The organism is Pannonibacter sp. SL95, from assembly GCF_026672425.1.
Taxonomy (GTDB): Bacteria; Pseudomonadota; Alphaproteobacteria; order Rhizobiales; family Stappiaceae; genus Pannonibacter.
Map to the genome: position 1 here is coordinate 282,861 of NZ_JAPPRC010000005.1, position 57,671 is coordinate 340,531.

Here is a 57,671-nt window from a genome sequence, read left to right on the forward strand (position 1 = left end):
TTGTTACTCAAAAGACACGCATTCTGACCCGCCCTCGAAACCTCCTGTCCGCCGTAGGATTGGTGACGTTCTTTCTCGTCTGGATCGTCGTTGCGCAAAGCGCCCGTCTCGGGGACGCCGATTTCGAACGCGTTGGCAAGACCCTCGATCATATGCGGCCTTGGTTTGCAGGATACGTTCCCGCGCTTTCGGTCTGGTACGAAACCTATGCTCAGGACTACCAGATGGGGTTAGGCACGAACCTGTTGCGCGGTCTGCTCGGCCCACTTGGGCTTGTGAGCGGTGAAGGTTTCGACAGCCGACTGATCGCCGTGGACATCGGAAACGGGCAGACGTCAAACGCCATGACGATCTTCCGTGTGCTCATCCTTGATTTCGGCCTGTTCGGAACAGCTATCGCCTGCTATTTCTGGGGCCTTGTCGCTGAGTATACATATTACAAGGCTATAAAAAGCGCTGGCGCTTGGATTGTTGCGCTCTCAGCTCAGTATTGCGCAGTATTTTTCTCCCTGAACTACTGGTACTTTGCGTATGGCGCTCGAATATTTGGAATTATCGGCGCCGGTTTCGCGGTGTCATTTCTCGTCCACCTCTACCGCAAAAAGAAGGCTCACCAGATCCGATCAAGCGAACGCCGTGACGCTGCATTCGGATCCCAAAAGCTGCCTGCCCTTCATTAACGACATCGATTTTCTGCGCTGTCCTGCGCCACGTCAGATTGAGAGAACAACATGCCAATCAAGGTCCTCATCAACGCGAAAGCCTTTCCCCCGGTGGTCGGCGGGGTCGAAAGCTACAGCGAGTTCATTGCGCGCGCCTACAAGCGGGCCGGCGTCATCCCTGTCGTTCTGACGGCGTTTAACGGCCGCGTCGGCTGGCATGAGCGCGACTACCCTGAAGGCCCCATCCGCGTTCTGAATGTGGGCATGGGTCCGCAGCCGGTGGTCTTTCTCAAGATGCTTGTCGCCTCCGCCTGGGTGCGGTTGACGCAAAAGTTTGACCTCCTGCATGCAACGACCTGGCGGGCGGCTTTGGCCATCCTGCCTTTCCGAAACCGGAAGCCATTCGTTCTGACGGTGCATGGGCAGGAAGTGCTGAATTATCCTGCCATTCTCAAGCGGCCTATGATCAGTGCCCTTGTTACCTCCGATCTCGTCATCACCGTGTCCCATGTGAGTATGGAGGCGGCACGAAGCGCCCTCTTCGGCGCACAGCCGAAAGGGAGATGGCAGGTCAACTTCAACGGCTTGTCCTATCTCAAAGAGGCGACGGCTCACGTCCGCAAACCCGTTGATCGCAACAGGATCCGCATCGTCTCCTTTGCTCGGCTTGCGGTTCGAAAGAATTTCGAAGGCTGCCTTGCCGCTCTTGCACTTCTGAGAGATGAAGCAATTACAAACTTTCACTACACTATCGCAGGAACAGGTCCACTGAAGCAGAAGATCGAAGGTCTGATCCAGGACCTTGATCTGGGTGATCACGTGACCATGGTCGGCTATGTCGACGAAGCCGACATTCCCGATCTCTACCGGTCCACCGATATCTTTCTGCATCCGCAGACCGCATCCGAGACCGGGCGCGATCTGGAGGGCTTCGGACTCGCAATCGCGGACTCGATCTCCTTCGGGGCCGCGGCCGTGGTCGGCAAGGATGGAGGCCCAAAGGATTTCGTCGCGCATGGCGAGCGGGGCCTCGTGGTCGACGGCAATAACACTTCTGATATTGCCGATGCCTTGCGTGTGCTTCTGACGGACCCGGACGTGCTGGAACGCTTGTCTACCACCGGTCGCCACTGGTGCCTCAAAAACCTCTCCTGGGACAGGCATGTGGCCCAAGTGCTCGATTTCTTTTCTCTCGGCGCCCGCCTCCAAACCGTTCAGGAAGGACAAACCCATGAAGTCGGATCGTAAATTCGGCCGTTCCGGACTAACCGTTTCGCCGGTTGGCCTGGGCTGCAGCCGACTGGGCTCCGTTCTGGGGGCGTCAGCAACAGAAGCCGAGACAGTGCTCAGGACGGCGCTGGAGGCCGGCATCACCTTTCTCGATACTTCGAATGTGTATGCGCAAGGCGAAAGCGAGCGCCTCGTGGGGGGCGCAGTCAAGGGGCGCACCAACATTCTTGTCTGCACCAAGGTTGGCAAATACCTGCCGCTAAGCAAGCGCCTGCTGCTTCCGTTCAAGTCCCTGATCAAAAGCGCCGTCGGCGGCAGCAAGTCTTTGCGTGAGGGGGTACGGCAGAGCAGATCGAAGGGATTGCCGAGCTCCTGGGAGCCATCGCATCTGCGCCAGTCAGTCGAGGCCAGCCTGCGCCGTCTCGAGCGTGAGGCCGTCGACGTGCTGATGTTGCACAGTCCCGGCGCCGAAACCATCCGCAAGGGAGAAGCACTCGACACGCTCGCCGATCTGAAGCGCGCCGGCAAGATCCGTGTCATCGGCGTCTCCGTTGATGATGTAGAAGCGGCCCGTGCGGCGCTGGCCGATGCGCGCGTCGAGGCGCTGCAGATCCCACTGCATCCGGGCCTTTCCGATTATGACGAGATCCTGGCCAGCGCGGCGGCCCAGGGCGTGGCCATTGTTGCACGGGAGGTTCTCGGAGGCCCCAATGCCATCAATAAGGCCATGCTCGACGGCGCGCGGGTGAGCGCACGCATGGTCGAGGCCGCCGCAACACCCGGCGTCAGCCTCGCCCTGGTGGGAACCACCAAGCCCCGTCATCTCCAGGAGGCGGTGTCCGGCTTCTGAGCGGGTGCTTTCGCCCTGCCCTTCGCTTTTCTTTTTGTTCGACCTGATTTTGAGACCAGATCCATGAAAATTGCCATTGTCGGTTGCGGCTATGTCTTCGACATTTACATGCGAACGCTGCGCGCCCACCCTGAGATTACCGTCCTTGGCGTGTTCGACATCAATCCTGAGCGCAACAGACGCGTCCATGATTTTTACAAGTTCCGGATCTATGACAGTTACGACGCACTGCTAGGCGACAGTGACGTTGAGATTGTCGTCAATCTGACCTCCATCCATGCCCATTTCGAAGTGACGAAGCGGGCACTCGAAGCCGGCAAGCATGTCTATTCCGAAAAGCCGCTCACCAAGAGCCTGGAGGAATCCGCCCGCCTGTTCGAGATCGCCCGGGACAATGGCGTTCGCCTCTATGCCGCGCCCTGCAACATCTACAGCGACATGGTGCGCACCATGTTCAAAGCGGTAGAAGAAGGGGCGATCGGCAAGCCGAGGCTGATCTATGCCGAACTGGACGACAATCCGATCCACCTGCTCGATTTCGACAAGGTCAAAAGCCCGACTGGCGCGCCATGGCCCCTGGAAGAAGAGTTGCGCGAGGGTTGCACCTACGAGCATCTGGGATACCACCTTGTGTGGATCTGCGCACTCTTGGGCCCCGCGCTCACAGTCACTGCCTTCTCCAGCGAGCTTATCGAGAACAAGGCCGCCGGCCTCCCCCCCTATGTGGGCACTCCGGACTATTCGGTCGCTTGTCTGCATTTTGCCAGTGGGGCGACCGCGCGCATCACCTGCAGTTTCGTTGCTCCGCGCGATCATCGCATGCGGGTGATCGGAGACAAAGGCGAGGTTGTCGGGGACAGCTATCGTCATTATAGGTCGCCGGTCTATCTGGAGCGCTACAGCAAGACCAGCCTCAACGCCCGCAAGTTCCAGACCCTGCGCGCGCACCCTCTTCTTGGCCGGTTGTTCGGTATAGGCGGCAAGCGCCTGCCACTTGTGCGCAACTGGAAATCGGCCGCAGTCATGAAGGATCAGACCCAGCGGTCATCGATGAAGCAGAGGCTACTCGAATGGGTGCGACGCAAGGAGATCTACGCGCAGGACAAATTCGTCGGCATTGCCGAAATGGCCAAGGAGATACGTGAAAACAATCCGCAGTATCTGACGCCGGAGTTCATCTTGCATGTCAACGAGCTGACCTTGCTGGTACAGGGCGCCGGCACGCATGGTCTGGCCACCACGCCGAAAACCACCTTCGCGCCGCTTGGCCCCATTCCGGGCACACAGACCGCGCGGTAAATGTTGGTGGGAGCGGCACCCGAGTGAATAAAACCGGTAATCATCCCATGGCTCCGAGGGTTGCCTGACGAGGGGACTTCAATGCAGTTGACCTGCGGGGACAGTTGTGGATAGACGTTTTTGAAATAGCTTCGGCCCCACTTTCACTTAGAGCGTGCTAGGGCTAGTGCATCGAAATCTCGTTGAGCGAAATTCTGAAAACCTTTCATTTGAGGATTGCGTCATGATCACTCCCCTTCTCCTGGTTGGCGGTTCCGGGACCCGCCTTTGGCCTTTGTCGCGCAAGAGCTTTCCCAAGCAGTTTGCGCCGCTGATCGGTGAGGAAAGCCTGTTCCAGGGCTCGGCGAAGCGGCTGTCGGCGGACGGCTTTGCCGCGCCCGTCGTCATCACCGGATCGGATTACCGTTTCATCGTCACCGAGCAGCTGACCGCTGTGGGTATTGACCCGGGCGCGATCCTAATCGAGCCGGAAGCGCGCAACACCGCGCCCGCCGTGCTGGCCGCAGCGCTCCATATCGCCAAGAGCGATCCCAACGGATTGATGCTCGTTGCCCCGTCCGACCATGTGGTGCCGAACCCGGCTGCCTTCCGCGCCGCCGTGGCGGCTGGCGTTCCGGCGGCTGAAAGCGGCCAGATCGTCACCTTCGGCATCCGCCCGACCCATGCCGAGACCGGCTATGGCTGGCTGGAGCTGTCGGCCGCAGCCGCCGAAGGCGAGCCCGTTGCGCTGAAGCGCTTTGTCGAGAAGCCGAACCGGGAGAAGGCCGAGGCGATGCTCGCCGCCGGCTCTTATCTCTGGAACGCTGGCATCTTCCTGTTCAAGGTCTCCACCATTCTGGACGCCTTCCAGGCGCTGGCGCCGGACCTGATGGAGCCCGTCACAAGCGCGGTCGCGGACGCCAAGTCCGACCTCGGCTTCCTGCGGCTCGATCCGGCGGCCTTTGCCCGTGCGCCGTCGATCTCCATCGACTATGCGGTGATGGAGCGCGCGACCAACCTCACCGCCGTGCCTTTCGGCGCCGGCTGGTCAGATCTGGGCGGCTGGGACATGGTGGCCAAGGAAATGGGCCCGGACGCGCGCGGCAACAGCCTTGGCGGCGAGGCCTCGGCCATCGACTGCGACGGCACGCTCTTGCGCTCCGACAGCGACGGGCTGCAGCTCGTCGGCATTGGCCTCAAGGATGTCATCGCGGTGGCGATGAATGACGCCGTGCTGGTGGCCGACAAGTCCCGCGCCCAGGACGTGAAGCTCGCCGTCGAGGCGCTGAAGCAGAAGGGCGCGCGCCAGGCCGAGACCTTCCCGCGCGATCACCGGCCGTGGGGCTGGTTCGAGACGCTGGCGCTCGCCGACCGGTTCCAGGTCAAGCGCATCGTCGTGCATCCCGGCGCGGCGCTGTCGCTGCAGAGCCACGTGCACCGCTCCGAGCACTGGATCGTGGTGTCCGGCACCGCGCGCGTGACGGTGAACGACGACGTCAGGCTCGTGACGGAAAACCAGTCGGTCTACATCCCGCTCGGCGCCATCCACCGGATGGAAAACCCGGGCAAGGTGCCGATGGTGCTGATTGAGGTGCAGACCGGGGCGTATCTGGGCGAAGACGACATCATCCGCTACGAGGACATCTATTCCCGTGGCCAGGGCGCCAAGGGCTGAGCTCAGCCTTCAGGGGTGACTTGGACAGAAGGCCGGGCAGCACGTCCGGCCTTTTTTTGTTTCTTGAAGAGGCTTCAGCCGCGCCCTCGGACGTCTTCCCTTCCCTTTGCGGTCATCCCCGCCCCCGTGCGGGGATCCACTCCCCGCACAACACAAACAAAGCGCGGGGATCCAGGCAGCCTCAAAACGGGTCCGCAGCGCCCCGTCCAGTCAGTCGCCCGGCTGGATCCCCGCACGGGGGCGGGGATGACCGCGTGTGGTTGGTCGGGCGGGATAATTTCTTGCGGTTGGCTGGGCGGGGATGCTCTAAGGGGATGGGGGGATAACGGCCGAAGGATGAGCGGGGATGACCGGAGACAACCGCCTCCCCTACCCGCCTCAGAACCGATCGGCCGCCACGGCGGCCTTGGCCTCCTTGTACTCGGCAATGAGCCGGGCGCAGAGCTCGCCCGTCGGCAGAACCTCGGAAATGCCGCCGACGCCATGGCCGGCTGACCACACGGTCTTCCAGGCCTTGGCCTCGCCTTCCAGGTCCATCTTTCCATGTGAAGCAAGGTTGTCCGGGTCGAGCCCGGCGGCGATGATCGAGGGTTTCAGGAAATTGGCGTTCACGCCGCTGATTGCCGGCGTATAGAGAATGTCGCGGGCGCTGGCACCGACGATCATGTCCTTGTAGGCTGCCTCGATCTGCGCCTCATGTGTGGCGAGGAACCGCGTGCCCATGTAGCCCATGTCGGCGCCCATGGCGCGGGCGGCGAGAATGTCGGCGCCCGTGTTCATCGCGCCGGCCAGAACCAGCGTGCCGGACCAGACCTTGCGGATCTCGCTGACGAGCGCGAAGGGGCTGAAGGAGCCGGCATGGCCCCCTGCCCCGGCCGCAACCGCAATGATGCCGTCGACGCCCGCCTCGGCCGCCTTTTCGGCGTGGCGCGCGTTGATCACGTCATGGAACACCAGCCCGCCATAGGAATGCACCGCATCGACCACATCCTTCACCGCGCCGAGCGAGGTGATGACCAGCGGGACCTTCTTCGCCACCGTCATCATCACATCGGCCTCGATGCGGGCGTTGGAGCGATGCACGATCAGGTTGACGCCGAACGGCGCGGCCTCGCCAGTTTCCGCCAGACGCCCGGCGATCTCGTCCAGCCAGTCGCCATAGCCCTGCGTCGTGCGCTGGTTCAGCGCCGGAAACGTGCCGATCACGCCGGCCCTGGCCGTCTCCACCACCAGATCCGGCCCGGAGGCGAGGAACATCGGCGAGGCAATGGCCGGCAGCTTGAGGCCCTTGGTCAGCGCGGCGGGAATGGGCATGTCTGGTCTCCTCCGGGAGTGGCTCACATCGCCCCGGACCCTGCCCGGACATTCCGTTAACGTCAAGGGCAGATCGCAGGGTTTAGCAACCAGGCCGATCCCATCCCCTTCCATCCATGTTGAAAATCGGAAACGGCGATTGCGGCGCCGCCGCGCGCGCCATAGCTGTTAACGAATGATAAATTCGGAAAATGACCAAGGGCGCGGTCGACACGCTCCGGTTTCAACCTCCCCGTCCCTTGTTCCTGCTTGATGGAGTTCGCCTTGAGTACCGCCAGAGAAACCGTCGCGCGCATCTTCAAGAACGTCACCTTCGTCGACGCGCCATCCAGTTTGCTGAACTCCTACACCGCATTGGTCGAGGCGGGAGTCATGACCGTTGACAACGTGATTGATGCAGTCGTCCAAAGTCCGCAGGCGCAGTCGGCGGCGGCGTTGATCCGGGTGTATCAGGCGGCGTTTGGACGCATTCCGGATATCACCGGGATCACAAATTTCCTGCAATCGGGAGCAGACTTTTCCAAAGTTGGCCCCAGTTTTGTTTTGTCCCAGGAATGGGCGAACCGGTACGGCGGATCAGCCGTCAACGAGGCGCTGGTGCAAGCGCTCTACGCTAACGTTCTGGGGCGGACGGGGAGCGCGAACGAAGTTGCATACTGGGTGAACAGGGGGCTGACCGGCGCGCTGACCACCGAGCAAGTTCTTTTCGGCTTTGCAAACTCGGCCGAGTTTGTGCAGCTCAGCGGAAGTTCGATTGTGGCCCTTCTGACGGCGGCAGGAAAGGCGCAGACGGCCGATGAGCTGGCAGCGGTCTACAATGGAACCGACCCGCTGCGGCCGAACTTCCCGGTGACCTCGTTCACGCTCAAGGCGACGCTCGACCAGTTCGAGGGGACGGAGGGACGCGATACGGTCTATGGCACCCTCGATGGCACGGCCACGGAGACATTCCAGGCATTTGACGAAGCCAACCTGAAAGGCGGCGAGGACACGCTTCACCTCAGCAACTCCGCCGGCACCATGACGCTGCCGACTGTCACCAAAATCACGGGTGTCGAGCATCTGGTGCTGCGCTCAGGCGCCAATGCCGTGACGGCCGATGTCCAGGGTGCGAGCTACAAGGACCTGCGGACAATCACGGTCGAGCAGGCCGGAACCAAGGCGGCGATCGATATCGACACGAAGGCGGCAGTGACGTCCGTTACTGTCAAGGGTGGCACAACCGTGGCCATTGACGACAATGGTGCGGCCGGTACCGACAAGCTGACGACGGTCTCCCTTGACGGCAACACGGGCGCGGCGTCGATCGCTTCGGACGCCCTGACAAAGCTCTCCCTTGCCAACACATCCGCGTCGGCCACGGTCACGGCCGCAGCGGGAACGCGCGCGCTGACCCTGACCGTCAACGCTGCGTCCGGTGCAACCATCACCGACAACGAGGCAACCTCGGCGAAGATCATCGGCACCGGTACGGCCTCATCGAGCGTGACCCTGAACCTTGGTAAAGCCACAGCGCTCGAATTTGCCGGCACCAAGGAGAATGCCTATATCCTCGGCGGGGCTCAGCCGGCAGATCTCACCATCACCAGCACCAGTACGGGCGGAACCAAGATCAACACTGCCCTGAACACTGACGTGACCTTCACCGGCGGTGATGGCAAGGACACCGTCACTGTCGGCGCGACCACCAAGGCGATCCAGATGGGCAAGGGTGACGACACGGTCACCGTCAACGGCGGCACCATCGGCACCGGCGGCAAGATCGATGGCGGACTTGGCACCGATACGCTTGCCCTGGCACCGGCCGACGCGATCAGCGTGACAACCTCGACCGCCTTTGCCAGCAAGGTGAAGGGCTTTGAAGTGCTGCAGCTGTCCGCGACGGCGGCAGCGGGCACGATCAACCTGGCGAACCTCAACACGGTGAGCACAGACGGCGGCGACAATGCCATCAACAAGGTGGTGTTTGCCTCCGGCCCGGCGCACGCCCTGACAATTTCCGGGCTCAGCTCCGGCGCAACCCTTGAATACAAGGCGGCTGCCAGCGCGGCCGTGACCGCCGACATCACCGGCGCGCTGACTGGCAGCGCGGATGTGCTGAACATTGGCCTGACTGCCACCTCCGGCATTGGCGCTGGCACCGTGAATGCGGCCAATGTCGAGATCGTCAATATCCTGTCCGACGACAGCGCGACCACACCGACCGGCATTTCCCATTCGGTCACTCTGGCCGCGACGTCTGCCAGCAAGATCACCGTTTCGGGCGATGCCGGGCTGACCCTCAGCTTCAGCGGCACGAAGCTCACCAGCTTCGACGCATCTGGCATGACCAAGGGCGGCGTCGACTACGCGACCCATTCCCTCGAGAATACTGCGACGCTGACGGGCGGTGCCGGCAACGATGTGCTCAATGCGGGCTCGGCGCTGAAGTCAGTCACCTTGAACGGCGGGGCTGGCAATGACACCCTGCGCGGTTCGACAAGCGTCGGATCGACGCTGAACGGCGGCGATGGCAACGACACGCTGATCAGTGGCTCGGGGGCCGACATTCTGGATGGCGGCACCGGCGATGACACGATCCATACCGGAACCGGCGCGGACAAGGTCACAACCGGAGCCGGAACAGACACGATCGTGATCTCCGCCAACACCGGCGTCGTCTACGCGTCGGTGACAGATATCGCCAAGGGCGACAAGATCGACTTCCTGGGTGGCGGGACTGCGACGTTCAATGCCCAGCAGATCAAGCTCGCTGATACGGCCAGCCTGCGTGACTATCTGGATGCGGCCGCCGCATCGACGTCAGCCGGCACCAACAGTGCGATTTCCTGGTTCCAGCTGTTCGGACAGACCTTCCTCGTGCAGGACCGCTCCAACACCGCGGGCTTCAACGACAGCACCGACCAGATCATTCAGCTCGCGGGTGAAATCGGCCTGGTTGGATCGACGATCAGCGGCACCACGGACAACATCCTGACCATCGGCTGACAAGCCCGACAGGACCATTGCCATCGAAGACCCGCCGGCGCATTCACGCCGGCGGGTCATTTTGCTTCTGACGGGACAGGCTTGCGAGGCAGCCCCTGACTTTGACGCAAATCGGGCGGGAGCGGAGGCCGCGAATCCTGTGAACGCGAGCGTCCATGTCCTTCGCTCTATCCGCCTTCGCACCTGTTGCAGGCTGGCAACACCGGGATGACATCTGCAGTTTTGACAGGGACACCCATCGGCCCGGAAGATGGGAACGGCCGGACAACCCGTTGAAAATCCGCAAGTTTCCGGGAAACTCGCGCGGTTGGGTATCCTCAGCGTGGCGCGAGCCGCAAAAGTTGCAGGCCGTCGACCGGGTCAATCACGCGCTTGCACGTGTAGTGAATTTACTATACACCACTCGGGAGCGGTGGAATCAGCAGCTTGCGGCCAGATGGCTGCTCGTCTAATGAGGAACCCGTGTTGGGAGAGTCGCACCTGTGCGCCGCCCGGCCTCGACGTCTGTCTGGCTCCATTAGGGCAGAGGGCAGACGAAAGAACACGAGAGAGGACTTGAGATATGGCTACCGCCGATACCATCAAGCAGTACTTTGTAAACATCCTGCAGCGCGACCCGACCGCCGCTGAGACCTCTTACTGGGTTGCGACGGTTGACTCCGGCGCCCTGACCACGACCCAGGCCCGCGACGCCATCGCTGCCAGCGGTGAGTCGGTGACCTACGTCGACCAGATCATCCGCATCTACCAGGCTGCTTTCGGCCGCGTTCCGGACACCACCGGCATCAACGGCTGGACCGACCAGCTGCGCGCTGACGCCACTGCCCTGTCCAAGGTTGCTGCCGGCTTCGTCAACTCGACCGAGTGGAAGAACCGTTACGGCGACAACACCGTCAACGACGCCGTTCTGCAGGCTCTGTACCAGAACGTTCTGGGCCGCACCGGTTCCGCAGCTGAAATCGCTGCCTGGAAGGCCACTGGCCAGTCCATGACCCAGATCCTGATCGGCTTCTCCAACTCGGCCGAATTCCAGGCAAGCTCTGCTGCTGGCGTGATGGCTCTCAAGCGCGCAGCTGGTGACGTCACCACTGCCAACCTGGCAACCGTGTTCAACGGCACCAGCCCGCTTGGCGTTGACTACGGCAGCACCAACTACACGCTGACCACCGGCGTTGACACCATCACCGGCGGCAATGGCACCGACAAGATCAACGGTATCCTGGATGCGGCGACACCGGCGAACACGACCTTTAACCCGCTTGACACCATCGACGGCGGTGCTGGCAACGACACGATCGCACTGACCAACTCCACCGCTGCTGGCGCGACGACTTTGTCGGCTGCGACCGTCAAGAACGTCGAGAACCTGTCGATCCGCAGCGGTAGCTCCGGTGCGCTGACCGCCGATGTTCAGACCTGGTCGGGTCTTGAGAACATCACGGTTGAACAGGCCGTTACCGCGAACGTCGACATCGACACCAAGGGCAACGTCAAGTCCGTGACCGTCTCCAAGGGCGCGGCTATCGCCATTGACGACAACGCTGCTGCTGGCGCCGACAAGCTCGCTACCGTGTCGCTCGACGGCAGCACTGGTGCAGCCACGATCACGTCTGATGCGCTGGCCAAGCTGACCGTTGCAAACTCTGCCCAGAACGTGACCGTGACGGCTGCTGCCGGCACCCGCGCTCTGGACCTGACCCTGAACAACGTCACCGGCGGCGTCATCGCTGACGCAACCGCGACGTCGGTTAAGGTCACTGCTTCGGGCGCTGCTTCGACTGGTGGTACGCTGACCGCCAACGCAGCAACCAAGATCGACTTCGCTGGCGACAAGACCGTCTCGACCGCTCTTGGCGCTCAGGCTGCTAACCTCGTCATCACCAGCACCAACACCGCTGGCACGACGATCATCACCGCCCTGAACACCGACGTCACTTTCACCGGTGGCGACGGCAAGGACTCGGTCTCCATCGGTGCAACCACCAAGGCGATCGACATGGGCAAGGGTGACGACACCGTCGCCATCAGCTCGGCTACCCTCGGCTCTGGCGGCTCCGTCACCGGCGGCGAAGGCACCGACACCGTTTCGCTGTCTGCTGCTAACGCCTACACGGCTTCTGCAACGACCACCTTCGCTGGTGTCGTCAAGGGCTTCGAAACCCTGCAGTTCGCCGCAACCGGTGGTGCTGCTGGCACGATCGACCTGACCAAGCTCAACAACGCTGGCAACAATGCAATTACCAAGGTTATTGCAGGCGCAGTTGATGATGCCGTGACCATCTCCGGTCTGGCTTCGGGCAACACCGTTGAGTTCAAGGCGGCCAACACCGCTGCGACCACCGCGACCGTGACCAACGCTGTGACCGGCACCGCTGACGTGCTGAACATCGGCATCACCAACGTGGCTGGCATCAACATCAACACGGTTGTCGCTGCCGACATCGAGACGGTTAACTTCCTGACCGACGACACTGCGACCACCCCGACGGGCATCCAGCACACCGCCGCGCTGACCGCGACCGCAGCAAAGACCATCACCGTCACCGGTGACGCCGGTCTGAACCTCGGCACGATCGCTGGCAACACTGTCCTGACCTCGTTCGACGCTTCCGGCGTGACCAAGGGTGCAGTGTCTGTGACGACCGCGGCTCTGGCCAACGCTGCCACCCTCAAGGGCGGTGCAGGCAACGACACGATCAACGCCTCGGCTGCAACCAAGGCTGTGACGATCGAGTCCGGCGCTGGCGACGACACCGTGACCGGTTCGGCGACCGAAACCAACACGATCACCACGGGTGATGGCAACGACACCATCACCGGCGGTGCCAAGGCTGACACCATCAACGCTGGTGCCGGCAACGACACCATCACCTCGGGCAAGGGCCTCGACATCATCGACGTCGGCGCTGGCGATGACACCTTCGTTGTCACCGGTAACGACAACGGCAACACCTATGCCTCGCTGACCGGCATGGGCAAGGGCGACAAGCTGGACTTCGCTGACAAGGGCACCTCGACCTTCACGACTGCGAAGATCACCCTGGCTGACACCGCCCTGTTCGCGGACTACCTGAACGCAGCAGCTGCTGGTGATGGTTCCACGAACGGCATCCTGTCGTGGTTCCAGTTCGGTGGTAACACCTACGTTGTTCAGGACGTTAGCGCAGCTAACACCTTCCAGAACGGCGCAGCTCTGGACCAGGTCGTCAAGCTGGTTGGTCTCGTTGACCTCAGCACCGCGACCGTTGCTGGTGCAACCGCAGTCCTGACCCTCGGCTAATCCCGAAGGTCCGGGGATCCCTCCCCGGTCAAGGAAAATCGAAGCCCCGGCGTGGAAACACGCCGGGGTTTTTCTTTGTGCCGGATTTGCGATGAGGGCCTGCACTGTGGCCCGCTGGCAACATTGTACAATCAGGAGGGGGTGCACCCCGGATAACGTCTTGAAGCTGCAATCTCCGCGCTTTAGTCGATGGCAGACAGCGGCCAACGCCTCACGGTTGCACGGGGAGCACCTTCGACAATGACGACGTCTGACTTGATGAAGCAGTATTTCAACAACATCCTGCAGCGGAGCCCGACCACCTCCGAACTGGGCTACTGGAGCATGATCATCGACACCGGAGCCCTGACCAAGCTCCAGGCTGTCCAGGCCCTGGCCAGTGGCTCCGAGGCGATGAACTATGGCGCGCAGATCATCCGCATCTATCAGGCTGCCTTCGGCCGGGTGCCCGACACGGTTGGCATGAAGGGCTGGACGACAATGCTGCGGGAGGACCCGTCGGCGCTGTTCAAGATCGCGGGCGGCTTTGTCAATTCGCTGGAATGGAAGACCCGTTACGGCGACAGCAGCGTCAGCGATACGGTGCTTCAGGCACTCTACGTCAACGTCCTCGGCCGATCGGCCTCCCAGAAGGAAATCACGGACTGGAAAGCCACCGGCCAGTCGATGGGTCAGATCCTCGTCGGCTTTTCAAACTCGGAGGAGTTCACGCTCAACTCGCAGAAAGGCGTCATCAAGCTTCTGGAGGCGGCCGGTGGCGTTTCAAGCGACAGTCTGAGCACGGTCTTCGACGGCAAGAGCAAGCTGCTCGTTGTCCATGGCACGAAATGGCCCATGCTGGACCACGCCGCTGACGCAATGGACAGCGGCGACGGTACGAACGATGCGACCGACACAGCTGCGGCTGCGAGCCCAGATGCAGAACAAGGTCCGGCACCCGTCTCGAAGGACGCGTCTTCTCTGGCGTCATCTCTGGCGGCTGTCGTTGCTGCGCACACCAATCCGGAGCCGGCAGGCATTATCGACTTCGAGGGCGTCCTGCGTGCCGCTGCAAGTCGGGATCCGGTGATGGTTGCCGAGGATGCGTTGCGCGGCGGCACGGCCTGGCATCCGGCGGCTGAGACCATCCCGCTGATCGGCATCGCCGACCCGGCCTGACCGGAACCCTGTGGCCTGGCGGCGAGCTGATTGCTCAATGCCCGGTTTGGCGATGCGGAAACGCATCGCCGCCCCCTTGCGAACGCGTCTTACCGGGCCCGCGGCACGACTGTCCGCGCCTTGATCAACCAACGTTTATTTTCTGTTGATGGGGTGACTTGGCCGCGAAGTGCACCGGTCAGCGTCGACTGATTGTCGGCGGCACTGCGAAAGCTGGCATACCTTATTGACTCCGCTGGGGAAGGTAATGCAATTCCTTCCCCGCATGAGCTGCGTAGGCCTATCAGGTCCAACACGCCCCGAAGAGCAGGTGCCCAGACAAACAAACAGCACTTGCCTCGACACAAATAAGTCAGGATTTCAGACACATATTCACCTTGCCATGGTGTGCCCGCGCCCGCTATGGAAACGATCTCAGTATGGTAAACTTGATTAGCGGGTACCAATGGCGCCGACGGAAGTGATCACCCAGTATTTCGTCAACATCCTGCAGCGCCGGCCGTCCTCGGGCGAGCTGACACATTGGTCGGCCGTTGTCTCGTCCGGCCAGATGTCGCTGCTGCAGGTGCGTGACACGATTGCGGCGAGCCCCGAGGCGACGACCTTCGTCGACCAGATCATCCGTATCTACCAGGCCGCCTTCGGCCGCGCGCCCGATCCGGTCGGTCTCAACGGCTGGACCAACCTGCTGCGCGAGGATCCGACGGCGCTCTCGAAGGTGGCGCTCGGCTTCGTCAACTCGACCGAATGGATGAACCGTCACGGCAACAACAAGGTGAGCGACGCGGTGCTGCAGTCGCTCTACCAGAATGTCCTTGGCCGCATCCCCTCGCAGGGCGAGATCGACGCCTGGAAGGCGACCGGCCAGCCGATGACGCAGATCCTGATCGGCTTCTCCAACTCGGCCGAGTTCCAGAAGACGTCTGCCCCGCGCGTCACCGAGATCAAGCAGGCCGTCGCGGACACGCCGCTGCCGCCCGCGCCGGTGGAGACGCCGAAGACCCCGGAGCCGACGCCGGTACAGGACCAGCCGGTCACCTACACCCTGACGACAGGGGCCGATGCCATTGCCGGCGGCAACGCCGCCGACACCGTCAACGGCATTGCTGACGGCACCATCAACCAGACCTTCAGCGACGTTGACAGCATCGATGGTGGCGCTGGCACTGACACGTTCAGGCTGGCCAACACCTTGGGCACAATGACCCTGTCGACGGTCGCTGCGGTCAAGAACGTCGAGACGCTGGAGCTGGAGTCCAGCCAGAACGCGGTGACCGCAGACGTCCGCAACTGGACCGGCCTGCAGACGGTCAAGCTCACCCAGAGCGGGACCAAGGCGGCGATTGCCGTCGACACGGGTGGCAATGTCGCTGCCCTCACCGTCACGGGCGGCACCTGGGTTTTGATCAACGACCGCGCCGCCGCCGGCGGCGACAAGCTCAGCTCCGTCAGCCTTGACGGCTACAGCTCCGCCTCGACGATCCAGTCCGACGCGCTGACGACCCTGACGCTGGCGAACTCGAACCAGAACGTCACCGTCACCGCAGCCGCCGGCACCCGGACCCTGGACATCAGGCTCGACAACATGAAGGGCGGCACGATCACCGACAGCACGGCGACTGCCATCAGCGTGACGACGACCGGTTCGGCATCCTCCGGTGTTACCGTGAACGGCAGCAGCTACACCTCCCTGACGCTGGCCGGCGACAAGACCCTCGCGCTATCATTTGCGGGCCTTGCGACAAACGGAACCATCACATCGACCAACACGGCTGGCGTGAACGTGTCGACGGCGCTTGGAAACGGCGTGGCCTTTGCCGGCGGAAGCGGCGCAGACACTGTCAGAGCCTGGGCCACGGAGACCACCGTGACGCTGGGCGCGGGTGACGACCGGCTGATACTGAACGTATCCGCGCTCGGTGCCGGCGGCTCGATCGACGCAGGAGCGGGAAAAGACACGCTGGTCATCGGCGCCGACAACATCATCTCGGCCACCAGCGGCACGACCTTTGCCAGCGTGGTCAAGAACTTCGAGGTGCTCGAGTTCGCCGGCTTGTCCAGCGCAGCAGGCACGATCAGTCTCAGCAACCTGAACTCGGGTGGTGCCAATGCCGTCACCGAGATCCTCGTCACCGGCTCGATCACCAAAGCCCTGACGGTCAACGCCGATCCGAACGGCCTGACCCGGTTCACGACCACGAACACCATCGGTAATAACGTTAACCTCAACGGTGTTGCGTCGGGCGCCACGCTCGAGCACCGCACCAGCAACTCCTCACCAACCACCGTCAACATGACGGATGCCGCCACCAACACGACAGACGTGCTGAATGTGCTGATCACGAGCAGCGGTGCCCGCGGTATCGACCGGGTCAATGCGCAAGACGTCGAGACGATCAATTTCCTGACCGACAACACATCCGCCACGCCGTCCGCCATCCAGCACACCGCAAAGCTGACTGCGGATGCAGCCAGGACGGTGACCGTCAGCGGCGATGCCGGCTTGAACCTGAGCTCTTTCACCGGCACGGCACTGACCTCATTCGATGCCTCCGGCGTGACCCTTGGCAACGTCAGCTGGACGACCGGAGCCCTGACCACCGCAGCCACGATCAAGGGGGGCGCCGGCAATAATACGTTTAATGCGGCAGCGGCAACCGCTTCGGTCACGATAGAGACTGCTGCAGGCAACGACACGATCACTGGTAGCGCGAAGGCAGACACGATTAATGCCGGCGCAGGGAATGACACCATCACCCCCGGTCTCGGGGCCGACACCATCGACGTCGGCACGGGCACCGATACGGTCATCCTGACGGCCGCAAACACGAACGGAACGATCTTCTCCTCGATCACCGGCATGAACGCAGGTGACAAGATCCAGTTCATATCCGGAACGGCGTCCTTCCAGACGGCGGCGATCACGGCAGGCGGCGCGCCCACCTATGCGGACCTGCTCGATGCGGCCACCAATGGGGCAGCCAACCGGGTGGTCTGGTTCCAGTTCGGCGGCGACACCTATCTCGTCCAGGACCGCAGCGCCAACACCACCTTCACCGACGGCACCGATGGCGTCGTCAAGCTGGTGGGTCTCTACGACCTCTCCACGGCCACGATCAGCGGCACGAGCATCAATCTGCTGACGCTCGGGGCGTGATCAGGATCCTTGCCTGCTGCCCAGGCGCAGGGCGGTTCCAGCTCGGCACGTCACCTGGAACCGAATGCGCAGGCGTTTAAACCGGCTGCCTGATTGGGCCAAATGAGAGGACACAGTATTTCAAGGACACTTGCCGTTCGGGCAGGAGGATCAGCACAGGCGGACGCTCAATGACGGACCGAAGCGAGCCCATGTCGTCGTTGCGGACCTCCCTGCCCCTTCAGCCGCTTGATCAGGTTGATACGTTGCAAGCGGAGTTGACGGAGACGCATCTTCTGCCTGTACTCGGTCATCTGATGGCTTTCTTCCTTGCGGTCCGCGCAAAGGTTGACGGTCCTCTGCAAGCCGCACAGCCAGTGTCCAATGGCAAGATCTATCCTCTCGGTCAGTGCCTTGAAATCACCCAAGCGGCCGAGAGACTTCTGCTGGCTCCTGACAAGCTCCGTCTGAGCGGCGAGGCTGCACTCGGGCTTGCGGCCTTTCGGGCATTTCGCTCGGCCGGCGGCAAGATCCGGCAAGTCTGGGGCGATCTGCGCGGCACGTTTTTCCAGAACGCCTTCCAGATCGGCACGCTGTATGTCGATGTCTCCAATGATACCGTCACATTGACCAAGCCGAAGGTCGAGATTTTGCCCTTCGCGGCGGCGAATTTCCGGGCCATCGAGGACTTTCGCCATTTTGCGCAGATTGCCCGGCGCTACTGGAAGCACAGCGTCTTTCCGAACCATGTCTTGCCGGAACTGGCCCCCTTTTGCCCCCTGATCCATGTCTCAACCGGCGGCATCGTCATGTTCAGGGATCCGACCCGTTACATGATCAGTCTCTCCTGCAAAGACCAGTTTTCTGCCAGCGAAGACGTTCTCTCTGATCAGGCCATTCGCGCAGACCTGTTCGAGCATGTCTGCGCACTCCTGCGCAGCCGGCAGACGAAACTTCCAGCCTCCCCGGAGGCCGGGCGCAGGGCTGCGCTGCAGGTTTGCCGGGAGGGACGCGACAAGCGATGGCATCTTTCGCGCAAACACCAGGAAAGTGCAGCCAATCAGGTGCACATGTTCAATCGTCAGCTCCTTGGACGGGGGCAGACCAGGCCATTTGCCCCCGCACGGGACGTCACCGACGGATTGGTTGTTCCTCTCGAGCCGGATGGATCGGCCTGGTCCGGCATCCGGCAGTGGCGCCGCCTGTCGCCCGCCGATCACGCCGGGCTGCGCTGGCAGTCGCTTGCCGTCAAACGAGGACTGCGGGCCAGCCCGCTGGCGCTGTTTGAGGTCGCTGACGCGATCCTCACCGTTCCATTTGCCTTCACACTGGAGGATGGCACCCCGCGCCCGGTGGCCATCCTCGGACTTGAGCAGCCTCTTCAACACTCGCTGCTGACGCTGCTTCAGCGGCCAGCCTTTGTCCCCGCTGCGGAGACCTACGGCGCTTTTGCTGCGGCACAGGACACCGGCGGGACCTTTGTTCTGGCGGTGGACGAGGCCAGCAGGGACTGCCAGGTCACCTCGGGCGATCCGCTCTTCAGCGCTGATGGGCAACCATCTTCGGCCCTCGAAGAAATCAGCGCTGCGGTCGTTCGCCTGGCGCAGGACCGCCCCCACCTTACGCAGGCCGGTGCGGCACTTGGGCGGGCCAACGTGCTGCGGCCAGCTGCAGAACTATCAGCTTTAGATGCCGAACGGCGTTTGCCTCAGCTCTTCGTCGTTGCGCCTGAGGCACTTGCAGCGTTGCGCCCCGACGTGGTTCAAAAGCTGCGTGAAACGGATGCCTTTGCCCTGGCGCAATGCCAGATCCTGTCGATGGCGCATCTGGAGCTGGATTGACGAGCGGTTCCGCGACCGTTCCCGTCTGCCGATTTATTCATCCTGATTATCCCGTTGTTCACGCGAAGGAAATCCTTGCCAGTCGCACGAGCGCCTGATTTGATCCCGCCATCATACCAGATGGGATTTCAAAGCTATGGCATCGACGTCGTCGGGAGATTGGACCGCAGGATATGTTGCGGACATTGGTTATACGCATGGATACTATTTCGAACTGAACCCGCTGCGCGCAGCTCTGGCGCTCAATTACGCAGGGCTGGCAGCACCGAGAATTGAGACTGCCTGCGAGCTTGGCTTTGGGCAGGGCGTCAGCATCAACGTTCACGCCGCAGCGAGCCAGACGGGATGGCATGGCACGGACTTCAATCCCTCGCAGGCCAGCAATGCGCTTGATCTCGGACGGGCAAGTGGCGCCGATGTCCATCTGACGGATGAAGCGTTTGCAGACTTCTGCAATCGGCCCGACCTTCCCGACTTCGATTTCATTTCGCTGCATGGCATCTGGTCGTGGATCTCCGACGACAACCGCCAGATCATTGCGGATTTCGTTCGCCGCAAGCTGAAAGTCGGCGGTGTTTTGTATGTCAGCTACAACACCCTGCCCGGTTGGGCGAATGGCGCGCCATTGCGCCACCTGATGGCGGTTCATGCGCAACAGATGGGCTCATCGGGCGCTGGAACGAGCGCGCGCGTCGAGAGCGCCCTTGGATTTGTCGACAAGGTGCTGGCCAGCAAGCCTGCCTTTGCGGCGGCAAATCCACAGGCCGTCGAGCGCTTCAACAAGCTCAAGACCCAGAACAGAAACTACCTGGCGCATGAGTATTTCAACCGCGATTGGCATCCAATGTATTTCGCGGACATGGCCGACTGGCTTGCCCCGTCGAAAATGTCGTTTGCGGCTTCCGCGCACCTGATCGACGCCGTTGACAGCATCCATGTCAATGCCGAGCAGCTGAAGGTCATCCGTGAGGCAGCCGATCCGGTGTTTCGCGAAACCCTTCGGGACTTCATGGTCAACCAGCAGTTCCGACGCGACTACTGGGTCAAGGGCCCACGTACGCTGTCGGCCGTTGACAAGACGGAAGCGCTGCGGACGCATCGGATTGTGCTGACGACGCGTCGGGACGCGATCCCGATGAAAGTCACCGGTGTATTGGGGGAAGCTGAGCTGACCGCCAGTATCTACGGCCCTCTGCTCGATCTCCTGGCCGACGGCAAGGCGCGCAGCCTCGGCGAAATTGAACAGGCCTTGGCTCCCAAGGGTATTACACTTGGCCAGATCGCTCAGGCCGCATTGATCCTGACCGGTACGAACCACGCCGCGCCGGCGCAGGAACCGGCCGTGACTGCAAAGGCGCGCAAAGCCACGCAGAAGCTGAACGCCTATCTCCTGGATCGATCGCGCGGTTCGGGCGACGTCAACGTGCTGGCCTCCCCCGTCACCGGTGGCGGTGTTCACATCAATCGCTTCCAGCAACTGTTCCTGCTCGCCTATACGAAGGGACGCAAGCAGCCCGCCGAATGGGTGGAGTTCGCCTGGGCAGTGCTCAACGCACAGGGACAAAAGCTGGTCAAAGACGGCAACACCCTTGAGAGCAACGAAGACAACATCGCCGAGCTGCAGTCGTTTGCCGACTACTTCAATACCAACACCTTGCCGGTGCTCAAGGCACTCGATGTGATCTGAGGTCAATCTCCCGCGAACCTGTCCGGGGGGCTGGACCTTCCGGACAGGATGAGTAAAGTGCGGCCTCCCGCTCGAGTTTGCAGCATGACGAGGACGCCCTACATGCCGAATTTTCACGTGATCAGCCGCGAACGTCATGGCACCAAAGGGTGGCGTCGTCGTTCTGGCTTCGGCTTCACGGCTTCCGACACGATTGCACCGGTCGTTGGCGCCGAGCTGCCACGTGCCATGATGCACTTCCCGATCGCCCTGCTGGCGCAGGGGGACAACTACGCTCCCTATGTTCTTCTTGGGATCACGCCCGGCAAGAACCTGATCCTGGCGCAGGACAACAGCTGGATCACGCCCTACGTGCCTGCTGTGTATCGCGGCTATCCGTTCCATCTTGCGACCATGGAAGACGGGCAACAGGTCCTCTGCTTCGATGAAATGAGCGATCAACTGACCGAGGCGGCGGAAGGAACTGCGTTCTTCACCCCGGAAGGTGGCCCGACCGAGGATGTCTCGCGCGTGCTCAATTTCCTGATCGACCTCGACCGGAGCCGTATCCGGACAGAAAGGGCCGTGCGGGCCCTGGCCGAGAAGGGCCTGATCGTTCCCTGGGAAGCGATTGTGGAAACCAAGGCCGGTCGACAAGAGCTGTCGGGCCTCTTCAAGGTCGACGAAACCGCGCTCAACGCCTTGCCCGCTGCTGACTTTGAGGATCTGCGCCAGGCAGGCGCCCTGCCTCTGGCGTTCTGCCAGATGCTGTCCATGCAGCATCTTCAAACGCTGGCTTCGTTCTCCGACGCTCGCGCGGAAGCCGAAGCGCGGATGGCGGCGGCGGTGCAGCCGTTGATCGAGATGCCGACCACCGACAACGACAGCATCGACTGGAGCCGGTTCGGCATCTGATCCTTGCCCGCCGATTCTGCCTGTCGCAGGAGATCCGTCCATGGCCACCGAGGCCCTCGCGCTGACACGCCTGACCACTGACTATATGGTCGAAGAGGATCGGCTGTGCCTGCGCGGTGAAAGCGAAGCGGGACAGCGGGTGACGGTCTGGCTCACGGCCCGGATGATGCGGGTGCTTGTGCCGAGGCTTGTTGCGTGGCTTGAGGGGCAGACGGCCGGACAGCCGATGGCTGACCTGCGCCAGACCATGGCGCAGGAATCCGCTGTTGCCTCCCACGAAGCCCAGGCGCCCGTTGCCCCGACCTCGCCGGCGGATGCCTTTCTGACGCGGAGCATCGACATCGTCACCGCAGAAGACGCGATGCGGCTGGTGTTCAAGGACGGCGAAGGCGACGAGGCGCGGAAGGTTCAGGTGCCATTCCTGGCAACCGAACTGCGGCAGTGGCTGGCCATTGTCCTTGCAGCCTATGAAACCGCCGGCTGGTCCATGACCGTTTGGCCAGAGTGGATGCTCGAAGTCCGCAGACCGCAGGCCAGCGGCCAAAGGATCAATCTACACTGACGCGCCGGGGAGCGCCGCCGTACACTTCCCCATGACAGCGCCAGACAGGCTGACTATAACGCCTCTGGACGGATCAACTGCGACGGGACAAGCCGACCTTCATGCGCACAGAGGCAAGCCTCACTGGACGGGTGCTGGTGACGGGGGCCGGTGGCTTTGCCGCCCGGCATCTGTTGCCCCGCCTTGCCGGGATGCTCGATCCGGCAGCCGGACATGTCGCCGTGTTCGGCCCCGCGGGCAGTGACCAGCTGCGCGCCGTGCCGCAGGGCTTTGCCGCGTGCGCCTGTGATCTTGCCAGCGCCGGTGCGATCGACTCGATCATCGAAGAGACACGGCCGGATCACATCATCCACCTTGCAGCACAATCCTCTGTCGCCGTCTCGCTGTCTGCTGGCGCTTCGCGGACATGGGCTGTCAATTTCGACGGCACTGCCCGGCTGGCGGAGGCCATCGCGCGGCATGTTCCAGATGCGACCCTGCTGTTTGCCTCGACGGTCGAGGTCTATGGCCTGGCGTTCCGGAGCGGGCGGCTTGACGAGGCCTCCGCGACCGCGCCGCAGAACCCCTATGCAAGATCAAAACGGGCGGCCGAGGACATGCTCCTCGACACGCTGCCCTCCAGCGTGCGGCTGATCATTGCCCGGATGACCAATCACAGCGGCGCAGGCCAGGCGGCGCAGTTCGTGCTTCCGTCCTTTGCCCGGCAGATCGCGCGGATTGAAGCAGGGCTAGAACCGCCCGTGCTCCATGTGGGCAACCTCGACGCCGAGCGGGATTTCCTGCATGTGGACGATGTGATCGACGCGGAAGTGGCGCTGCTGTCGCGTGCAGGTGATCTGGCGCACCGGGTCTACTCCATCGCCAGCGGCCAGCCGGTCCCCATCCGCGCCGTTCTGGACCGGATGCTGGCACAGACCAGCGCCGCAATTGATGTTCAACTCGACCCGGCGCGGCTCAGACCGTCCGACATTCCGAGGGTCGATATCGATCCCGGGCGCCTGATATCGGAAACCGGCTGGCGCCCTACCCGCTCGCTTGACCAGCTGGTCGCGGACATTCTCGAAGACCAGCGCCGCCAGACCGGCGGGCTTGCCGACTTCAGCACAGGAACCTGACATGGACATGGCCACAGTCAACGGCAGCAAGGGCCGGATCCTCTTTGACACCTACAACATTGTGCTGCCCAAGGGCACGGGTGTCGCGACCTATGCCCGTGCCCTCATCCGCACGGCAACCCAGCTCGGCTATCAGAGCGAACTGATCTATGACTATCAGGGCGACATTCCGAAAAACCTGGAACTGGCCAAGGCGATCCTGTTCGAGGACAAGGAAAAGCGCCTGACCAAGCTTGACCATGTGCGCAACATGATCGAGGCTTGGTCCAATCCCTGGAAAAGCGCCAAGGCAATCAAGCTGCCGGATTCGAGCTTCCTGTTCGAGGAGCCGATCCGCGCGCGGATGATGCATACCGATCATCGCTACATCGCCCGCAATCTTTATTCGATCGGTGGCCGCTACTTCTCCGCCCATGGCAAGTTGTATCCGATCAGCTTCGACAGCAAACCTGACGCGGCCCACTTCACCTTCCAGCTGCCGGCCAAGGTGAAGGGCGCCGCCAACCTCTATACGCTGCATGACCTTGTGCCGCTGATCATGCCCTACGCGACGATGGAGAACCGCAAGAACTCCTATGCGCTGCTGAAGGAGATCGGACGCACGGCGGATCATATCGTCACCGTGTCGGAGCATTCCCGCCAGGACATCATCAAGGTGCTCGGCGTTCCGGAAAACCGCGTCACCAACACCTATCAGGCGATCGATCTGCCCAAGAGCGCCATCGACAAGCCGCGCGCCCATGTCGAGGACGAGGTGACGGGTATCTTCAATCTGGATCCGGATGGCTATTTCCTGTTCTTCGGGGCGATCGAGCCGAAGAAGAACGTGCGCCGGCTGATCGAGGCCTATCTGTCGTCACGCGTTCGGCGGCCGCTGGTCATCGTCTCGTCGGGCGGCTGGCTGAACAAGGTCGAGCTGCAGCTGATCGCCGACAACCCGCGCCGGGCGGACAACACCGGCATCGCGCATGTGGGCTACCTGCCCTATGAGTTCCTGGTCAGCCTGATCAAGGGCGCAAGGGCCGTGACGTTCCCCTCGCTCTACGAGGGCTTTGGCCTGCCCGTGCTGGAAGCAATGGCGCTGGGTACGCCGGTTCTGACCTCCAACACGTCGTCGCTGGTCGAGGTGGCAGGCGATGCGGCCGTGACGGTGGATCCGATCAGCGTGGAAAGCATTCGCGACGGACTGCGCAAGCTCGACGCCGATGATGACCTGCGCAAGGAGCTGCGCCAACGTGGTCTGGCCCAGGCGCAGAAATTCTCTGCTGATGCCTACCGGGAACGGCTTTCGAGCCTTTACGGCCAGGTCCTGTAAGTCGGCGCGCGGCGCCGCGCCAAAGCGAAAGAAAAAAGGCCCGGACCATTGGTCCGGGCCTTTTGCATTTGTCGCGACTGCGGGGCTTATTCTTCCCGCATGCTGTTGCGCACGGCATCGCGCAGCGGCGAGATCAGGTACTCGGCCATGGTGCGCTCACCCGTCGGAACCACGACTTCCGCCGGCATGCCAGGGGCGAGCTTTGACAGCATTTCTTCCGGGATGCTGGCTTCCGGAACGATCACTCGCGCCAGATAGAACGGCTCGGCATTGGTGCCGCGACGCTCGATGACGTCCGGCGAGATGTATTCGACTTCGCCGAACAGGGTCGGCAGATAGCGGTTGGCAAAGGCCGAGAGCTTTACCTCGGCCTTGAGGCCAGCGTGGATGGAGTCGATGTCCAGCGGGCGAACCTGGGCATTGATGACGATCCGATCATTGCTCGGAACGATTTCCATCATCGGATCACCCGGACGAATGACACCGCCAATGGTGTGAACTGCAAGGTTCTGCACCACGCCGTCTTCTTCGGACCGGATGTCGGTGCGCTCGAGAATATCGGCTGCCACCACATTGCGTTCTTCGAGATCCGAGACCTGCTGGCGCACTTCCTTCAGTTCGGTCGCGGCGCGTTCAGCGAAGCTCTGGCGGATGCGGACGATTTCCAGCTGGGTCTCACCGATGCCCTCGTTGACACGGGCGATTTCGGTGATCAGGCGGCCGTAGGAGCCTTCGAGCTGGGCGGCTTCACGCTGGAACGCCGAAAGGCGGTTGGCAGAGACGACGCCCTTGCCTTCACCATCCTTGAGGCGGCCAACTTCGTCCTCGATCAGCCGGACTTCCGTCTTGGCGGAATCGCGCTGCAGTTCCAGACCGGCGGCCTGCTGCTTCAGCTGTTCGATCTTGGACTCAAGGATCTTGATCTGGCTGTTGCGCACCGAAACGCGGTCCGTGAACAGGTTGCGCTGGCCCTGCAGGGCGAACTTCACGCGCGGATCATCGGAGGCGAGTAGGTCTTCCGGGAACGACACTTCGTCTGCATTGGAACGCTCCGCCAGAAGACGGGCCTCCTCGGCACGGGAGATTTCCAGACGGGTGCGGATCATCGAAACGTTGGCCTGCGCCTGGACCGGGCTGAGGCGAACGAGGACCTGATCCTTCTTCACCCGGTCGCCGTCCTTGACGAGAATTTCACGAACGATGCCACCTTCAAGATGCTGGACGACCTTGCGCGAGCTTTCGACCGAGAGCACGCCATGGGCGATAATGGCGCTGTCGAGCGGAGCCGTCATGGCCCAGCCGCCGAAGGCGCCGAAGGACATCAGGATGGTAAGATAGCCGGCGATCACGAAGGGCCGGGTGCTGAACTTCTTGTCGATCTTGTCGTCTGCCATGGGTCTTCCATTCCTTCCCCGGCGACGCGGTCGCGCGCCGACGGCGGGGGGAGCGATGCAGGCGATGCCCCGTGGCAACGCCTGCGTTCTGTCAGGCTGCGCCCTGGGCGCGCGGGTCAACCACCTTGGGCTTCACGCCCGGGCCCATCAGTTGAGCCGTCGGGCCGAAAGCCTGCACCTTGCCATTGTTGAGGACCAGCACCTTCTCGGACAGGGCCAGAAGATTGGCCTTGTGGCTGACGAAAATGACAGTCGAGTCGTTTTCCTTGAGCGAACGGATCGCCTGCATCAGCGCCTCTTCACCATCGGTGTCGAGGTTGGAATTCGGCTCATCAAGCACGACCAGTTTCGGCTGACCGAACAGGGCGCGGGCAAGGCCAATGCGCTGGCGCTGACCACCGGAGAGGTGACGGCCACCGTCGCCGATCTGGGTGTCGTAGCCGTCCTTCAGGTTCAGGATCATGTCATGCACGCCGGCCATCTTGGCTGCAGCCACGACTTCGTCATCCATGCCGGTCTTGAAGCGCGCAATGTTCTCGGCAATCGAACCGGAGAACAGCTCGACGTCCTGCGGCAGATAGCCAATGTAATCCGCGAGCTTTTCCGGGTCCCAGTGCTGCAGCTCGGCACCGTCGATGCGCACGGCACCGGCCAGCGGCGTCCAGACGCCCACGAGGTGACGCACCAGCGACGACTTGCCAGCGCCCGAGGGGCCGATGACGGCGAGGATCTCGCCAGCTTCCAGCGCAAAGGTCACGCCGGTCAGAACCTGGTTGCGGGTACCCGGGATCAGCGAGACAAGGCCCTCGACGGCCAGGGCACCCGAGGGAGCCGGCAGATCGGTCTTGTCGGAGTCATCGGGGAATTGTTCGAACAGACGGGTCAGGCGCGCATAGGCGGTGCGGGCTCCGACGACCTGCTTCCAGTGGCCGACAGCCATTTCAACCGGCTGCAGCGCGCGGCCCATCATGATCGAAGCCGCGATCATGATGCCCGGCGATACCTGGCCTTCCAGAACCAGATAGGCACCGGCACCAAGGATGAAGACCTGCAGCACCATGCGGACGAACTTGGAAGCGGTCATCACGACGCCGGCGCGGTCGCTGGCCTTGGCCTGCAGCACCAGCATGTCGCGGTGGCGGTCGTTCCAGCGGTCGCGAAGCGCGCCTTCCATGCCCAGCGCACGGATGACTTCGGCGTTCTGCAGCGAGCTGGTGGCGAAGTGATTGGCGGTCTGCGAGGCAATGCCGGCATCGCGCAGCGCGTTGTGGGTCAGGATCTCGTTGGCGAGGGCCAGAACGAAGATCGCCACCGCGCCGCCAAGCGACACATATCCAAGCAGCGGATCGAAGACGAAGCAGACGACCAGGAAGATCGGCACCCAGGGCGCGTCAAGCAGCGCAAGAAGGCCGTTGCCAGTGAGAAACTCACGCAGCTTGTCGATGTCGCCCAGCGCGTACTGGGTGTTCTGGCCCGGGTTGGCAAGCGTGCCCTTCAGCACCCGGTTGAACAGCGGGCTCGCCAGCAGTTCATCGAACTGCATGCCGGCGCGCACCAACATGCGCGAGCGTACATATTCAAGCACGCCATAGACCACCAGCATGCCGCAGGCGATCAGCGTCAGCATCAGCAGCGTCGTCTCGTTCCGGCTCTGCAGCACGCGGTCATAGACCTGCAGCATGTAGAGCGGGCCGATGAACATCAGCAGGTTGATGAAGAAACTGAATACGACGGTGGTTCCGATGATGGTCCGGAACTTCGCCAATGCGATCCCGAGGGGCGTCCGCTTCTTCATCTAACCTGTTCTTCCTCTCAATGCAGTCCGGGCGCAACACCGCGCCCGGTCATGTCCCAGACACGACGCCAATCGGACATCCGCATGTCAAACGGATGGGGCCTGCGAACCGACAGTCAGTCGCGGCACATAGCGACGAGTTGAGACAGTTTTGTGTCCGGCAAATGGCAATTCACCGGCTCATCACAATCCCAAGCCCTCCGTATACACCCGCAATAGCCAAAGCGCAAAATTACAAGCTCGCCCTGACCGGCAATTCCCGGGTGGATTTCGGCGCAGTGTTGCCGTTTCGTTTCATTTTACCGGTTGAAGATGGAGAACCAAGGCCAGGCTCGTGCCGGTTCCGGAGGCGCGGCAGGTTACCGGCGCACTCGGTCCGGATGCTGATGTGTCGTCCAGCAGCACGTCCCTCGCCCCCAGCACAAAAGAACCTGCCGCTGCTGTGACATGAACATGGCCGGTATGGCCGATGATTGCCGCCGGTGCGGACAGGAGCGTGTCCTGTCCGGGAGCCAGTTCCAAAACCGTCAGCCGGTGCGTCATCCGGTCGCGCCGGGTCATGATGTTCAGGTCAAGGATGGGCCTATCGATCAACCGGCCGAAACAGCCCACCGCGCCATCAAAACTGCACGGGGCCTGGAGCGGATCAACCCGCGCCGTGTGACCATCGGCAAATTCGAGCTCAATCCCGGCTCCGGACATCAGCGCCAGCGTACGGTCAATTCCGGCAAAGCTGGAGAAAGGACCATCCGCCGCCACCTCGGCCATCGAAAGCCGCCAAACGAAGTCTTCCAGCGAAGCATCCGGCGGGGAAACCGCGATTTCATGGGTCACGCCGCCGCCGTTCTTCCACGGCATCGCGCGTGCTTCACCCCAACGTACGATCCGGCAGCTTTGCATCAGTCCCCTCGTCAAACTTGCGCTGTGCTCACGCCCCCTGCCCCGGCCGCAATTCGCCGGCGCACTGGCCCGTCAGCCAGGCGCAGAAGGCGGCCAGCATGCGGGGAGGCTTCTTCTCCTGACGGGTCACAAGCCAATAGGATTCGTGACCATCCACTTCGACATCCAGTATCTGCACCAGACGCCCATCGGCAAGCTCGCGGGCAACCATGTGCCGGTCGGCAACCGTGATGCCAAGGCCGCAGACCGCCGCCTCGATGGCGGTATCGAGCAGGTCAAACTCGAGACCACCGCTGGTGTCGACTTCCTCAAGTCCTGCCGCATTGAGCCAGTGGCGCCAGGTCAGATAGCGCTGGTCGGAACTGGCCAGCACATGCAGGAACGTGAAACGTGTCAGGTCCATCGTTTCGTCCTTGCTGAGGCCGGCGATCAGCGACGGCGCGCAGACCGCGACGTGGCGTTCGGTCATCAGATGCACCGAATTGAACGCCGGCCACTCGCCGTCACCGAACCGGATGGCACAATCCAGCAGACTGCTTTCGGCAAGAGAATCGGACAGGTCCGTCGTCAGGCTGATGTCGATGTCCGGACAGGCGCGGCGCAGATCATTGAGCCGCGGCACCAGCCAGCGCTTGGAGAGGGTTGGCGGGGCATTGACCCTGAGACGATGGGCGTTGCTCTCCTCCTCGATGCCGCGCAGCGCCAGCTCGACCTCGTGAAACGCCCGGCCCAGCGCATTGAGCAGCATGTGGCCGGCGGGCGTCAGTTCCAGCCGGTGGTGATGGCGGATCAGCAACGGCTCGCCGAGCTGGTCTTCGAGGATCTTCACCTGCCGGCTGACGGCGCTCTGCGTCAGGTTGAGCCGCTCGGCCGCGCGGGTGAAGCTGCCTGTCAGGCCAACAGTCTCGAACACGCGCATGGCGGCCAGGCTTGGCATTCGGCGCATCATATCCCCCAGAAGCACAGGTTTGCGGCCCTGAGGGCCGGGCGCATCATGCCAGCAGTCAAATGCGTTGCAGCATGCGTTTTCCTGATGCTTGCATCTAAAATCACCATTTGTCAGTGCGCCTCCCGTTTTTCCATGATGCCATCAACAGCCCGGCAGAGCTGGCGCCGGGACGGGAGGAACGACGTGGATTACATCAGGTTTGGCGCCACGGGGCTGAAGACCTCGCGGCTGTGCATGGGCACCATGGGTATCGGTTCATCAGCCTGGAAGGGCTGGGTTCTGGACGCGGACAAGTCGGTGCCGATCCTGAAGGCAGCCCTTGATGCCGGTATCACCTTCTATGACATGGCTGACTGGTACTCGACCGGCGTCAACGAGGAGGTCGTCGCCGGCACGCTGACCAAACTCACCCATCGCGACAATCTGGTGTTGGCCACCAAGGCCTTCTATCCGATGAGCGCGGATGCCAATGATCAGGGCCTGTCGCGCAAGCACCTGTTCCGCTCCATCGACCGCTCGCTGCAGCGCATGGGCACCGACTACGTCGACCTCTACATCGTCCATGCCTTCGATCCGGACACGCCGATCGAGGAGACCATGTGCGCGCTGAACGACATCGTGCGCTCCGGCAAGGCCCGCTACATCGGCGCCTCGACCATGTACGCTTGGCAGTTTGCCAAGATGAACGCGGTTGCCGAGAAGAACGGCTGGACGCGCTTCGTCAACATGCAGTGCCAGTATTCCCTGCTCTACCGCGAGGAAGAGCGCGAAATGATGCCCTACTGCCAGTCCGAGGGCATCGCGGTCACCACCTTCTCGCCGCTGGCCCGCGGCTATCTCGTCGGCGGCGGCTCGGCGGCCCGCAAGGAATTCGATCCGTTCCTTGATTTCTTTGGTGATGAAATCGACCGGGAGATCGCTGCGCGCGTGGTCAATCTGGCGAAGCAGCGCGGCCTGTCGCCGTCGCAGGTCGCCCAGGCCTGGGTGCTGTCGACCGGCAATTCGACCGTGCCGATCTTCGGCGCCGACCATCCCGACCAGGTACGCGACGCCATCGCAGCGCTGTCGATCAGCTTCTCGGCAGAGGAGCGCGCCTACCTGGAAGAGCCCTACCGGCCGCGTGACATGATCAACGACTACAATCCGGTCCGCCGCCCCCGCGCCTTGAGCGTGGCGAGCGCAGCTGCCGCCCCCGCCGCGCCGAAGGCGTGATCCGCATACTCTCAGGACAGGTTCAGACCATGCTCTACATCGGTGAAGGCTTCGAGGGCGCCGGCCCCAACGCCGCCCATATCAACCTCTACATCGGGCCGAAGGCCGGTCCCATCGCCGGTGCGCTGGCAACCGCCGCAGCCAGCCCCGGTCCTGGCCACCTGCCGTTCCAGACCATCCTCAAGCCGAACCTGCCGGTGAAGCCGGTGACCCTGTTCATCGCCAAGGCGGTGCTGGTGCCCGGCACCCATGAGACCATGACCTGGGGCCCGGCCCAGGCCGGCGTTGCCGCCGGCATGACGCGGGCGCTTCTGGACGGCGTGCTGCCGGCCGAAGCAGAGGACGACTGGCTGGCGATTGCGGCCGTGTGGGTCAATCCCTCGGCTGACGATGCAGACGCTGTCTTTGCCAACAACAATGAGGCACTCTACATGGCCGCGAAACGGGCGCTTACGCCTGGCTGGCCGAGCCGAGAGGCTCTGGCCGAGGGTCTGAGAACCGTTTCCAATCCGTTCTACACGCCTGGAGCCCGTTGATGGACAGCCTCGCCCGCGATCTTCCCCTTCTCACTGACCTCGCCTTCATCGGTGGCCAGTTCCGCCCGGCGGCGGACGGTGCCCGCTTCGACGTGCGCAATCCCGCCACGGGCGCTGTGATTGCGCAAGTGGCCGACTGCGGGGCGAGCGATGCGGAGGCGGCCATCGTCGCGGCCGAGGCAGCGTTCCAGTCCTGGCGCAAGGTGACGGCGGCAGAGCGCGGCAAGGTGCTGCGCCGCTGGGGCGAGCTGATGCTCGCGCATCAGGACGACCTTGCCCTGCTGCTCACCCGCGAACAGGGCAAGCCGCTCAGCGAGGCCCGCGGCGAGGTCGTTTATGCGGCCAGCTTCCTCACCTGGTTTGCCGAGGAGGCCCGCCGCGCCTATGGCGAGGTGGTGCCCTCGCACCGGGCGGACGCGGAGATCGTCGTGCTGAAGGAGCCGGTCGGGGTGGTGGCAGCCATCACGCCCTGGAACTTCCCCTATGCCATGATCACCCGCAAGGTTGGACCGGCGCTCGCCGCCGGCTGCTCGATCATCATCAAGCCGGCCGAGGACACGCCGCTCTGCGCCCTCGCGCTGGCCAAGCTCGGCATTGAGGCTGGCGTGCCGGCCGGTGTCGTCAACGTGCTGCCGACGCTGAAGGCGCCGCAGGCCGTCGGCCCGCTGATGGCCAGCCCCGTGGTGCGCAAACTCTCCTTCACCGGCTCCACCGCCACCGGCAAGCTGCTGATGCGCCAGAGCGCCGACACCGTGAAACGCATCAGCCTGGAGCTCGGCGGCAATGCCCCGCTGATCGTCTTTGCCGATGCCGACATTAACGTCGCCGTGCGCGGCACCATCGCCTCGAAGTTCCGCAACACCGGCCAGACCTGCGTCTGTGCCAACCGCATCCTGGTCGAGGATGCCATCTACGACCGCTATGCCGAGGCGCTGGCCAAGGCGGTTGCGGCCATGAAGGTGGGCAACGGCGAGGAAGACGGCGTCGCCCAGGGTCCGCTCATCAACGCCGGCGGCTATGCCAAGGTGGCCCGCCATGTGGAAGACGCTCTTGCCAAGGGCGGCACGGCGATCACCGGCGGCAAGCCGCATGGCAAGGGCGGCCTGTTCTTCGAGCCGACCGTGCTGACGGGGGCGACGACGGACTGGGCACTGGCCAGCGAGGAGACCTTCGGCCCGGTCGCCGGCCTGTTCCGCTTCCACAGCGAGGACGAGGCCATCAGCCTGGCAAACGCCAGTGAAACAGGCCTTTCCGCCTATTTCTTTACAAATGATCTGAAGCGCGCCTGGCGCGTGGCGCGGGCACTTGAGGCCGGCATGGTCGGCATCAACGAAGGCGTGATCTCGACCGAGGTCGCCCCCTTCGGCGGCGTCAAGCAGTCGGGCCTCGGCCGCGAAGGCTCACGCCATGGCCTCGAGGAATATCTGGAGACCAAGTACGTGCTTTTTGGCGGCCTGACTGGCTGAAGCACGGACAGCGCAGAGACAACGCTGCGCCCGCAGGGAAACGGGCGCAGCGGTTCCGGCGACAAACGCCGGGACATCCGGATGGAGGATCCGGAAACGCGTGGGAGCGCGGGTGCAGTTGACATAATTCTCGGCTAAGGAATTGCCGAGGCAACTGATGCCCCGTGACCGCCGACGCATCGCGCCATGTGGACGATGCCGACTGGGAGGAAAACGAATGACGGAAAAGAGCAAGATCGAAACCACGTCCGGCAAGCCGGCCCACCCGCAGGTCGAAAGCCTGTGCGACCAGCTGACCGCTGGCCGGATCGACCGCCGCAGCTTCCTGCGCTCCATGACCTGGCTCGGCGTCACGGCCGCCTCGGCCTCGGCCTTCGCCGGCTTCATTCCGGCCCCGGCCCGTGCCGAGACCCCGGTTGCCGGTGGCAAGCTGCGCTTCGGCTGCGCCATCCAGGAAATCACCGACCCGGCGCTGACCAGCTGGATCGAAGCTTCCAACCTCTACCGCAACAGCCTCGAGTACCTGACCTACGTCGATGCCGACAACATCGTGCATCCGTACCTGGCCAAGAGCTGGACCCCGTCGGCCGATCTCACCGTCTGGGATTTCGAGCTGGACGAGCGCGCAAAGTGGTCGAACGGCGATGCCTTCGCGCCGGAAGACGTGATCGCCAACATCCAGCGCTGGACGTCGCCGGACAGCAAGTCCTCCAACAAGACCGCCTTCGAGGCGATCAAGCTGGTTGAAAAGACCGGCCCGCATTCGGTCCGCTTCACCCTGTCGCGTCCGGTCGCATCGCTGCCCGAGCAGCTCTATTCCTACACCTGCGCCATCGTGCATCGCGACTTCGACAAGTCCGGCGCAAACTGGCCGGCCAACCCGATCGGCACCGGTCCGTTCAAGCTCGTCTCCTTCGAGGTCGGCCGTCAGGCGACCTTTGCCAAGCGCGCCGACTACTGGGGCACGCCGGCGCATCTGGACGAGATCCAGTACATCGACCTCGGCACCGACATCGCCACCCATCTGGCGGCGCTGGCCAGCAACCAGGTTGACCTCATCTACCGTGCGACCATCGCCGAATACGACCTGATGAAGTCGCTGCCGAACATCCAGATCCTGACCGGCAGCGCTGCCCATACGCTGGTCATGCGCATGCAGGTCGACGCCAAGCCCTTCGACGACATCCGCGTCCGCAAGGCCGTGCAGCTCGCCGCCGACAACAAGCAGATGCTTGACGTTGTCTACCGCGGTGAGGGCCAGATCGGTGGCAACTACCACGTCTCGCCGATCCAGCCGGACCACTTCGCGCTCGAGCCCGTCGCCCGGGACGTCGCCAAGGCCAAGGCCCTTCTGGCAGAAGCCGGCTATCCGAATGGCATCGACATCGAGCTGACCCTTGGCAACACGCAAGGCCGCTGGGAACAGGACACCGCCCAGGTGCTGCAGCAGAACCTTGCTGAGGCCGGCATCCGCCTGAAGCTCAACGTACTGCCCGCCGCCCAGTACTGGCCGGTGTGGGACAAGGTGCCCTTTGGTGCCACCTACTGGGCGCACCGTCCGCTCGGCTCCATGACCCTTGATCTCGCTTACCGCTCGGGCGCGGCCTGGAACGAGAGCCACTTTGCCGATCCGGCCTTCGACGCCGCTCTCGACAAGGCCATGGGCACCGTCGATCCGGAGGCCCGCAAGGCCGCCATGCAGACCGCCCAGACCATCCTGCGCGATCAGGCCGTGATGGTTCAGGCCTACTGGCCGGCCCGCTTCAGCGCCGCCGGCAAGAACGTGCGCGGCTTCGTGCTGCATCCGGCGGACTACTTCCGTATGGACGGCGTCTGGCTCGCCAAGGCCTGATTGGCCGCATCGGTTCCCCTCCCCCCAAACTGTGGGGAGGGGCTGAGCCTGGTCGCCCCTGCACGCACCTGTGCGGCGACAGAACTTGCGGCCCCGCAAGGCTGCCAATAGCCTGACACACTGACTGACAGTTCACCGCACGCGGCTTGCCCCGCGCGCAACGGAGATCCCATGCCCCTCATCCTGTTCATCCTGCGCAAGGCCGGCCAGGCGCTGGCGACCATGCTGGCGGTCTCCCTGCTCGTCTTCCTCGCCCTCGAGGTGAATGTGGACGACGTTGCGGTGAAGGTGCTGGGGCAATTCTCCACCGCCGAGCAGCGGGCGGCCTGGCTCGAGGCCAACGGCTACAATGCCCCGTTCCTCTGGCGCTATTTCGACTGGCTGGTGAGCTTCGTCAGCGGTGACTGGGGCATGTCGACCTATTACCGCGCGCCGATCACTGACCTGATCCCCGACCGGCTTGCCGCAACCGCCTGGCTGGCGCTCGGTGCGTTGTCGCTGATCGTGCCCTTCGGCCTTGGCCTCGGCGTCCTCGCCGGCATGCGGCCCGGCTCGCTCACGGACCGCGTGGTCTCGGTCCTCTCGGTGGTCACCACCTCGATCCCGGACTTCGCGAGCGCGGTGTTCCTGTCGATCGTCTTCGTCTTCTGGCTGGGGCTCCTGCCCGGTGCCAGCACCATGATCGGCGGCTTCTCGCTGAAGGAACTGGTGCTGCCGGTGCTGGTGCTGGCGCTCTATTCCACCGGCTATCTCGCCCGCATCACCCGCGCCTCGATGGCCGAGGTGATGGCGACGCCCTACATCCGCACGGCGCGGCTGAAGGGCGCGAGCCTGCCGCGCATCGTCTTCCGTCACGCCCTGCGCAACGCGCTGATCACGCCGATCACCGTCATCCTGCTGCAGGTGCCGTGGCTCCTGTCCGGCGTCATCGTGGTCGAAGTGTTCTATGCCTACAAGGGTTTCGGCACCCTGCTCTACGAGGCCGCGATCAACTCCGACATCTACCTGATCGAGGCCTGCGCCATGGTCTCCGTGCTAGTGGTGGTCACCACCCAGATCCTGTCCGACCTCGCCTACGGCCTCCTCAATCCGCGCGTCAACCTGCTCGGAGCGCCCAAGCCTGCCAAGGGAGACGCCGCATGATCCGTCTCGTCCGTCCCTATCTCACCCATCCGCTGGTGGCGGTCGGCGGTGCCGTCACGCTCCTGTGGCTGGTGCTGGCGCTGTTTGCGCCGTTGCTTGCCCCCTTCGATCCGCTGAAGACGATCCTGCCGCTCGCCCGGCCGTTGACGCCGGCGCCCGGCGGCGGAACACTCTGGCTCGGCACCGACATGCTTGGCCGCGACATCCTCTCCCGCCTCATCTACGGCGCGCGCACCGTTGTGCTCTATTCGACGCTTGCGACGCTCTCCGCCTATGCGGTCGGCATCGCGCTCGGGCTCTCGGCCGGCTACCTGCGCGGCCGCGTCGATGCCGCCCTGTCGTTCCTCGCCAACGTGGTGCTCTCCTTCCCCGTGCTGGTGCTCTACATCGTCATCATCGTGGTGATCGGCGCCTCGCCGCTGAACATCATCCTGGCGGTGGTGTTCTCCAGCGCCCCGGCCATTTTCCGCATCGTGCGCGCACTCACCATCGACATCGCCACCCGCGATTTCGTCCAGGTCGCCCGCACGCAAGGGGAAGGGTCGCTGCGCATCATGCTGGTCGACATCCTGCCCAATGCCACCGGGCCACTTGCCGTCGATTTCTGCCTGCGTCTTGGCTACACCGCCATCACCATCGGCACCCTCGGGTTCCTCGGCCTTGGCCTGCCGCCCCCGACGCCGGACTGGGGCACCATGGTCAACGAGGGCAAGGCCATGGCCATCGCCTTCCCCCATCTCGTGATCTTCCCCTGCATTGCCATTTCCTCGCTGATGCTGGGCCTCAGCCTGCTGGCCGACGGTCTCAAGGAACTCTCCGAAGCCAAGGGGCGCGGCGCATGACGACACAGACCCCCTCCTCCGACACGGCGATCCTGACCATTGACGGGCTGACCGTGGCCCTGCCGCGCGGCGCTGACCGCCGCCATGCGGTGAAGGGCGCAAGCCTGGACCTGTTCCCGCGCGAGATCCTCTGCGTCGTCGGCGAGAGCGGCTCGGGCAAGTCGGTCCTGTCGGCGGCCCTGATGGGCGCCGTGCCGAAGGGGCTCGCCATCGAAAGCGGCCGGATCCTGTTGCAGGGCAAGGATCTCGCCCTTGCCAGTGAGCGCGAACTGACGCGCATCCGCGGCCGCGACATCGCCATGATCTTCCAGGAACCCATGTCGGCGCTCAACCCGGCGCTGACGGTGGGCGAGCAGATCGAGGAAATGTTCGTCCTGCATACGGATCTGGCCGCCGAGGCCCGCCGCGCCCGCACTCGCGCGCTGGTCGAGGCCATGCATCTGCCCGACCCGGACCGGATCCTCGCCTCCTATCCGCATGAACTCTCCGGCGGCCAGTGCCAGCGCGTCGTCATTGCCATGGCGCTGGCGCTGGATCCCAAGGTGCTCATCGCCGACGAGCCGACCACGGCGCTTGATGTCACCACCCAGGCGCAGGTGCTGAAGCTCATCCGCGAGCTGAAGGACAGCCACGGCCACGGCATCCTGTTCATCACCCATGACTTCGGCGTCGTCGCCGACATTGCCGACCGCATCGCGGTCATGCGCGGCGGCGAGATCGTCGAGATCGGCACCGCCCAGCAGGTGCTGACGCAGCCGGCGCATGACTACACCCGGGCCCTGATCGCCGCCGTTCCGAGCCTGACGCCGCGGGCCCCGCGCGCCGCGCGCACGGCCGAGCCGGTGCTGGAGATCAGCAACCTCGAGCACCACTACGGCCGCACGAAGGCGCTGAACGACATCTCCCTCACCTTGCGCCGGGGCGAGGTCGTCTCCATCGTCGGCGAGAGCGGCTCGGGCAAGTCGACGCTCGCCAAGGCCGCGATCCGTCTCATTGACCCGACCGGCGGCGCGATCTCCGTGTCCGGCACGCCCTTCCTCGCGCTGAAAGGCGGGGCACTGCGCCAGAAGCGGCGGCTGATCCAGATGGTGTTCCAGGACCCGGTCGGTTCGCTCAATCCGCGGCGGACCGTTGGCGAGATGATTGCCCGCGCGGCGATCCTGTCCGGTGCCAGCCGGGCCGAAGCCATACGGCGGGCGGAAGACCTGCTTGACCTCGTCGGCCTGCAGAAGTCCGCCTACCACCGCCGCCCGGCAGCCTTTTCCGGTGGTCAGCGGCAGAGGGTTGGCATTGCCCGGGCACTGGCAATGCACCCGGAGGTGCTGATTGCCGACGAGAGCGTCTCGGCGCTCGATGTCTCGGTGCAGGCCCAGGTGCTGGAGCTCCTCAAGTCGCTACAGGAGAAGCTGAACCTCGGCATCCTGTTCATCACCCACGACCTGCGCGTCGCCGCCCAGATCAGCGACGAGATCGTGGTCATGCACAAGGGGCGAATCGTCGAGAAGGGTCCGGCCGAGGCGGTGCTGCTGGCACCGAAAGATGCCTATACGCGCAGTCTCATCGATGCAGCGCCAGGCCGGGGAAGCATCTGACGGTCGTCAGACGACGCCGGCTTCCCCACAAAACCTGGAGCAACTGCACTGTTACTATTATCAGGGCAAATAAATATCATCTGATTTTTACCTCACGGAAACAACGCCCTACCCGTTACCCGTCGTATCCCTTTGATAGTCCAGCAATATTCGCACAATCAAAGCACCAATTAAATCTTGAGTAAGCACAATGGCTTACCTTGCACTCAAGACCTTCGGTACAAGGTCCTTGTTTTCAAAAGGTAGTGTCATGGGGCTGAAACATATTCCTATCGTCCAGAAAATGCTCGCGGTGCTGATCCTCATGGGACTTTGCGCGACTGGACTTGCCGTTGTTGCCTGGTCGGAGATCACCGGCCTGACCCAGAGCTTTACGGTCGTCGGAAAGTCCGAAGAGGCTGCTCGCGAAGCGATGGATCTGCGCGTCGACATCATCGCCATCAGCCGCATGACCTACCAGCTGGCGCTTGCCCCGGAAAAGGCGGGCGACTTCCGCACGGAAGCTGATCGCCGCGCCAAGGAAATGCTGGCACGCCTGCCGATCCTTGAAAGGGTTGCAGACGGCGAGCAGCGCAAGCAACTGGCCGCGGTCAAGACCGCGCTGGACAGCTACTTCCGCTCCATCGGCGCCATGGTCGACGTAGCCGCCAAGAATGCCGGCAATGCCGAGGCGATCAAGGCCTCGCTCGGCACAGCCCTCACCGCGCAGAAGGCCGTGACCGATGCGGTCAAGGTCTACTCCACCTATTCGGCCGAGATGATGGCGGGTCAGCGGGACAGCGCGGCGAGCAACGCCCTGCATTCGGTCAGCACCATGCTGATAACGGCAGGCGTCGTGATCGTTCTTGGCCTTGCGCTGGGGTTCTATGTCAGCCAGGCCGGCGTCGCCGGTCCGATCCGCCGCATTGTCGGCACGCTCGAAGAACTGGCCCATGGCAACTACAATGCTGCCATTGAGGGCGGTGAACGCCGTGATGAAGTGGGCGCTCTGGCCCGCGCCGCTGCCGTCTTCCGCGATGCCGGTCTCGAGAAGGACCGCCTGACGGCCGAGCGCGAAGCCCAGAAGGCCGAGAATGAAGCCGTGCAGCGCCAGATGATGGCGCGGCTTGCGCAGGAGTTCGAGCAGGCCGTTGGCGGTATCATCCGCTCGGTATCGTCGGCAGCCACTCGCCTTGATGCGTCTGCCCGTGTCATGTCCGGCAGCGCCCAGGAAACCTCGCAGCAGTCCACAACCGTCGCCGCTGCCTCGGAACAGGCCTCGGCCAACGTCCAGACCGTCGCTGCAGCGACCGAAGAACTTACCGCCTCGGTGCGCGAGATCGCAGGTCAGGTCGACCAGTCCAACCGCATGTCAGCCGTGGCCGTGAAAGATGCAGACGAGGCGGCCAGCAAGGTGCATGGCTTGTCCAACGCCGCCCAGAAGATCGGCGACATCGTCGAATTGATCAATGGCATTGCCAGCCAGACGAACCTTCTGGCCCTCAACGCGACCATCGAGGCCGCACGCGCCGGTGACGCAGGACGTGGCTTTGCAGTCGTTGCCTCCGAAGTGAAGCAGCTTGCAGAACAGACGGCCAGCGCGACAACGGAAATCGCAGCTCAGATCTCCTCGATCCAGGCTTCTACAACCGACAGCGCCTCGGCCATCAACGCCATTGCGGAATCGATCCGCAAGATGAACCAGATCAGCGCTGCGGTGGCAGCAGCGGTTGAGGAACAGGCCGCCGCCACCCAGGAAATCGCCCGCAACGTACAGCAGGCCTCAACGGGCACCGCCGAGGTCTCGCAAGCCATCACCACGGTCACCCGCGCCGCTGGCGAGGCCAGCTCCGTGGCCAACGAAGTTCTGGGCTTCTCCGGCGAACTCGCCAGCCAGTCGGAGCGCCTGAACCAGGAGCTGAACCGCTTCCTGTCGACGATCCGCGCCGCCTGACACAACGCGCAATCAAAACAAGACGGGCGCCCTTCGGCGCCCGTTTTCGTTTCGGTATCCTCCGCCTCAGCCGCCCCCGCGCCCTTTTGATCGCAGGGAACACGCCCAATACCCGGCCGTCATCCCCGCCTTGTGCGGGGATCCAGCCATCGGCTCGTTCGGACAAGAGACCTTGATCGCATCCCGAGGCAGCATGGATCCCCGCACAAGGCGGGGATGACCTCAGCAGTGCATGGCTTTCAAGAAAGCCATGCATGTGCACTGGCTTGCCCTCTCATGTGGAACACGGCCTCAGCCGCCCCCGTGCCGCCTGAACAGGCGATCGACCACGGGCGCGAGCAGGATGACGAGGACGATGCGCAACAAGTGGTGGCAGATCACATAGGTGAGATTTCCGCCAGCCATGATGGCGATGACGACCATTTCCGCCTGCCCGCCGGGCAGGAAAGCCAGAAACGCATCAATCGCCGGCGCCGTTCCGGTCAGATAGATCAGTTCGATGAAGACGAGACTGATGCCCGCCAGCAGCAGGGCATAGACAAAGCCTGCCAGCACGTCGACCTTCAGCTCATGCAGCGTGATGCCGGTGTATTTCGCACCCACCGCAATGCCGATGAAGAACTGAACCGCCCAGATGATCTCTGCCGGGGGGCGCTCGGTGATGAGGCCGGACAGCGAGAAGATCGCTGTCAGGATCATGGGTCCGAGGATCGACGCGCCGAACAAGCCGACACGTTCGGCGATCTTCCAGCCACCAACGCCGCAGACCAGCATCAGGACGAGCTGCAGCGGATCGGCATCCAGCATGGGCCGGCCGGGAGGCGCGGTGAGATCGGCATTCCAGACGAGCGTCATCAGGATGGGTGCGGCGGTCACCACCACCAGGACGCGGGTGGCGTGGATCAGCGACAGGGCCCGGACATCGCCCCCTGCCTCCTCGCCGAACACCAGCATGTCCTGCAGCCCACCGGGCATGGCGGCGTACCACGCCGTCGGGTGGTTCATCTTGAAGCCGAAGCGGAACAGCGGGTAACCGATGATCGCAATGACGGCGATGAACAGCGGCACGAAGACCAGCGAGCCAGCCATGGCCGGCAGATCGCCGACGATGGCCGGGGTGATCGAGGCGCCGACGGCGACACCCAGGAACGTGCGCATGAAGGCGCCAAAGCCACCGGCATTCGCCATTTTCGCGCCGCAGAGCGCCGCCACCAGACAGGCCATCAATGGCCCGAGCAGCAAGGGCAGCGGCAGGCCGGCGAGGACAAAGGCAAGTGCACCGAGCGCGGCGACCGCAAATGTCGTCACCCTCGCCTTGACGAGATCAGACACGGACGTCCGCCTCTTCCAGCAGCACAGCCCATTGGGCGCCGTGCATGTCGCGGTCATCGCGGCTGCCCTGCACCACGGGTCGTGGCAGCGAGAACTTGATGACCGAAAGGTCCTCGATGTCGAACCGCTTCAGATGCTGCGGCTCGACGCGGTAGAGGGCGGCAACCTCGCCCGTCACCAGCGCCGGCACAACCTTGGCATAGACCTCGGGCGATCCGCAGAACACGTCAACGGTGACCCAGAAGGGGCCAGCGTTCTTCGAGCGGACCTTCAGCACCACATCACCGAGCCGGGCCATGGGCAACCTCCGTTACGACAATGCGGAAGGCCGACATCGGGTCGTCCAGTTCCATCACATGATTGAGGGCGAATTCGTAGAGCGCGCCCCGGTCGGACTGGGCCGGCGAATAGGGGAACGCGAAGGTCGGCAGTTCCTCATGATCGGTCAGCGGATAATGCAGCACGAAGGGATTGATCAGCTTGCCGATCTCGGCCGCTTCCGCCTGGCTTTGCGCCGTGACGATGCCGAGCACGCCGACTTCGACCGGATCGCCGACGCGGTTTTCCTGGCCGCCCAGCGCGCCGTCAACGCCGATCAGGCGAAATTCGAGCGTGTAGGCCTCACCCGGCTCGAGCCCCATCCGGCTGCGGATCTCGTCTTCGAGGAACGCGGACAACCGCTCGACCCAGGCGCGCGCGCCCTTCACATAACGCTCGTTGCGCAGGATCGCGAGGATCGTGGTCTGGTAACCGGCTACGCGTGCGCCTTCGAGCTTCACAGTATAGGTGCCCTTGACCCAGCGCGACCCTTCAACCCGCACGCGCCGTTCGTCGAGCGCCGTGTAGCGTGCTCCGCGGACATCAAGATAGCCGCCCGGCTCGTAGAGCTGATAGGGGTCCGAATTCTCGTAGAGCATGTGGGCGGACACCGAATGCGGCGTGCAGGCCGCCGTCTCGGCCAGAGGCTCGACGGTGAAGCCATCGGCATCGAAGTCGACCTGGATCACGCCGGAGGTCGGGTGGGTGGAGCAGAGTGCGCCGCATTCGGCGATCTTGGCCCCGTGCCAGGCCCCGCCCGCATGATCCCCGCGCAGAAGCGGCAAGGCCGAAATGGTGGCGGTGTCTGTGGTGCGGCCCGCGATGACGATATCTGCGCCGGTTGCAAGGGCGGCCTGCACCTGCTCGGCACCGGCCAGGGCAACGATGTTGGACAGACTGTCGAGCAGTGCCGGCGAGATCGCAGGTGCAGGCTCCAGCGGCCTGATCCGGCCGGCCTCAAGGGCTGCGATGATGCGATCTGCCGGCTGACTGGAGTAAAGCCGGGCGATCTTGAGGTTTTGCCCCAGTTCGACCGCAAGCTCGACCGTGATGTCATACATCCAGTCGACGGTGGCATCGGCGCCGCAGGTGCCGGCGGTGCCGATCACCAGTGGCACGCCCGCTTCGGCGCGGGCGCGCATCAGGTCGCGCCACTCCGACTTGGTCGCGGCGCGGGAGTATTTCGACACACCGGCGCCAAGCGAAAACGGCCCGCTGTCCGTCGAGCCGCCGTCGATGCAGATGATATCCGGCTTGTTGTCGACGCCACGCTTCAGCGCCGCCCTGTCAAAGCCGAGACCGAGCACCCCAGAGGGCACCAGAACACGTGTGGGCATGAAAGCTTGTCCCCGAGGGTACGGCTGGCCTCGCCAGCAAAGGGTGAGGCAACCGGTTTGACACAAGGACGGATCCGGGGCCAGCCCCGGATCCGCAGACCAGTCATGCTGGTGTCAATCCTTGTCCGCGATGTGGTCCGCCATGTGCTCTGCGGTATAGGCCGGTACGTCCGGCTTCTTGAGGAAATGCCGCAGGAACATCGGGGCAAGGAAACCGAGGACAGCTGCCGTCCAGAGGCCGATGGAGATGCCGGAGTTGAACAGGTAGGTCCAGTCACCGTCCGACAGGACCATCGCGCGGCGCAGGCTGTCTTCCATGTGATTGCCGAGGAGGATGCCGAGGATCACCGGCACGGTCGGGATGTCGAGCTTGCGAAGCACGTAGCCGAGCACGCCGAAACCGACCATCATCAGCATGTCAAACGACGAACCGGTCAGCGAGAAGATGCCTACAAAGGCGATCATCGTGATGCCCGGCAGCAGGATGTAGCCCGGCACAGACAGGATGTAGACGAAGATCCGGACCATCGGGATGTTCATGATCAGCAGCACAATGTTGCCGATGAACAGCGAGGCGATCAGACCCCAGACAATCTCCGGACGCTCCGTGAAAAGAAGCGGACCCGGGGTGATGTTCAGGGTCAGGAGCAGCGCCAGCAACACGGCTGTCGTACCGGATCCCGGGACACCGAGGGTCAGCATCGGCACTAGCGCACCACCGGCGGCCGCGTTGTTGCCCGCCTCCGGTGCGGCCACGCCGCGGGGATTGCCCTTGCCGAAGGTGTCCTTGTCCTTGGCAATCGACTTTTCACCGACATAGGCAAGGAACGACCCGAGCGAAGCCCCTGCCCCCGGCAACACACCGGCGATGAAGCCGATGATCGTGCCACGGATCATGGTCCAGCGCGTGGCCATCAGATCCTTCCAGGGAATGGTGAGCTTGCCGAGCTTGACGCCGATGGCGCTGTCCTTGCCGTGGCTTTCGATGAAGAAGAACACTTCCGACACGGCGAACAGACCGACGATGGCGACCAGGAAGTCGATGCCGTCGAGCAGGTGCATGTTGCCGAAGGTGAAGCGCGGCATGCCGGTCGTCTGGTCAAGGCCGACCATCGACAGCGCGAGCCCAAGGGCCGCGGCCATGGCTGCCTTGGCCTGGTTGTTCGACCCGATGCCACCGAGCGTGCAGAAGGCAAGCATGTACAGGGCAAAATACTCGGACGGCCCAAACTTGTAGGCAACGCCTGCAAGCAGGGGCGCCATCAGGGCCAGACCTGCAGTGGCGAGAAATGCGCCGACGAAGGATGCAACCGCCGAGATCACCAGCGCATCACCCGCCCGGCCCTGCTTGGCCATCGGATAGCCGTCGAGCGTCGTCATCATCGCCGGCTCGTCACCGGGAATGTTGAGCAGGATCGACGAGATGCGGCCACCATACATGCAGCCGTAGTAAACCGACGTCAGCAGCACCAGCGCCGACATGGCGTCAAGGCCGAGTGAGAAGCTGATCGGAATGAGCAAGGCCACGCCGTTCGACGGCCCGAGGCCAGGAAGGGCACCAATGATGGTGCCAAGGAAGCAACCGACGATCGCCAGGAACAACGTGGTCGGCGTCAGCGCCACGGAAAACCCGAGCGCCAGATTGGACAGGATATCCATGGGGGTCTCCTTAGCCGAACAACGCGCGCGGCAGCGCGATCAGGCCGAGGCCGAGGGCATATTTGAACACGAAGAACAGACCGACGCCGAGACCAACGCCCGTCATCACGGCCGGGACTGGCCGGGGCGAAATCTGGAAGCTCAGGACACCGGCCGCAACAATCGTCGGCAGGATGAAGCCGAGCGGGCGAACCGACATCGCATAGAGTATGAGCACGGCGAGTGTCAGCGCCAGCTTTGCCAGCATGACCGTCCCGGGCCATTCGGCATCCGGATCCGGCTGCAGGAGCATGGCAATGGCCGAAACGAGAACCACGCCGCCAATGATGTAAGGGAACACCCTCGGACCGATGGGGTCGGAGAGGAAGCTGGTCTCGATGCCCGCAGCGCTGAGGATGTACCCCAGCGCTGCAAAGATCATGACCAGACCAAAGATCCGGTCGCCGCGCATTACTTGATGATCCCGATCTCACGAGAAATGGTCTGGATTTCAGCGATGTTGTCGCCAACCCACTTTTCAAAGTCGCCGCCGATCAGGGTGTAGGGAGCCAGACCGTTGTCGGTCATGACCTTCTGCCACTGTGCGGATTCGGAAACCTTCTTCAGGCCGTCGGACCACTTGGCAAAGTCCGCGTCAGAAATGTCCTTCGGGACATAGAAGCCGCGCCAGTTGACCGCGACCATGTCGATGCCCTGCTCCTTCGCCGTCGGAATGTCCGGGAAGGCCGCAATGCGCTCATCCGCCAGCACGGCCACAGCCCGCACGTCGCCGGACCGGATAAAGCCGCTGATCTCGGAGATGTCGCCGGTCATTGCGGCCGTAAAGCCACCGACGGTCTGGGTGATCGCATCCGCACCGCCGTCAACGCCGATGTACTTGATCGCACGGGCGTCCTTGAAGCCGGCCCGGCTCATCAGCATCAGAACCTTCAGGTGGTCGAAACCGCCCACGGCCGAACCGCCGGCAAAGGCGACCTTGCCCGGATTGGCCTTCACGGCCTCAACCAGCTCCGGCAGCGTCTTGTAAGGGCTGTCCTTGGCGACAACGATGACACCCGGATCACCACCGATGGTGCCGAGCCAGCGCACCTGGTCAGCGGTCATGCCGGAAAAGGCGTTCTGCGCCAGACGGGTTGTGGTGGCGGACGATGCCGCAATGAGCAGATCCGCATCGGAACCGCGCTCTGCAACCACGTGGCCATAGGCAACGCCGCCACCGGCACCAGCCATGTTGGTGACCTGCACAGGGTTCGGCACGACGCCGATCTCATGCATGATCTGGCCGACCTGGCGGCAAGTGAAGTCCCAGCCGCCGCCCGGGTTTGCCGGGGCGATGCATTCGGTGGCGGAAGCGGTGACGGACATGCCGGCGACAAGCGCCGCGCCAAGCGCGAGCGCCTTGAAAGTCGTTCTCATCCCTGGTTCTCCTCCCTGGGGAATGGATATGGCGCAGGGGCTCCTCAGCCCCTTGCGTCCGACGATCATTTGCGGGCAACCTGACACAAACCTGTCACGGACGTTAACGGCGGATAATAACTTGCGCTTTCTTCTCGTAGAGGATCACGAGGACCTTGGCCGGTCGGTGCAGGAGCGTCTGCGCCTGGAGGGGCATGCCGTCGATCTGGCACCAACGCTCGCCGAAGCGCAGGAGTTCCAGGCGGCCGCAAGCTATGATCTGATCCTGCTCGACATCATGCTGCCGGATGGCGACGGACGGCAGTTTCTTGCCAGCCAGCGCAGCGCGGGAAACCAGACGCCGGTCATCGTCATGACCGCCCGGGCGGCCGTGAGCGACCGGGTCGGAACACTCGACATGGGCGCGGACGACTACATCACCAAGCCCTTCGACTACGCCGAACTTGAAGCGCGCTGCCGGGCGATCCTGCGCCGCCGGGGCGGTGTCGCCGACAGCAGGCACCGGCATGCGGATATCGTGTTTGACCCGCTCGGCGGCACGATTGACGTGAATGGCGAGGTGCGGGAGCTGCGCAGCCGTGAACTGCGGTTGCTCGAAGTCTTCCTCGGCGCGCCAGGCCGCATTCTTTCCAAGGAACACCTGTGTGACAGGCTGTTTTCCTTCTCCGAGCCGGTCACGGACAACGCCATCGAGGTCTATGTCGGACGCCTGCGCAAGAAGCTGACGGGCAGCCGGCTGCGAATCGATACCATGCGCGGCCTCGGCTACCGGCTGACTGAAACATGAGCGAGGCCCGCGTTGCGCCGTCGCTGCGCCGGCGTCTGGTTGTCCGGCTGCTCGGGCTTGCTGCGGTTCTCGCCATCATCCTGTTCATTGCGGTCCGGTTCAGCGCCGAGACGGCATCCGAGGCCACCCTGGACGCGGTGCTGGGGGTGGCGACGGCGTCGATCGCGGATGATCTGCGCAGCGGCGAGGATGGAGCCCAGGTCACCCTGCCCGCCGAGACATTTTCGATGCTGGCCGCCATGGGCGAGGAGCGCATCTTCTACCGCATCCTGATCGGCGGTACGACCATGACCGGCTATGACGACCTGCCGCTACCGCGCGATACACCGACAGCCGTCGCACCGGTTTTCTATTCCCGCAGCTACCGGGAGGCCGATCTGCGGCTTGCCGCAGTCTCGCGCAATCTCATCATCGACAGCCGCCCCGCAACGGCTCTGGTCATCGTCGGCCAGACCCGGGAGGGCCAGCGGGTGATTGCGCAGCAGCTGGCCAACCGGGCCGCCATGCTGGGATTGTTCGTCTTTCTGCTTGCCATCCCCGCCAGTCTGGTCGCCGCGACCAGCCTGCTGCGGCCGCTTGACCGCCTGGCCGAGGCCATGGCACGGCGCGGGCCACGGGACCTCAGGCCCGTGCGGCATCCGGTTCCCGAGGAGCTGGCGCCGCTGATTGGCGCGCTCAACAGTTTCATCGCCCGGCTGAAGTCGACACTGGCACAGACCGAGACCTTCATCGCCGAGGCAGCGCATCACATCCGCACACCGCTTGCCACCTTGCGCAGCGAAGTCGAGCTGGCCTTGCGCCTTGCCAAGGATGAGCCGATGCGTCAGCGCCTTCGCCGGCTACTGCGCACCGTTGACGAGGGCTCGCGCTCGGCTGGGCAGCTGCTCGATCACGCCACCGTCCTTTACCGCGCCGAGCAACAGGTCTTTGCTGACGTGGATCTGGGAGCGATTGCCCGAGGCCTCGTTGACCGGTACCGGACCACCGCAGACCTCAAGGACATCCGCCTGACGCTCGACAAGCCGGCAGGCGCGGTACCTGTCACTGGCGATGCGGTGCTGCTTGAGGCGGCCCTGCGCAACCTGATCGACAATGCCATCAAGTATTCTGCCGAAGAGGCGGAGATCCATGTCAGCCTGGCGATCAGCGAGCAGACCGCGATCTTCCGGTGCGAGGACGAAGGGCGCGGCCTCGATGGCGCGGTCGACAGCAAATTGCGCGGGCGGTTCCAGCGCGGGCGCAATGTCGAGGATGTGGTGGGATCCGGTCTGGGGCTGACGATTGTCGCCGAGGCCGTTGAAGCAATGGGCGGCAGCTTCTCGCTGGCCGCCCGTCCGGAAGGGGGAACATGCGCCACACTGACCATGCCACTGGCCGCCAAGTCATGAGCAATCTGCACAAGGCCCAGCTCGGTACAGTCCGGCTGTCTGCCAATGCGTGCCAGCGACTGCTGCGTCTGGCAGCGCTCACCAGTGCAATGCTTCTGGGCATCGTCAGCCAGACCGCGAGTGCCTTTGACATCGAAGCCGAGCGCCGCTTTGGCGATCCCAATGCGACCCGCAGCATCGACGTCCTGTCGACCACGGACATCAATGTCTTCAGCCCGGTCATCGAGGGGTTCATTGCCGCCAGGCCCGACATCGCCGTGAACTATATCGTTGCCTCGAGCCAGGAAGTTTTCAATGCCATTGAAACGGATCGCGCGGCCGTCGATGTCGTGATTTCCTCCGCCATGGACCTGCAGATGAAACTGGCGAATGACGGCCGGGCCCGCGCCCTGCCCGCCGGCATTCTGGAGGGAAGACCAGCCTGGGCGCGGTGGCGCGACACGCTGGTCGCTGTCGCGCAGGAACCGGCAGTCTTGCTGGTCGCGCGCAAGGCCCTCGACGGCGGATTGCCTATGCCGCGCAGCCGGCGCGATGTGATCGCTCTGCTGCGCGATCACCCAGACCGGTTCAAGGGCCGTATCGGGACCTATGATCCCAAGGTGTCGGGAGCCGGATACCTGTTTGCCACGCAGGATGCGCAGCTTGGAGAAACTTTCTGGCGGCTGGCCGAGGTGATGGGTCGCCTCGACACACGGCTTTATTGCTGCTCGTCGGACATGATCGAGGCGCTGCTGAGCGGGGAATTGCTGCTCGCCTACAATGTGCTCGGCAGCTACAGCCGCAAGGACGATCTGTACCGGGAAAAGGTCATCCTGGTGGAGCCGGAGGACTTTACCGTCACGCTGCTGCGTACGGCCCTGATCCCTCAGGAAGCAAAGAACCCCGGCGATGGCGGCGTGTTCCTCGCCTATCTCCTGTCACCAGCCGGGCAGTCCCTGGTGCGCGAGGCGGCCGGATTGCCCCTGATCGACCCGCGTGTCTATGCCGAAAAGCCGCATCTGCGGCCCATCCGGCTTGATCCGGGCCTGCTCGCGCAGCTCGACACCATGACCCGGAAGCGCTTCCTGGAGGAATGGCAGGCCGCAATGGAACAGCCCTAGACCACCCGCCAGCGGCGTCAGGCCATCAGCATCAGGTAGAGGACGATGAACAGCGGCGGAACCTCGAGGAAGGCATCGCCGAACAGGAACAGCTTCAGGAAAAAGAACAGGAAGGCCGCATAGAGCGCCACGGCGAAGGGCATCAGGAAGCCCGGGGTGACCGGCGCAACCAGTGCGATCAGCGGATTGGTCAGCTTGCGCAGGACGACGAAGAAGGTGATCTGCCGGTCTGAACCGAAGACAAATTCCAGCAGGCCGCGCGAGAACAGGAAGGCGGCAATCGCGGTCAGCGCATAGGTGCCTCCGAGCAGGACGGCCACATTGGCCGGCACATTCCCGACATACAGGAACGTGGCGACGGCGAGGAGGTAAGTCCCGGCCAGAATGAGAATGCCGGTGAAGGCCGAGCCCTGCTGCATGAAAACGTCCTTTGAACACAAAAGGAAAGGCGCAGGGTCATGACAACCCTGCGCCCGATCTATAGCGGCAAACTCAGTGCCCGGCGACCATCATCGTGCCGCCCTTGGGCAGACGCAGACGATCGACGAAGTCCTGCATTTCCTGGCTTGGAGCCGGGGTGACCAGCGACACCACATAAGTGACGATGAACCCGGCCGGTACGCCGAAGATGCCGGCAGCAATCGCCTTCACGCCGAACCAGGAGATCTCGTCGCCTGTTCCCTTGACGAAGTCGAAGCCGTACACGTTGCCGATCAGGTAGTACATGGTGATGCCGAAGCCGGCGATCATGCCCATGATGCCACCTAGGTTGGTCGCACGCTTCCACCAGACGCCCATCACCAGCGGGGCGAAGAGACCCGCAGCGGCGATCGAGAAGGCCCAGGCCACCATCGACAGGATGTCGGACGGCTTGGTACGGGCCAGGAAGGCAGCCGCAAGCGCAACCACGATCAGCAGGATCTTCGAGATCAGCAGGCGGCGCTTGGCGTCGGCCTTCGGATCGATCATGCGATAGTAGATGTCATGCGACAGTGCGTTGGCGATCGCGAGCAGGAGACCGTCGGCAGTCGAGAGCGCAGCAGCGAAGCCACCTGCACCGACAAGACCGACAACCCAGATCGGCATGCCGGCAATCGACGGGGTCGACAGCACGATCATGTCGTTGTTGAGCTTCAGCTCGGCGAAGGGGAAGCCTGCAGCGAAGCCCTTGGCCTGGCAGGCCGCGGTGATCGCTTCGATGGTTTCGGCCTTCACGCCGCAGATCGTCACCAGCTGGTGACCGGCGATCGAGCCCCACTGCAGCATCCACTGCGGGATGGAGCTGAAGGGCAGGAGATTGCCTTCTGCGCCCACGAAGAGGCTCATCAGGTTCATCTTCGAGAAGGCTGCATAGGCGGGAGCCGTGAAATACAGCAGGAAGATGAAGAACAGCGACCAGCCCACCGACTTGCGGGCTTCACGAACCGTCGGGGTCGTGAAGAAGCGCATGAGGATGTGCGGAAGCGATGCGGTGCCGACCATCAGGCAGAAGATCAGCGAGAAATAGTCGAACGCGCTCATGTTCTGGAACGGAGCGACATAGGACTTGGCGATACCCAGAACCTGCTCGTATTCACCGATCTTGGTGAGGGCGCCGCCATAGGTGAGCTGCGGCAGCGGAATGCCGAAGGTCACGGTCGACATCCAGATCGCCGGCAGCAGGTAGGCAACGATCAGCACGATGTACTGCGCCACCTGCGTCCAGGTCACGGCCTTCATGCCACCCAGCATCGAGCAGACGAGAATGCCTGCAAGGCCTGCGAAGATGGCAAGGCCGAAGTCGATCCCGAGGAACATCGAGGCAATGATGCCGGATGCGTAAAGCTGCGCCGTGATGTAGGTGAAGGAGCAGCAGAACAGCACGACGATACCGACGAGGCGAGCGGCGTTGCCGCCGTAGCGCGTGCCAAGGAAATCCGGAACCGTGTAGGCACCGAACTTGCGCAGGTAAGGCGCAAGCAGCACCGCGACGAGCACGTAACCGCCCGTCCAGCCCAGCACATAGGCAAGGCCGTCATAGCCCAGAACGAAGAGCGTGCCGGCCATGCCGACGAAGCTGGCACCGGACATCCAGTCGGCGCCTGTTGCCATGCCGTTGTAAATCGCCGGAACCGAGCGGCCGGCGACGTAATATTCAGACACGACTGCCGTGCGCGACATGATGCCAATGAAGGCATAGATGCCGATGGTCGCAGCCATGTAGGACCACATGATGATACGCTCCGGGACGCCCAGCATCTCGAAGATCGCCATCAGGACGACGAAACCCGCAAAGCCGCCGACGTAGACCGAATAGATCTTGCCGAGGTTGTCGGTGAAGTCCCCTTTCATGCTCATTGCCATTTGGGGTCTCCTTAGTCTTCGGCTACGCCGAATTCTTCATCAATGGAGTTCTGCCGGCTCGAGAACCAGAAGATCAACACCACGAAGACAATGAGCGAGCCTTGCGCAGCCATGTAATAGCCGAGCGGAAAGCCCAGGATCACGACGCCATTCAGCGACGATACGAACATGTGAATGAAGAAGCTGAACACCGCCCAGATCGCAAGCGTGGTCCACATGAGACCACGGGTCTTGCTCCAGTGCGCCGCCGCAACTTCCGGTGGCAGTTTGTCGGTCAAGGTCATTCCTCCCGTTGGAGCATCCGGGCCTGTGGTCCGCGCCGCGCCCCCTTTCCTGACACGGCACGCCCCTCCCAACGCAATATTTCTGAACCGGCAAAACGGCTTTATTTCCGCTTCGCACAGCAACATAAAAATATTGCGATGCCGAGATGCTTGCAGGATCAGATTATTCCCTTCAAACTGGGTAAGGGAAGTTATCCTAAAGACTAATCGGGACGTCACATCGAGGACATGCCCAAGGGGAGCAGATGCAAGTGCTTGATTTTTTTGGATCCTTGATGCCGAGACGTCGCCGCTCCGACTGGGCTTCCGCAGTGGAAACCATCCGCGGCGGCGCCGCCTTTCTCGCGCAAGGTGCCAGCTACTCCTACTTGCGTGCCCGCACACTGCTCGCCGGGCCAAAGCTGTTCCAGGATGAGGGGTTTGGATTCGCGCTGCAGATCTGCAAATGGGAGGGCTTTGCTGTTGCAGCGCAAGATCTGATCCTGATGATGGAAGCTGAAATGCGCGAACACCTCCCCCAGGATCCAGTCGTTCGCGCCGCTGGATTGATGCAGCTCTACCGGGATGTCCTGGCGGCCGAGGAAGTTCCGGACCATCGCAAGGACCGCGGCTGGGATGACGCCATCGCCGAGTTTGAGGCGCGGCTGCCGGTCTTCATGGAAAAGCCGCCGCTGAAGACTGACGCAATCTGTACCGCGACCGCGCTTCGCCTGCTGAACCACGCCCCCATCACCGATGACGTGCGCGCAGCAGACAAGATGATGGTCGTCAACAATGTCGCATTCCGCTTCATCGACTACCAGGCCACCATGCGGAAGCGACTTGATCTGGTCGCCTTCGCCCGTGAACTCTCCGGCAAGATGGACGTCGCCGCTTGAAACGAACCCCTCCCGCCGCCCCGGCGCTTGGCGCCCTGACGCCGCTGATCGCGCTCGACGTGGTCGTGCTCGACACAGAAACCACCGGCCTGGACATCCGCAAGGACCGCATCGTCCAGATCGGTGCCGTGCGCATGGTGGGGCGGGAGATCCTTGCCAATGAAACGTTCGACGTCATCGTCGATCCCCAGATGCCGATACCCGAGGTGGCGCAGCGCATCCATGGGCTGAAAGACGCCGATGTCGCTGGAAGCCGCACCATCGCCGACGTGCTACCGGAGCTTGCTGCCTTTATTGGCGGAGCGGTTGTGGTGGGGCACTCGATCCATTTTGACCTTGCCATCCTGCGCCATGAGGCGGAGCGGACCGGGGTTGCCTGGACGGAGCCCAAAGCGCTCGACGTCGCGCTGATGGTGGCCGGACTCGATCCGGCACTGGTCGACACGTCGCTCGACAATCTCGCTCTCAACCTCGGTGTCGACATCAAGGGGCGACACACCGCTCTTGGTGATGCGCGGGCCACGGCTGACGTCTATGTCGGCCTGCAACCGCGGCTGATTGCGAAGGGCATCCGCACGCTTGCCGAGGCTGAGCACCTCTGCCGCAAGCCGGCGGGCCTGATCGCCCGTCAAGAGGAGGCCGGCTGGTTCGAAAGGCCGAAGGACAAGCGCGACTTCGCGCATGCCGTGCTGCGCAGTGGATCGCGCAAGGCCATCGACAGCTATCTTTATCGCAACCGGCTTGGCGATGTGATGAGCAGCCCGCCGATCAGCCTGCCGCAGACCGCCCCCCTGTCCGAGGCCGCCAGGCTGATGACAGACCGCGGCATCGGCTGCCTGATCATCGAGCGGGACGGTCTTGATCCGGGGATCCTGACGGAGCGCGACGTGCTCCATGCCTTGGCGGCGTCCGGGTCCGATGCTCCGGAACTCAGCGTCAGTACCCTGATGACTGCGCCGGTGATCAGCGCGCCCGCCGATACGTTTCTGTACCGGGCGCTTGGGCTGATGGCCCGGCGCAACCTGCGCTATCTGGGTGTGACGGACGGAGGTGGCCGCGTCACCGGTGTCTTCACCCTGCGCACGCTGCTGCGCGAACGGGCGCTTGCCACCCTGACCGTGGGCGACGAGATTGCCGCAGCAACGCGTCCGCGCGACCTGGCAAAGGTCCAGTCCGCCCTGCCCGCGCTGGCAAGCGGTCTTCTCGATGACGGTCAGGACGCCCGCAATGTCTGCGCCATCATCGCGGCCGAAGGCAAGGCAATGACCGCGCGGGCAGCCGAACTGGCGGAAGCGGAACTGGTGGCCGCTGGCGCCGGCCCCGCACCGGCGGACTACGCGCTGCTGGTGCTTGGATCTGGCGGGCGCGGCGAAAGCATGCTGGCGGCGGACCAGGACAACGCGCTGGTGATCGACGACAGCTATACCGGCGATCTCGACAGCCTGGATGACTGGTTCACGCGCTTTGCCGCAAGGGTCAACGAGATCCTCGACCGGGCCGGCATCCCTCTGTGCTCGGGCGGCGTGATGGCGCGCAACCGCCACTGGCGCCGACGCCTTGGCGAGTGGGAAGACCAGCTGGCCGAGTGGGCTGCCCATCCATCGCCGCAGGCCCTGCTCAATGTCGACATCTTCTACGACTTCACTCCGGCCCATGTGTCCGGCAGCGCCGGTGCACGGCTCGCAGAGGCTCTGCGGATCCATGCGATGGAGACGGCCCGTGCGTCCTTGACCATGCTGCGGGCGCTGGGTGAGACTGCTGCCAGCCACGGCCCTCCCCTTGGCCTGTTCGGGCGCATTCGCAAGGATGATCAGGGGCGCGTTGACCTGAAGGCCGGCGGACTGCTGCCGATCGTGGCCGGTGCCCGGACCATCGCCTTGCGCCAGGGCATCACCGACCTCACCACGCCCGGCCGCTTGCTGGCAGCTGCCAAGGCAGCGCACCGGTCAGAGGCCGATGCAGAGATCCTGGCCAATATCCATGGCTTCCTGATTCGCTTGATCCTGACCCAGCAGATTGCCGACCTTCAGGCCGGGATTCCGCCCAGCAACCGGATCGAGATCAACCGCCTCGCCCACCGCGACCACGACGAATTGCGCGAGGCCCTCGGCCGGATCGAGCTGATGGTCCACATGCTGCGCGATATCCTGCAAGGCATCTGACTAGGCGCGAAAATCAGCTGCGCTTGATCAGATCGAGAACCAGCCGCGCGGCCGTGGCACTCTGGCTATGCCCGTCCGGCAGGCGCATGGTGGCGTCGAGTTCGGTGAAGGCATTGACCTGGGTCTGACGCTCGGTGCTCTCGGTCAGCAACAGGTCCACCACAGCGGCCAACCGGTCCGGCGCGGCGTCCTCGTCGAGAAACTCCGGCACAACATTGCGGCCGAGGATGATGTTCGGCAGCACCATTGAACTGACAGAGGCAATGGGAAACACACGATGGATCTGTTTCAGCCGCCGGTAGAACCAGTCCAGGCGGTAGCAGATCGCCATGGGAACGCCGGAGGCCGCCAGCTCCAGCGACACGGTGCCAGAGGCCGCCAGCGCGGCATGCGCCCGGCGGAAGGCGGCAAACTTCGCGGCTTCCCCCTCAACCACTGTGACCTGTTCCGGCCAGCCGGCAACACGCGCACGGATGCGGTCGGCCAGATGCGGCACGGCCGGCAGCAGGATTTCGAGATCCGGCCGGTGCGCCCGCAGGATTGACGCGGCCTTGCCGAAATCATCCAGCAGCATGTCGACTTCGCTGCGGCGGCTGCCAGGTAGCAGCAGGAGAACGTCGGAGCCACTGCCAACGGGCGTGCGCTCGCAGGGCGCCGGACGCAACTCGGCGGCGCGCTCGATCAGCGGGTGTCCGACGTAAAAAGTCTCAGGGCCCCCAAGGCGTTGGTGCGCCGCAGGCTCAAAAGGCAGCAGTGCCAGCAACCGGTCGACATAGACGCTCATCCGCTTGGCGCGGCCAGGGCGCCAGGCCCAGACGGATGGCGAGACATAATCAACGATGGGAATATGCGGTGCCCGCTTGCGCACGCGCTTGGCAACGTTATGGGTGAAGTCCGGGCTGTCGATGATCACCAGCACGTCCGGATTGGCGGCCACGGCGGCATCGACAGCCTGATAGACGCGCTTGACGATCGTAGGCAGCCGCTGCAGGACGGCGGTGAGCCCCATCACCGCAATATCGGACAGGGGAAACAGGCTCGCCAGCCCCTCACGGGCCATGCGCTCGCCGCCGACGCCGGCAAAGCGGATCTCGCCAGCATGTTGCTGCTTCAGCGCCTGCATCAGCTTGGCGCCGAGGGCATCACCAGATTCCTCACCGGACACCAGAAACACCTTCAGCGGAGCCTGGCTCTCAGCCGGGATCTGGGCAGCGGAAGCCGTCATCTTCAGATCTCCTGATCGTCCGGCCGCGTCAGGCCATAGAGAAACAATCCGTTGGCCGACACCGCGTCCAGAGTGGCCTGACGGTCGGCGATCAGCGAGCGGCCAACTTCCACTGCAATGCCTGTCAGGCCGGCCTCACGGGCCAGAGCAATGGTGCGCGGGCCGATGGTGGGCAGATCGACGCGCAGGTCCTGACCGGGCTTGGCGGCCTTGACGAGCACACCGGCCATGCCCTTGGCGCGCACGCGGCGGTTCGCCCGCAGCCCGGCGCAGCGCTCCAGCATCGCATCGGTGCCTTCAGCCCCTTCCAGCGCGATCACCCGCCCCCCGACCGACACCGCAGCCTGGCCAATGTCGAGTTCTCCAAGCCGGCGCACGGCCTGCCAGGCGAGACGCATGTCTGTTTCCATGTCGCCATCCAGCGGCCGGCCGGCCATGAGACCGGGCGTTGCCAACAGGGAGGCCGCGACATCGGCGACACCGACCACACGCAGATTTTCTGCTTCGAAAATGCGGATGACACGGGTCAGCAGGCTGTCGTCACCGCCCACCATCGCCTTGAGGATGGCAGGCAGACGGCGCATGGTGCCAAGGTCACCGAGAATTGAGGTAAAGTCCGGCCTCTGGGTCACGCTGCCGATGAGGATCACACGGTCGCAGCCCGCGCTGTGCAGCACCTTGAACAGGTGTCCGATCTGGCCCCAGCCAAGCTCGTGGTCGGCCTGACGGACGAAGGCGGGATCCGCCTCGCCCTTGATGGCAATGGTGACGACTGGCTCCGACCGGGCCTTAAGGTCATCCAGAATTTCAAGCGGAAGCTGGCCACCACCCGCAATCAGCCCA

The 57,671-nt window shown here is 63.4% G+C and carries 44 protein-coding genes (2 of these 44 cut by a window edge); 28 read left to right on the forward strand and 16 right to left on the reverse strand.

The features are described from left to right. The 5 genes from OVA12_RS16300 to OVA12_RS16320 all read left to right on the forward strand — a co-directional run. On the forward strand, nucleotides 1-680 hold the 3' portion of the coding sequence (locus OVA12_RS16300) for an O-antigen polymerase (RefSeq protein ID WP_268139165.1). Its footprint begins 670 nt before the window's first position; only the last 680 of its 1,350 coding nucleotides appear in the window; its start codon lies off the left edge, out of view; the stop codon is at nucleotides 678-680. A 51-nt stretch (nucleotides 681-731) separates the two neighbouring features. After that, nucleotides 732-1,910, forward strand: coding sequence for a glycosyltransferase family 4 protein (locus OVA12_RS16305; RefSeq protein WP_268139167.1), 1,179 nt, complete (start codon nucleotides 732-734; stop codon nucleotides 1,908-1,910). Beyond that, entirely contained in the window at nucleotides 1,894-2,742 is an 849-nt protein-coding gene (locus OVA12_RS16310; RefSeq protein ID WP_268139169.1) for an aldo/keto reductase, read from the forward strand. Before OVA12_RS16305 ends, OVA12_RS16310 begins: the two co-directional genes overlap by 17 nt. Nucleotides 2,743-2,805: 63 nt before the next feature. Further along, a complete protein-coding gene (locus OVA12_RS16315) occupies nucleotides 2,806-4,041 on the forward strand; it encodes a Gfo/Idh/MocA family protein (protein WP_268139171.1) in 1,236 nt (411 codons plus the stop codon). Nucleotides 4,042-4,264: 223 nt separating this feature from the next. Further along, nucleotides 4,265-5,695 carry a mannose-1-phosphate guanylyltransferase/mannose-6-phosphate isomerase gene (locus OVA12_RS16320; RefSeq protein ID WP_268139173.1) on the forward strand — a complete coding sequence of 477 codons (1,431 nt, stop codon included), beginning with the start codon at nucleotides 4,265-4,267 and terminating at the stop codon, nucleotides 5,693-5,695. A 378-nt stretch (nucleotides 5,696-6,073) separates the two neighbouring features. On the opposite strand, the gene OVA12_RS16325 is transcribed toward OVA12_RS16320, so the two are convergent. Continuing rightward, nucleotides 6,074-7,009, reverse strand: coding sequence for an NAD(P)H-dependent flavin oxidoreductase (locus tag OVA12_RS16325; RefSeq protein ID WP_268139175.1), 936 nt, complete (start codon nucleotides 7,007-7,009; stop codon nucleotides 6,074-6,076). 264 nt (nucleotides 7,010-7,273) lie between these two features. On the opposite strand from OVA12_RS16325, the gene OVA12_RS16330 reads away from it, so the two are divergent. The 10 genes from OVA12_RS16330 (at nucleotide 7,274) to OVA12_RS16375 (ending at nucleotide 24,985) form a co-directional block, all read left to right on the forward strand. Beyond that, on the forward strand, nucleotides 7,274-9,997 hold the full coding sequence (locus OVA12_RS16330; RefSeq protein WP_268139177.1) for a DUF4214 domain-containing protein: 2,724 nt from the start codon (nucleotides 7,274-7,276) through the stop codon (nucleotides 9,995-9,997). A 562-nt stretch (nucleotides 9,998-10,559) separates the two neighbouring features. Further along, the gene (locus OVA12_RS16335; protein ID WP_268139179.1) at nucleotides 10,560-13,277 is read left to right on the forward strand and encodes a DUF4214 domain-containing protein; all 2,718 of its coding nucleotides are present in this window, start codon (nucleotides 10,560-10,562) and stop codon (nucleotides 13,275-13,277) included. A gap of 240 nt (nucleotides 13,278-13,517) precedes the next feature. Continuing rightward, nucleotides 13,518-14,435, forward strand: coding sequence for a DUF4214 domain-containing protein (locus OVA12_RS16340; RefSeq protein WP_268139181.1), 918 nt, complete (start codon nucleotides 13,518-13,520; stop codon nucleotides 14,433-14,435). 445 nt (nucleotides 14,436-14,880) lie between these two features. Then, nucleotides 14,881-17,592: a DUF4214 domain-containing protein gene (locus tag OVA12_RS16345; protein ID WP_268139183.1), complete on the forward strand. Its 2,712-nt coding sequence runs from the start codon at nucleotides 14,881-14,883 to the stop codon at nucleotides 17,590-17,592. Between the two features lie 296 nt (nucleotides 17,593-17,888). Continuing rightward, nucleotides 17,889-19,412, forward strand: coding sequence for a SapC family protein (locus OVA12_RS16350; RefSeq protein WP_268139185.1), 1,524 nt, complete (start codon nucleotides 17,889-17,891; stop codon nucleotides 19,410-19,412). Nucleotides 19,413-19,548: 136 nt separating this feature from the next. Beyond that, nucleotides 19,549-21,099 carry a methyltransferase regulatory domain-containing protein gene (locus OVA12_RS16355; protein ID WP_268139187.1) on the forward strand — a complete coding sequence of 517 codons (1,551 nt, stop codon included), beginning with the start codon at nucleotides 19,549-19,551 and terminating at the stop codon, nucleotides 21,097-21,099. Nucleotides 21,100-21,201: 102 nt separating this feature from the next. After that, complete coding sequence (locus OVA12_RS16360; RefSeq protein ID WP_268139189.1) at nucleotides 21,202-21,993, forward strand: SapC family protein; 792 nt, start codon at nucleotides 21,202-21,204, stop codon at nucleotides 21,991-21,993. Between the two features lie 40 nt (nucleotides 21,994-22,033). Further along, complete coding sequence (locus OVA12_RS16365) at nucleotides 22,034-22,555, forward strand: hypothetical protein (protein ID WP_268139191.1); 522 nt, start codon at nucleotides 22,034-22,036, stop codon at nucleotides 22,553-22,555. 101 nt (nucleotides 22,556-22,656) lie between these two features. Next, the gene (locus OVA12_RS16370; protein WP_268139193.1) at nucleotides 22,657-23,670 is read left to right on the forward strand and encodes a GDP-mannose 4,6-dehydratase; all 1,014 of its coding nucleotides are present in this window, start codon (nucleotides 22,657-22,659) and stop codon (nucleotides 23,668-23,670) included. 1 nt (nucleotide 23,671) lies between these two features. Beyond that, complete coding sequence (locus OVA12_RS16375) at nucleotides 23,672-24,985, forward strand: glycosyltransferase family 4 protein (protein ID WP_268139195.1); 1,314 nt, start codon at nucleotides 23,672-23,674, stop codon at nucleotides 24,983-24,985. Between the two features lie 86 nt (nucleotides 24,986-25,071). Here the strand turns inward: OVA12_RS16375 and OVA12_RS16380 are convergent, their stop codons facing one another. The 4 genes from OVA12_RS16380 to OVA12_RS16395 form a co-directional block, all read right to left on the reverse strand. Continuing rightward, nucleotides 25,072-26,379, reverse strand: a complete 1,308-nt coding sequence (locus OVA12_RS16380; RefSeq protein WP_268139197.1) for an HlyD family type I secretion periplasmic adaptor subunit — start codon at nucleotides 26,377-26,379, stop codon at nucleotides 25,072-25,074. 91 nt (nucleotides 26,380-26,470) lie between these two features. Continuing rightward, nucleotides 26,471-28,174: a type I secretion system permease/ATPase gene (locus tag OVA12_RS16385; RefSeq protein WP_268139199.1), complete on the reverse strand. Its 1,704-nt coding sequence runs from the start codon at nucleotides 28,172-28,174 to the stop codon at nucleotides 26,471-26,473. Nucleotides 28,175-28,468: 294 nt separating this feature from the next. Continuing rightward, the gene (locus tag OVA12_RS16390; protein ID WP_268139201.1) at nucleotides 28,469-29,032 is read right to left on the reverse strand and encodes a HutD/Ves family protein; all 564 of its coding nucleotides are present in this window, start codon (nucleotides 29,030-29,032) and stop codon (nucleotides 28,469-28,471) included. Between the two features lie 70 nt (nucleotides 29,033-29,102). Beyond that, on the reverse strand, nucleotides 29,103-30,011 hold the full coding sequence (locus tag OVA12_RS16395; RefSeq protein ID WP_268139203.1) for a LysR substrate-binding domain-containing protein: 909 nt from the start codon (nucleotides 30,009-30,011) through the stop codon (nucleotides 29,103-29,105). A 195-nt stretch (nucleotides 30,012-30,206) separates the two neighbouring features. On the opposite strand from OVA12_RS16395, the gene OVA12_RS16400 reads away from it, so the two are divergent. From OVA12_RS16400 to OVA12_RS16435, 8 genes are all read left to right on the forward strand, one after another. After that, complete coding sequence (locus tag OVA12_RS16400) at nucleotides 30,207-31,235, forward strand: aldo/keto reductase (protein WP_268139205.1); 1,029 nt, start codon at nucleotides 30,207-30,209, stop codon at nucleotides 31,233-31,235. 29 nt (nucleotides 31,236-31,264) lie between these two features. Beyond that, nucleotides 31,265-31,771 carry a formaldehyde-activating enzyme gene (locus OVA12_RS16405; protein WP_106753378.1) on the forward strand — a complete coding sequence of 169 codons (507 nt, stop codon included), beginning with the start codon at nucleotides 31,265-31,267 and terminating at the stop codon, nucleotides 31,769-31,771. Continuing rightward, nucleotides 31,771-33,237: an NAD-dependent succinate-semialdehyde dehydrogenase gene (locus OVA12_RS16410; protein ID WP_268139207.1), complete on the forward strand. Its 1,467-nt coding sequence runs from the start codon at nucleotides 31,771-31,773 to the stop codon at nucleotides 33,235-33,237. Before OVA12_RS16405 ends, OVA12_RS16410 begins: the two co-directional genes overlap by 1 nt. 217 nt (nucleotides 33,238-33,454) lie before the next feature. Beyond that, complete coding sequence (locus OVA12_RS16415; RefSeq protein WP_268139209.1) at nucleotides 33,455-35,089, forward strand: ABC transporter substrate-binding protein; 1,635 nt, start codon at nucleotides 33,455-33,457, stop codon at nucleotides 35,087-35,089. A 171-nt stretch (nucleotides 35,090-35,260) separates the two neighbouring features. Next, a complete protein-coding gene (locus OVA12_RS16420; protein ID WP_268139211.1) occupies nucleotides 35,261-36,232 on the forward strand; it encodes an ABC transporter permease in 972 nt (323 codons plus the stop codon). Beyond that, nucleotides 36,229-37,074 carry an ABC transporter permease gene (locus tag OVA12_RS16425; RefSeq protein WP_268139213.1) on the forward strand — a complete coding sequence of 282 codons (846 nt, stop codon included), beginning with the start codon at nucleotides 36,229-36,231 and terminating at the stop codon, nucleotides 37,072-37,074. Before OVA12_RS16420 ends, OVA12_RS16425 begins: the two co-directional genes overlap by 4 nt. After that, nucleotides 37,071-38,666, forward strand: coding sequence for a dipeptide ABC transporter ATP-binding protein (locus OVA12_RS16430; RefSeq protein WP_268139215.1), 1,596 nt, complete (start codon nucleotides 37,071-37,073; stop codon nucleotides 38,664-38,666). The genes OVA12_RS16425 and OVA12_RS16430 overlap by 4 nt, the downstream gene beginning before the upstream one ends. A 250-nt stretch (nucleotides 38,667-38,916) precedes the next feature. Further along, complete coding sequence (locus tag OVA12_RS16435) at nucleotides 38,917-40,599, forward strand: methyl-accepting chemotaxis protein (RefSeq protein ID WP_268139217.1); 1,683 nt, start codon at nucleotides 38,917-38,919, stop codon at nucleotides 40,597-40,599. A 291-nt stretch (nucleotides 40,600-40,890) separates the two neighbouring features. Here OVA12_RS16435 and OVA12_RS16440 read toward each other — a convergent pair whose 3' ends face one another. The 6 genes from OVA12_RS16440 to OVA12_RS16465 form a co-directional block, all read right to left on the reverse strand. Then, nucleotides 40,891-41,931, reverse strand: coding sequence for an AbrB family transcriptional regulator (locus tag OVA12_RS16440; RefSeq protein ID WP_268139219.1), 1,041 nt, complete (start codon nucleotides 41,929-41,931; stop codon nucleotides 40,891-40,893). Further along, complete coding sequence (locus tag OVA12_RS16445; protein ID WP_268139221.1) at nucleotides 41,924-42,229, reverse strand: DUF4387 family protein; 306 nt, start codon at nucleotides 42,227-42,229, stop codon at nucleotides 41,924-41,926. Before OVA12_RS16445 ends, OVA12_RS16440 begins: the two co-directional genes overlap by 8 nt. Continuing rightward, nucleotides 42,213-43,586, reverse strand: a complete 1,374-nt coding sequence (locus OVA12_RS16450) for an acyclic terpene utilization AtuA family protein (protein WP_268139223.1) — start codon at nucleotides 43,584-43,586, stop codon at nucleotides 42,213-42,215. Before OVA12_RS16450 ends, OVA12_RS16445 begins: the two co-directional genes overlap by 17 nt. 114 nt (nucleotides 43,587-43,700) lie before the next feature. Next, the gene (locus tag OVA12_RS16455) at nucleotides 43,701-45,245 is read right to left on the reverse strand and encodes a tripartite tricarboxylate transporter permease (RefSeq protein WP_268139225.1); all 1,545 of its coding nucleotides are present in this window, start codon (nucleotides 45,243-45,245) and stop codon (nucleotides 43,701-43,703) included. A gap of 10 nt (nucleotides 45,246-45,255) precedes the next feature. Further along, entirely contained in the window at nucleotides 45,256-45,696 is a 441-nt protein-coding gene (locus OVA12_RS16460) for a tripartite tricarboxylate transporter TctB family protein (RefSeq protein ID WP_268139227.1), read from the reverse strand. Next, entirely contained in the window at nucleotides 45,696-46,661 is a 966-nt protein-coding gene (locus OVA12_RS16465) for a Bug family tripartite tricarboxylate transporter substrate binding protein (RefSeq protein WP_268139229.1), read from the reverse strand. Before OVA12_RS16465 ends, OVA12_RS16460 begins: the two co-directional genes overlap by 1 nt. A 121-nt stretch (nucleotides 46,662-46,782) precedes the next feature. Here OVA12_RS16465 and OVA12_RS16470 point away from each other — a divergent pair, with 121 nt between their 5' ends. The 3 genes from OVA12_RS16470 to OVA12_RS16480 are packed head-to-tail and all read left to right on the forward strand — an operon-like array spanning nucleotide 46,783 to nucleotide 49,936. Continuing rightward, complete coding sequence (locus tag OVA12_RS16470; protein ID WP_268139231.1) at nucleotides 46,783-47,448, forward strand: response regulator transcription factor; 666 nt, start codon at nucleotides 46,783-46,785, stop codon at nucleotides 47,446-47,448. Next, entirely contained in the window at nucleotides 47,445-48,836 is a 1,392-nt protein-coding gene (locus OVA12_RS16475; protein ID WP_268139233.1) for a sensor histidine kinase, read from the forward strand. The genes OVA12_RS16470 and OVA12_RS16475 overlap by 4 nt, the downstream gene beginning before the upstream one ends. Beyond that, complete coding sequence (locus OVA12_RS16480; protein WP_268139235.1) at nucleotides 48,797-49,936, forward strand: ABC transporter substrate-binding protein; 1,140 nt, start codon at nucleotides 48,797-48,799, stop codon at nucleotides 49,934-49,936. The genes OVA12_RS16475 and OVA12_RS16480 overlap by 40 nt, the downstream gene beginning before the upstream one ends. A 17-nt stretch (nucleotides 49,937-49,953) precedes the next feature. Here the strand turns inward: OVA12_RS16480 and OVA12_RS16485 are convergent, their stop codons facing one another. The 3 genes from OVA12_RS16485 to OVA12_RS16495 all read right to left on the reverse strand — a co-directional run bounded on the left by OVA12_RS16485 (nucleotide 49,954) and on the right by OVA12_RS16495 (nucleotide 52,563). Further along, nucleotides 49,954-50,355 (reverse strand): hypothetical protein, encoded by a 402-nt coding sequence (locus OVA12_RS16485; RefSeq protein WP_268139237.1) that lies wholly within the window; start codon nucleotides 50,353-50,355, stop codon nucleotides 49,954-49,956. A 73-nt stretch (nucleotides 50,356-50,428) separates the two neighbouring features. After that, on the reverse strand, nucleotides 50,429-52,279 hold the full coding sequence (locus OVA12_RS16490; RefSeq protein ID WP_268139239.1) for a sodium:solute symporter family protein: 1,851 nt from the start codon (nucleotides 52,277-52,279) through the stop codon (nucleotides 50,429-50,431). Nucleotides 52,280-52,290: 11 nt separating this feature from the next. Continuing rightward, the gene (locus OVA12_RS16495; RefSeq protein WP_268139241.1) at nucleotides 52,291-52,563 is read right to left on the reverse strand and encodes a DUF4212 domain-containing protein; all 273 of its coding nucleotides are present in this window, start codon (nucleotides 52,561-52,563) and stop codon (nucleotides 52,291-52,293) included. Between the two features lie 275 nt (nucleotides 52,564-52,838). Between OVA12_RS16495 and OVA12_RS16500 the strand changes: the two genes are divergently transcribed. Together OVA12_RS16500 and OVA12_RS16505 are read left to right on the forward strand one after the other, a co-directional pair. Then, nucleotides 52,839-53,441 (forward strand): esterase, encoded by a 603-nt coding sequence (locus OVA12_RS16500; protein ID WP_268139243.1) that lies wholly within the window; start codon nucleotides 52,839-52,841, stop codon nucleotides 53,439-53,441. Continuing rightward, on the forward strand, nucleotides 53,438-55,603 hold the full coding sequence (locus tag OVA12_RS16505) for a DUF294 nucleotidyltransferase-like domain-containing protein (RefSeq protein WP_268139245.1): 2,166 nt from the start codon (nucleotides 53,438-53,440) through the stop codon (nucleotides 55,601-55,603). The genes OVA12_RS16500 and OVA12_RS16505 overlap by 4 nt, the downstream gene beginning before the upstream one ends. 13 nt (nucleotides 55,604-55,616) lie before the next feature. Here the strand turns inward: OVA12_RS16505 and lpxB are convergent, their stop codons facing one another. Together lpxB and OVA12_RS16515 are read right to left on the reverse strand one after the other, a co-directional pair. Beyond that, nucleotides 55,617-56,828, reverse strand: a complete 1,212-nt coding sequence (lpxB, locus tag OVA12_RS16510) for a lipid-A-disaccharide synthase (RefSeq protein ID WP_268139247.1) — start codon at nucleotides 56,826-56,828, stop codon at nucleotides 55,617-55,619. A 2-nt stretch (nucleotides 56,829-56,830) separates the two neighbouring features. Next, a protein-coding gene (locus tag OVA12_RS16515; protein ID WP_268139249.1) for an LpxI family protein crosses the window boundary here: on the reverse strand, nucleotides 56,831-57,671 show its 3' portion. 38 nt of this gene lie beyond the right edge of the window; the window shows 841 of its 879 coding nt (coding positions 39-879); its start codon lies beyond the right edge, outside the window — the gene reads right to left on this strand; it ends in the stop codon at nucleotides 56,831-56,833.

Excerpts from the sequence above, each read along its gene's own strand:
- OVA12_RS16305 (WP_268139167.1), top strand. The coding sequence starts at position 732 with ATGCCAATCAAGGTCCTCATCAACGCGAAAGCCTTTCCCCCGGTGGTC.
- OVA12_RS16310 (WP_268139169.1), top strand. The coding sequence starts at position 1,894 with ATGAAGTCGGATCGTAAATTCGGCCGTTCCGGACTAACCGTTTCGCCG.
- OVA12_RS16315 (WP_268139171.1), top strand. The coding sequence starts at position 2,806 with ATGAAAATTGCCATTGTCGGTTGCGGCTATGTCTTCGACATTTACATG.
- OVA12_RS16320 (WP_268139173.1), top strand. The coding sequence starts at position 4,265 with ATGATCACTCCCCTTCTCCTGGTTGGCGGTTCCGGGACCCGCCTTTGG.
- OVA12_RS16325 (WP_268139175.1), bottom strand. The coding sequence starts at position 7,009 with ATGCCCATTCCCGCCGCGCTGACCAAGGGCCTCAAGCTGCCGGCCATT.
- OVA12_RS16335 (WP_268139179.1), top strand. The coding sequence starts at position 10,560 with ATGGCTACCGCCGATACCATCAAGCAGTACTTTGTAAACATCCTGCAG.
- OVA12_RS16340 (WP_268139181.1), top strand. The coding sequence starts at position 13,518 with ATGACGACGTCTGACTTGATGAAGCAGTATTTCAACAACATCCTGCAG.
- OVA12_RS16345 (WP_268139183.1), top strand. The coding sequence starts at position 14,881 with ATGGCGCCGACGGAAGTGATCACCCAGTATTTCGTCAACATCCTGCAG.
- OVA12_RS16350 (WP_268139185.1), top strand. The coding sequence starts at position 17,889 with ATGGCTTTCTTCCTTGCGGTCCGCGCAAAGGTTGACGGTCCTCTGCAA.
- OVA12_RS16355 (WP_268139187.1), top strand. The coding sequence starts at position 19,549 with ATGGCATCGACGTCGTCGGGAGATTGGACCGCAGGATATGTTGCGGAC.
- OVA12_RS16360 (WP_268139189.1), top strand. The coding sequence starts at position 21,202 with ATGCCGAATTTTCACGTGATCAGCCGCGAACGTCATGGCACCAAAGGG.
- OVA12_RS16365 (WP_268139191.1), top strand. The coding sequence starts at position 22,034 with ATGGCCACCGAGGCCCTCGCGCTGACACGCCTGACCACTGACTATATG.
- OVA12_RS16370 (WP_268139193.1), top strand. The coding sequence starts at position 22,657 with ATGCGCACAGAGGCAAGCCTCACTGGACGGGTGCTGGTGACGGGGGCC.
- OVA12_RS16375 (WP_268139195.1), top strand. The coding sequence starts at position 23,672 with ATGGACATGGCCACAGTCAACGGCAGCAAGGGCCGGATCCTCTTTGAC.
- OVA12_RS16380 (WP_268139197.1), bottom strand. The coding sequence starts at position 26,379 with ATGGCAGACGACAAGATCGACAAGAAGTTCAGCACCCGGCCCTTCGTG.
- OVA12_RS16385 (WP_268139199.1), bottom strand. The coding sequence starts at position 28,174 with ATGAAGAAGCGGACGCCCCTCGGGATCGCATTGGCGAAGTTCCGGACC.
- OVA12_RS16390 (WP_268139201.1), bottom strand. The coding sequence starts at position 29,032 with ATGCCGTGGAAGAACGGCGGCGGCGTGACCCATGAAATCGCGGTTTCC.
- OVA12_RS16395 (WP_268139203.1), bottom strand. The coding sequence starts at position 30,011 with ATGCCAAGCCTGGCCGCCATGCGCGTGTTCGAGACTGTTGGCCTGACA.
- OVA12_RS16405 (WP_106753378.1), top strand. The coding sequence starts at position 31,265 with ATGCTCTACATCGGTGAAGGCTTCGAGGGCGCCGGCCCCAACGCCGCC.
- OVA12_RS16410 (WP_268139207.1), top strand. The coding sequence starts at position 31,771 with ATGGACAGCCTCGCCCGCGATCTTCCCCTTCTCACTGACCTCGCCTTC.
- OVA12_RS16415 (WP_268139209.1), top strand. The coding sequence starts at position 33,455 with ATGACGGAAAAGAGCAAGATCGAAACCACGTCCGGCAAGCCGGCCCAC.
- OVA12_RS16420 (WP_268139211.1), top strand. The coding sequence starts at position 35,261 with ATGCCCCTCATCCTGTTCATCCTGCGCAAGGCCGGCCAGGCGCTGGCG.
- OVA12_RS16425 (WP_268139213.1), top strand. The coding sequence starts at position 36,229 with ATGATCCGTCTCGTCCGTCCCTATCTCACCCATCCGCTGGTGGCGGTC.
- OVA12_RS16430 (WP_268139215.1), top strand. The coding sequence starts at position 37,071 with ATGACGACACAGACCCCCTCCTCCGACACGGCGATCCTGACCATTGAC.
- OVA12_RS16435 (WP_268139217.1), top strand. The coding sequence starts at position 38,917 with ATGGGGCTGAAACATATTCCTATCGTCCAGAAAATGCTCGCGGTGCTG.
- OVA12_RS16445 (WP_268139221.1), bottom strand. The coding sequence starts at position 42,229 with ATGGCCCGGCTCGGTGATGTGGTGCTGAAGGTCCGCTCGAAGAACGCT.
- OVA12_RS16450 (WP_268139223.1), bottom strand. The coding sequence starts at position 43,586 with ATGCCCACACGTGTTCTGGTGCCCTCTGGGGTGCTCGGTCTCGGCTTT.
- OVA12_RS16455 (WP_268139225.1), bottom strand. The coding sequence starts at position 45,245 with ATGGATATCCTGTCCAATCTGGCGCTCGGGTTTTCCGTGGCGCTGACG.
- OVA12_RS16460 (WP_268139227.1), bottom strand. The coding sequence starts at position 45,696 with ATGCGCGGCGACCGGATCTTTGGTCTGGTCATGATCTTTGCAGCGCTG.
- OVA12_RS16465 (WP_268139229.1), bottom strand. The coding sequence starts at position 46,661 with ATGAGAACGACTTTCAAGGCGCTCGCGCTTGGCGCGGCGCTTGTCGCC.
- OVA12_RS16475 (WP_268139233.1), top strand. The coding sequence starts at position 47,445 with ATGAGCGAGGCCCGCGTTGCGCCGTCGCTGCGCCGGCGTCTGGTTGTC.
- OVA12_RS16480 (WP_268139235.1), top strand. The coding sequence starts at position 48,797 with ATGCGCCACACTGACCATGCCACTGGCCGCCAAGTCATGAGCAATCTG.
- OVA12_RS16485 (WP_268139237.1), bottom strand. The coding sequence starts at position 50,355 with ATGCAGCAGGGCTCGGCCTTCACCGGCATTCTCATTCTGGCCGGGACT.
- OVA12_RS16490 (WP_268139239.1), bottom strand. The coding sequence starts at position 52,279 with ATGGCAATGAGCATGAAAGGGGACTTCACCGACAACCTCGGCAAGATC.
- OVA12_RS16495 (WP_268139241.1), bottom strand. The coding sequence starts at position 52,563 with ATGACCTTGACCGACAAACTGCCACCGGAAGTTGCGGCGGCGCACTGG.
- OVA12_RS16500 (WP_268139243.1), top strand. The coding sequence starts at position 52,839 with ATGCCGAGACGTCGCCGCTCCGACTGGGCTTCCGCAGTGGAAACCATC.
- lpxB (WP_268139247.1), bottom strand. The coding sequence starts at position 56,828 with ATGACGGCTTCCGCTGCCCAGATCCCGGCTGAGAGCCAGGCTCCGCTG.